At 59.9% G+C, this 52,420-nt stretch carries 44 protein-coding genes and 1 pseudogene; 36 read left to right on the top strand and 9 right to left on the bottom strand.

Features of this window, described 5'->3' with window-relative positions:
* From hutG to hutH, 3 genes are all read left to right on the top strand, one after another.
* Positions 1-921: formimidoylglutamase (gene hutG / locus AB5Y92_RS04525; RefSeq protein WP_368225737.1), on the top strand; the 921-nt coding region annotated here is incomplete at its 5' end.
* Between the two features lie 53 nt (positions 922-974).
* Entirely contained in the window at positions 975-2,684 is a 1,710-nt protein-coding gene (hutU, locus tag AB5Y92_RS04520) for a urocanate hydratase (RefSeq protein ID WP_368225735.1), read from the top strand.
* A gap of 4 nt (positions 2,685-2,688) precedes the next feature.
* On the top strand, positions 2,689-4,221 hold the full coding sequence (hutH, locus tag AB5Y92_RS04515) for a histidine ammonia-lyase (protein WP_368225733.1): 1,533 nt from the start codon (positions 2,689-2,691) through the stop codon (positions 4,219-4,221).
* Positions 4,222-4,366: 145 nt separating this feature from the next.
* Here the strand turns inward: hutH and AB5Y92_RS04510 are convergent, their stop codons facing one another.
* Together AB5Y92_RS04510 and AB5Y92_RS04505 are read right to left on the bottom strand one after the other, a co-directional pair.
* Entirely contained in the window at positions 4,367-5,464 is a 1,098-nt protein-coding gene (locus AB5Y92_RS04510; RefSeq protein WP_368225731.1) for a calcium:proton antiporter, read from the bottom strand.
* A 300-nt stretch (positions 5,465-5,764) separates the two neighbouring features.
* Positions 5,765-7,291 (bottom strand): EAL domain-containing protein, encoded by a 1,527-nt coding sequence (locus AB5Y92_RS04505; protein WP_368225729.1) that lies wholly within the window; start codon positions 7,289-7,291, stop codon positions 5,765-5,767.
* A gap of 504 nt (positions 7,292-7,795) precedes the next feature.
* Between AB5Y92_RS04505 and AB5Y92_RS04500 the strand changes: the two genes are divergently transcribed.
* On the top strand, positions 7,796-9,724 hold the full coding sequence (locus tag AB5Y92_RS04500; protein WP_199765753.1) for an EAL domain-containing protein: 1,929 nt from the start codon (positions 7,796-7,798) through the stop codon (positions 9,722-9,724).
* Positions 9,725-9,800: 76 nt separating this feature from the next.
* Here the strand turns inward: AB5Y92_RS04500 and AB5Y92_RS04495 are convergent, their stop codons facing one another.
* On the bottom strand, positions 9,801-10,724 hold the full coding sequence (locus tag AB5Y92_RS04495) for a 1-aminocyclopropane-1-carboxylate deaminase/D-cysteine desulfhydrase (RefSeq protein WP_368225727.1): 924 nt from the start codon (positions 10,722-10,724) through the stop codon (positions 9,801-9,803).
* Positions 10,725-10,811: 87 nt separating this feature from the next.
* Here AB5Y92_RS04495 and AB5Y92_RS04490 point away from each other — a divergent pair, with 87 nt between their 5' ends.
* The 26 genes from AB5Y92_RS04490 (at position 10,812) to tldD (ending at position 39,705) form a co-directional block, all read left to right on the top strand.
* Positions 10,812-11,675: a hypothetical protein gene (locus AB5Y92_RS04490; protein WP_047434655.1), complete on the top strand. Its 864-nt coding sequence runs from the start codon at positions 10,812-10,814 to the stop codon at positions 11,673-11,675.
* Positions 11,675-12,268, top strand: a complete 594-nt coding sequence (locus AB5Y92_RS04485) for a PilN domain-containing protein (RefSeq protein WP_005348605.1) — start codon at positions 11,675-11,677, stop codon at positions 12,266-12,268. Before AB5Y92_RS04490 ends, AB5Y92_RS04485 begins: the two co-directional genes overlap by 1 nt.
* Positions 12,268-12,915, top strand: a complete 648-nt coding sequence (locus AB5Y92_RS04480) for a hypothetical protein (protein ID WP_005340017.1) — start codon at positions 12,268-12,270, stop codon at positions 12,913-12,915. The genes AB5Y92_RS04485 and AB5Y92_RS04480 overlap by 1 nt, the downstream gene beginning before the upstream one ends.
* The gene (locus AB5Y92_RS04475; protein WP_201990951.1) at positions 12,908-13,237 is read left to right on the top strand and encodes an MSHA biogenesis protein MshK; all 330 of its coding nucleotides are present in this window, start codon (positions 12,908-12,910) and stop codon (positions 13,235-13,237) included. The genes AB5Y92_RS04480 and AB5Y92_RS04475 overlap by 8 nt, the downstream gene beginning before the upstream one ends.
* Before the next feature lie 70 nt (positions 13,238-13,307).
* Complete coding sequence (gene mshL, locus AB5Y92_RS04470) at positions 13,308-15,056, top strand: pilus (MSHA type) biogenesis protein MshL (protein ID WP_368225725.1); 1,749 nt, start codon at positions 13,308-13,310, stop codon at positions 15,054-15,056.
* Positions 15,057-15,148: 92 nt separating this feature from the next.
* Complete coding sequence (mshM, locus tag AB5Y92_RS04465; RefSeq protein ID WP_019446483.1) at positions 15,149-16,039, top strand: MSHA fimbrial biogenesis protein MshM; 891 nt, start codon at positions 15,149-15,151, stop codon at positions 16,037-16,039.
* Positions 16,036-17,130 (top strand): tetratricopeptide repeat protein, encoded by a 1,095-nt coding sequence (locus AB5Y92_RS04460; RefSeq protein ID WP_368225723.1) that lies wholly within the window; start codon positions 16,036-16,038, stop codon positions 17,128-17,130. The genes mshM and AB5Y92_RS04460 overlap by 4 nt, the downstream gene beginning before the upstream one ends.
* A 74-nt stretch (positions 17,131-17,204) precedes the next feature.
* The gene (mshE, locus tag AB5Y92_RS04455; RefSeq protein WP_368225721.1) at positions 17,205-18,914 is read left to right on the top strand and encodes an MSHA fimbrial ATPase MshE; all 1,710 of its coding nucleotides are present in this window, start codon (positions 17,205-17,207) and stop codon (positions 18,912-18,914) included.
* Between the two features lie 3 nt (positions 18,915-18,917).
* Entirely contained in the window at positions 18,918-20,138 is a 1,221-nt protein-coding gene (locus AB5Y92_RS04450; protein WP_368225719.1) for a type II secretion system F family protein, read from the top strand.
* Positions 20,139-20,225: 87 nt separating this feature from the next.
* Positions 20,226-20,687, top strand: a complete 462-nt coding sequence (locus AB5Y92_RS04445; protein ID WP_110304184.1) for a hypothetical protein — start codon at positions 20,226-20,228, stop codon at positions 20,685-20,687.
* A 77-nt stretch (positions 20,688-20,764) separates the two neighbouring features.
* Entirely contained in the window at positions 20,765-21,436 is a 672-nt protein-coding gene (locus AB5Y92_RS04440) for a prepilin-type N-terminal cleavage/methylation domain-containing protein (protein WP_139405095.1), read from the top strand.
* A gap of 14 nt (positions 21,437-21,450) precedes the next feature.
* The gene (locus tag AB5Y92_RS04435; protein ID WP_100654690.1) at positions 21,451-21,924 is read left to right on the top strand and encodes a prepilin-type N-terminal cleavage/methylation domain-containing protein; all 474 of its coding nucleotides are present in this window, start codon (positions 21,451-21,453) and stop codon (positions 21,922-21,924) included.
* 60 nt (positions 21,925-21,984) lie between these two features.
* On the top strand, positions 21,985-22,473 hold the full coding sequence (locus AB5Y92_RS04430) for a prepilin-type N-terminal cleavage/methylation domain-containing protein (protein ID WP_164537837.1): 489 nt from the start codon (positions 21,985-21,987) through the stop codon (positions 22,471-22,473).
* Positions 22,460-23,119: a prepilin-type N-terminal cleavage/methylation domain-containing protein gene (locus tag AB5Y92_RS04425; protein WP_069555201.1), complete on the top strand. Its 660-nt coding sequence runs from the start codon at positions 22,460-22,462 to the stop codon at positions 23,117-23,119. The genes AB5Y92_RS04430 and AB5Y92_RS04425 overlap by 14 nt, the downstream gene beginning before the upstream one ends.
* Positions 23,119-24,015 carry a PilW family protein gene (locus AB5Y92_RS04420; RefSeq protein WP_201987157.1) on the top strand — a complete coding sequence of 299 codons (897 nt, stop codon included), beginning with the start codon at positions 23,119-23,121 and terminating at the stop codon, positions 24,013-24,015. The genes AB5Y92_RS04425 and AB5Y92_RS04420 overlap by 1 nt, the downstream gene beginning before the upstream one ends.
* 37 nt (positions 24,016-24,052) lie before the next feature.
* On the top strand, positions 24,053-24,475 hold the full coding sequence (locus AB5Y92_RS04415; RefSeq protein WP_201987230.1) for an MSHA biogenesis protein MshP: 423 nt from the start codon (positions 24,053-24,055) through the stop codon (positions 24,473-24,475).
* Positions 24,475-28,224 carry a DUF6701 domain-containing protein gene (locus AB5Y92_RS04410; RefSeq protein WP_368225716.1) on the top strand — a complete coding sequence of 1,250 codons (3,750 nt, stop codon included), beginning with the start codon at positions 24,475-24,477 and terminating at the stop codon, positions 28,222-28,224. Before AB5Y92_RS04415 ends, AB5Y92_RS04410 begins: the two co-directional genes overlap by 1 nt.
* Before the next feature lie 204 nt (positions 28,225-28,428).
* On the top strand, positions 28,429-29,469 hold the full coding sequence (locus AB5Y92_RS04405; protein ID WP_005340051.1) for a rod shape-determining protein: 1,041 nt from the start codon (positions 28,429-28,431) through the stop codon (positions 29,467-29,469).
* A 42-nt stretch (positions 29,470-29,511) separates the two neighbouring features.
* Positions 29,512-30,402: a rod shape-determining protein MreC gene (gene mreC, locus AB5Y92_RS04400; protein WP_201987162.1), complete on the top strand. Its 891-nt coding sequence runs from the start codon at positions 29,512-29,514 to the stop codon at positions 30,400-30,402.
* On the top strand, positions 30,402-30,887 hold the full coding sequence (gene mreD / locus AB5Y92_RS04395) for a rod shape-determining protein MreD (protein WP_005340054.1): 486 nt from the start codon (positions 30,402-30,404) through the stop codon (positions 30,885-30,887). Before mreC ends, mreD begins: the two co-directional genes overlap by 1 nt.
* Positions 30,888-30,889: 2 nt before the next feature.
* Entirely contained in the window at positions 30,890-31,477 is a 588-nt protein-coding gene (locus AB5Y92_RS04390) for a nucleoside triphosphate pyrophosphatase (protein WP_005340055.1), read from the top strand.
* Between the two features lie 95 nt (positions 31,478-31,572).
* On the top strand, positions 31,573-33,042 hold the full coding sequence (gene rng / locus AB5Y92_RS04385; RefSeq protein WP_005340056.1) for a ribonuclease G: 1,470 nt from the start codon (positions 31,573-31,575) through the stop codon (positions 33,040-33,042).
* The gene (locus AB5Y92_RS04380) at positions 33,043-36,936 is read left to right on the top strand and encodes a YhdP family protein (protein WP_368225713.1); all 3,894 of its coding nucleotides are present in this window, start codon (positions 33,043-33,045) and stop codon (positions 36,934-36,936) included.
* Positions 36,937-36,970: 34 nt separating this feature from the next.
* Complete coding sequence (locus AB5Y92_RS04375; RefSeq protein WP_149153723.1) at positions 36,971-37,291, top strand: Dabb family protein; 321 nt, start codon at positions 36,971-36,973, stop codon at positions 37,289-37,291.
* A 25-nt stretch (positions 37,292-37,316) separates the two neighbouring features.
* Complete coding sequence (locus AB5Y92_RS04370; protein ID WP_368225711.1) at positions 37,317-38,123, top strand: carbon-nitrogen hydrolase family protein; 807 nt, start codon at positions 37,317-37,319, stop codon at positions 38,121-38,123.
* A 133-nt stretch (positions 38,124-38,256) separates the two neighbouring features.
* On the top strand, positions 38,257-39,705 hold the full coding sequence (tldD, locus tag AB5Y92_RS04365) for a metalloprotease TldD (protein ID WP_368225709.1): 1,449 nt from the start codon (positions 38,257-38,259) through the stop codon (positions 39,703-39,705).
* Positions 39,706-39,837: 132 nt separating this feature from the next.
* On the opposite strand, the gene AB5Y92_RS04360 is transcribed toward tldD, so the two are convergent.
* The 3 genes from AB5Y92_RS04360 to AB5Y92_RS04350 all read right to left on the bottom strand — a co-directional run bounded on the left by AB5Y92_RS04360 (position 39,838) and on the right by AB5Y92_RS04350 (position 42,381).
* A complete protein-coding gene (locus tag AB5Y92_RS04360) occupies positions 39,838-40,041 on the bottom strand; it encodes a hypothetical protein (protein ID WP_005340062.1) in 204 nt (67 codons plus the stop codon).
* A 159-nt stretch (positions 40,042-40,200) separates the two neighbouring features.
* Positions 40,201-40,923: a MarC family NAAT transporter gene (locus tag AB5Y92_RS04355; RefSeq protein WP_110304195.1), complete on the bottom strand. Its 723-nt coding sequence runs from the start codon at positions 40,921-40,923 to the stop codon at positions 40,201-40,203.
* A 138-nt stretch (positions 40,924-41,061) separates the two neighbouring features.
* Positions 41,062-42,381: an MFS transporter gene (locus tag AB5Y92_RS04350; RefSeq protein ID WP_258721591.1), complete on the bottom strand. Its 1,320-nt coding sequence runs from the start codon at positions 42,379-42,381 to the stop codon at positions 41,062-41,064.
* 166 nt (positions 42,382-42,547) lie between these two features.
* Between AB5Y92_RS04350 and AB5Y92_RS04345 the strand changes: the two genes are divergently transcribed.
* The gene (locus tag AB5Y92_RS04345) at positions 42,548-43,222 is read left to right on the top strand and encodes an ATP-binding protein (protein ID WP_368225740.1); all 675 of its coding nucleotides are present in this window, start codon (positions 42,548-42,550) and stop codon (positions 43,220-43,222) included.
* Between the two features lie 106 nt (positions 43,223-43,328).
* Positions 43,329-44,048 carry an acid phosphatase AphA gene (aphA, locus tag AB5Y92_RS04340; protein WP_005342927.1) on the top strand — a complete coding sequence of 240 codons (720 nt, stop codon included), beginning with the start codon at positions 43,329-43,331 and terminating at the stop codon, positions 44,046-44,048.
* 72 nt (positions 44,049-44,120) lie between these two features.
* Here aphA and AB5Y92_RS04335 read toward each other — a convergent pair whose 3' ends face one another.
* On the bottom strand, positions 44,121-44,387 hold the full coding sequence (locus tag AB5Y92_RS04335; protein ID WP_005348674.1) for a hypothetical protein: 267 nt from the start codon (positions 44,385-44,387) through the stop codon (positions 44,121-44,123).
* A 169-nt stretch (positions 44,388-44,556) separates the two neighbouring features.
* Here AB5Y92_RS04335 and AB5Y92_RS04330 point away from each other — a divergent pair, with 169 nt between their 5' ends.
* Together AB5Y92_RS04330 and AB5Y92_RS04325 are read left to right on the top strand one after the other, a co-directional pair.
* Positions 44,557-45,378 (top strand): HDOD domain-containing protein, encoded by an 822-nt coding sequence (locus AB5Y92_RS04330; protein WP_019446506.1) that lies wholly within the window; start codon positions 44,557-44,559, stop codon positions 45,376-45,378.
* 128 nt (positions 45,379-45,506) lie between these two features.
* Positions 45,507-46,004, top strand: a complete 498-nt coding sequence (locus AB5Y92_RS04325; RefSeq protein WP_107682222.1) for a GNAT family N-acetyltransferase — start codon at positions 45,507-45,509, stop codon at positions 46,002-46,004.
* Positions 46,005-46,160: 156 nt separating this feature from the next.
* On the opposite strand, the gene AB5Y92_RS04320 is transcribed toward AB5Y92_RS04325, so the two are convergent.
* Positions 46,161-46,337: a hypothetical protein gene (locus tag AB5Y92_RS04320; RefSeq protein WP_005340085.1), complete on the bottom strand. Its 177-nt coding sequence runs from the start codon at positions 46,335-46,337 to the stop codon at positions 46,161-46,163.
* A 506-nt stretch (positions 46,338-46,843) separates the two neighbouring features.
* On the bottom strand, positions 46,844-48,121 hold the full coding sequence (locus AB5Y92_RS04315) for a sodium:proton antiporter (RefSeq protein WP_019446508.1): 1,278 nt from the start codon (positions 48,119-48,121) through the stop codon (positions 46,844-46,846).
* A gap of 216 nt (positions 48,122-48,337) precedes the next feature.
* On the opposite strand from AB5Y92_RS04315, the gene metH reads away from it, so the two are divergent.
* Both metH and AB5Y92_RS04305 read left to right on the top strand, forming a co-directional pair.
* Positions 48,338-52,033 (top strand): methionine synthase, encoded by a 3,696-nt coding sequence (metH, locus tag AB5Y92_RS04310; protein WP_368225738.1) that lies wholly within the window; start codon positions 48,338-48,340, stop codon positions 52,031-52,033.
* A gap of 231 nt (positions 52,034-52,264) precedes the next feature.
* Positions 52,265-52,420 (top strand): annotated as a pseudogene (locus AB5Y92_RS04305) (30S ribosomal protein S6--L-glutamate ligase); the annotation flags it as partial.

Here is a 52,420-nt window from a genome sequence, read left to right as displayed (position 1 = left end):
ATGTCGCTCTGGCAGGGACGACAGGATCCGGAAGATGGTGAACTGGCCCTGCGCTGGCATGACAAGTTGCAGCCCTGGGCTGCCGGGGCACAAGAGGCAGCTGGTGTAGTGCTGCTCGGTTTTGCCTGCGATGAAGGGGTGCGCCGCAACAAGGGGCGTGTCGGCGCCGCCGGGGCGCCGCTGGCGGTGCGCAAGCTGCTGGCCAACACTGCCTGGCACCTGAATCGACCCGTCTACGATGGCGGGGATGTGAGCTGTACCGATGGGGATCTCGATGCCGCCCACGGCCGTCTGGCCGAGCGGGTCGCCGCTGCGCTTGATCTGGGCCACTTCCCGCTGGTGCTGGGGGGCGGCCACGAGGTGGCCTTCGGCAGCTGGAGCGGCCTCAACCGTCATCTTGGTGGCGAGGTTCGGGTCGGGATCATCAATTTCGACGCCCACTTCGACCTGCGCATGAAGCAGGAATTGGCAAGCTCAGGCACCCCCTTCTTCCAGATCGCCGAGCAGTGCGCCGCTCAGGGCACACCGTTTCACTACGCCTGCCTCGGGGTGGCCGAGACAGCCAATACCCAAGCCCTGTTTGCCCGTGCCAAGGCGCTGGGCGTGTGGCATGTGCTGGATGAGGCGATGACGCCGACCGAGCTGCCAGCCTTGCTAAGCGGGCTGGACGCCTTTATCGCCCACTGTGATCACCTCTATCTGACCATCGATCTCGACGTGCTGCCCGGCAACCTGATGCCGGGAGTGAGCGCCCCCGCCGCCCGTGGTGTGGAGCTGGCGGTGATCGAACCGCTCATTGCCCATATCCGGGCCAGCGGCAAGCTGAGGCTTGCCGATCTGGCCGAGTATAACCCGACGCTGGATCAGGACAATCGCAGTGCCCGCGTGGCCGCGCGACTGGTTCATCTGTTGACCCGTTAACCCTTTGGCCGCATATCGCCGAAGGCACCCTATTGATACAACAAGGAGTGTGTATGTCTGTGCAACAGCAGGATCCCCGCCATGATCCGAACCGCGTGATCCGTGCCCCGCGCGGCACTGAACTGACCGCCAAGAGCTGGCTCACCGAGGCGCCGCTGCGGATGTTGATGAACAACCTGGATCCCGAGGTGGCCGAGCATCCCCAGTCACTGGTGGTCTATGGCGGCATCGGTCGCGCTGCCCGCAACTGGGCCTGCTTTGACAAGATCGTCGAGGTGCTGACCCGGCTCGAGGAGGATCAGACCCTGCTGGTGCAATCCGGCAAGCCGGTCGGGGTGTTCCAGACCCACAAGGATGCACCGCGGGTGCTGATCGCCAACTCCAATCTGGTGCCGCACTGGGCCAACTGGGAGCACTTCAATGAGCTCGATAAGAAGGGCCTGATGATGTACGGCCAGATGACCGCGGGTTCATGGATCTACATCGGCACTCAGGGGATAGTGCAGGGCACCTACGAGACCTTCTTCGCGGTGGCCAACCAGCACTTCAACGGTGAACCCAAAGGGCGCTGGATCCTCACTGGTGGGCTCGGCGGTATGGGTGGTGCCCAGCCGCTGGCCGCCACCATGGCCGGTTTCTCGATGATCGCCGTGGAGTGCGACGAGACTCGCATCGATTTTCGTCTGCGCACCCGTTATGTGGACAAGAAGGCCCACAGCCTGGATGAGGCGCTGGCCATGGTCGAAGAGGCCAAGCAGAGCGGCGCCGCCGTCTCCGTCGGTCTGCTCGGCAACGCCGCCGACGTATTCGCCGAGCTGGTGGCCCGTGGCATCACCCCTGACGTGGTGACCGACCAGACCTCCGCCCACGACCCGGTGCACGGCTACCTGCCGCAGGGTTGGAGCGTGGCCAAGTGGCGCGAGCTGCAGCAGAGCGCGCCCCAGGAGGTGAACGTCGCCGCCCGCCGCTCCATGGCCCGTCAGGTGGAGGCGATGCTGACCCTGCAAGAGCGCGGCGCGGCGACGCTCGATTACGGCAACAACATCCGTCAGATGGCGCTGGAGGAGGGGGTGAAAAACGCCTTCGACTTCCCCGGCTTCGTTCCCGCCTACATTCGCCCGCTGTTTTGCGAGGGGATTGGGCCGTTCCGCTGGGTGGCCCTCTCCGGCGATCCGGAAGATATCTACAAGACAGATCAGAAGGTGAAAGAGCTGATCCCCGACGATCCTCACCTGCACAACTGGCTCGACATGGCCCGCGAGCGCATCGCGTTTCAGGGGCTGCCGGCGCGGATCTGCTGGGTCGGGGTCAAGGATCGGGTACGGCTCGGGTTGGCCTTCAACGAGATGGTGAAAAACGGCGAGCTGAAAGCCCCCATCGTCATTGGCCGCGACCATCTGGATTCCGGCTCGGTGGCGAGCCCGAACCGCGAGACCGAGTCGATGATGGATGGCTCCGATGCCGTCTCCGACTGGCCGCTGCTCAACGCCCTGCTCAACACCGCCGGTGGCGCGACCTGGGTGTCGCTGCACCACGGCGGCGGGGTCGGTATGGGCTTCTCCCAGCACTCCGGCGTGGTGATCGTCTGCGACGGCTCCGATGACGCTGCCAAGCGGGTCGGTCGGGTGCTGCGCAACGACCCGGCCACCGGGGTGATGCGCCACGCGGATGCCGGCTACGAGATTGCCATCAACTGTGCCCATGAGGCGAAACTGGATCTGCCGATGATTGACGGCGCCAACGGTGTCAAAGGAAAGGTGTAACACCATGTTTGAATTGACTATTACTCCGGGCGAGCTGGATCTTGCCACCCTGCGCCGCGTCAGCCGCGAGCCGGTACATGTTTCACTGGATCCGGCCGCGCTGCCGGGGATCCACGCCTCCGCTGCGGTGGTTACCAAGGTGATCGAGCAGAACCGGGTGGTGTATGGCATCAACACCGGCTTTGGCCTGTTGGCCAACACCCGCATTCCGGTGGAGCAGCTGGACGAGCTGCAGCGCTCCATCGTGCTTTCCCACGCAGCAGGGATTGGCGAGTACATGGATGACGCCACCGTGCGGCTGATGATGGTGCTCAAGCTCAACTCGTTGGCGCGGGGCTTCTCCGGCATCCGGCTGACGGTGCTTGAGGCCCTGATGACCCTCATCAACGCCGAAGTCTATCCGGTGGTGCCGAAGAAAGGATCCGTCGGCGCCTCCGGCGATCTGGCGCCGCTGGCTCATATGAGCTGCCTGCTGATCGGGGAGGGCAAGGCTCGCCACAAGGGCGAGCTGATCGACGCCGCTACTGCGCTGAAAATTGCCGGGCTCGAGCCCATCGCGCTGGCGCCGAAAGAAGGGCTGGCGCTGCTCAACGGCACTCAGGCCAGTACCGCCTTTGCGCTGGAAGGGCTGTTCCATGCCGAGGATCTCTACGCCGGTGCCATCACCATAGGTGCCATGAGCGTGGAGGCCGCCCTTGGCAGCCGTCGGCCGTTCGATGCCCGCATCCACGCGGTGCGCGGTCAGCGTGGCCAGATCGACGCGGCCGCCTGCTATCGCCACCTGCTGGTGGATGGCAGCGAGATCGGCATGTCCCATCACAATTGCGAGAAGGTGCAGGATCCCTACTCATTGCGCTGCCAGCCGCAGGTGATGGGTGCCTGCCTGACCCAGATCCGTCAGGCCGCCGAGGTGCTGGTGTGCGAGGCCAACGCGGTCTCCGACAACCCGCTGGTGTTTGCCGAGGATGAGGAGATCATCTCCGGTGGCAACTTCCATGCCGAGCCGGTCGCCTTCGCCGCCGATAATCTGGCGCTGGCCATCGCCGAAATCGGCTCGCTCTCCGAGCGGCGGATGGCACTGCTGATTGACTCGCGGATGTCCGGTCTGCCGGCGTTTCTGGTCAACAACGGCGGGGTCAACTCCGGCTTTATGATCGCTCAGGTCACCTCGGCGGCGCTCGCCTCCGAGAACAAGACCCTGGCCCATCCCGCCTCGGTGGATAGTCTGCCCACTTCCGCCAATCAGGAGGATCACGTCTCCATGGCGACCTTCGCTGGCCGCCGGCTGGCAGACATGGCGGAGAACACCCGCGGCATTCTGGCTGTTGAACTGCTGGCGGCGGCGCAAGGGCTCGATTTCCGCGCGCCGCTGCGCAGTACCGAGCTGATCGAGCTGGCCAAGGGGCGACTGCGGGCAGAGGTGAGCTTCTACGACAAGGACAGGTACTTCGCGCCGGATATCGAAGCGGCCGCCGCCCTGCTGGGCCGTGCCAGCTACAACGACCTGATCCCGGCCGGGGTGCTGCCCAGTCTGTAAGCCTTGATCCCCCTTCTCCCCTGGCGGGAGAAGGGTGGGGGATGAGGGGAAAGCTGCTTCACAGGCGCCGGTGACAGCCGGGAGCAGATGACAAAAGACCGCCCAATCGGGCGGTCTTTGCGTTTCTGACGTTGGTTGAACGCGGTTATTCGTGTTCGAACATCAGGAACAGATAAACCACGAACAACACCAGATGGGTCGCACCATGGAGCACATTGGTGCGGCCGCTGCTGAAGGTCACTTTACAGACCATCAAGGTCGTGACCAGCAGCACCATATCGGCGGGGGAGAGGCCGAGGCGTACCTCCTGACCCAGCATGGAGCCGATAAAGAGCACGGCAGGCACGGTGAGGGCGATGGTGGCCAGCACAGAGCCGAAGTAGAGGTTCATTGCCCGCTGCAGCTGGTTGTTGAAGGCGGCCTTGATGGCGCCGACTGCTTCGGGAGCTAGCACGATACATGCGACGATAAAGCCGCCCAGTGCCGCGGGCGCGTCCATCACATGCACCCCGTAGTTGATGGGGATGGCCAGGGTCTTGGCCAGCAGGATCACTACCAGCAGGTAGGCGAGCAGCAGGATGGTGTGATAGACGTTGCTCTGCAGCGGGCCGTGGTGCTCCTCATAATCCTCGTGATCGCTGTCGACGAAGAAGTGGCTGTGGCTGCGGGTCTGGATCAGCAGAAAGACCCCGTAGAGCAGGATCGAGATGATGATCAGCATCCACGACATGGCGCGCGACATACTGCCGATTGCACCACCTTCGGTGAAGTTGGGCAGCACCAGACAGAGCAGGGCGAGCGGGATGATGGCCACCAGATAGGATTTGACCCCGTCCAGATTAAAGCTCTGGGTGTGGTAGCGCCAGCCGCCAAACAGCAGGGTGAAGCCCACCAGACCGGTACTCACCAGCATCACTACCGCAAACATGGTATCGCGGGCCATGGTGGGGTTGGGCTCACCGGTCAGCATCACCGAGGAGATCATCACCACCTCCAGCGAGATGACCGAGAGGGTGAGGATCAGAGTGCCGAAGGGCTCGCCAAGCTTGATGGCGAGGGCATCGGAGTGGCGCACCACCGAGAAGATGGCCCAGGTGACGATGGCCAGTAGTGCCGCCGAAACCGGAAGATAGATCCCGAGCGGAGTTGTCTCTGTCAGCAGGTCACTGCCGAGCGTCTTGAAAAAGAGCAGGGTCAGCAGGCCAACGGGCAGGGCAATCTCTTGCCGGATAAATCTCTTCATAGGCAATGGTTCTCTATTGGGGGTCTTGACGACCAGATGACATAAACAGGCTGCCCGGTTATCAGTTGCGCAATAACCGGCTCCTTATGATAAGGGTTGTTATCCCTGTCAGGGCAGATCATTTTGTTGCTGAATGTAAATAAGGGGTGGCAGGAGGTGGTTCGACTTCACCACTGAGCCGGGCCCGGGCCTGCAGGGGGATTTACCCGCCTGATGGCCGAAGCTCTACCGCCAGCATCAACCTGATGATGTCGAGCCGCTGACCAAACCGTTTCACGGCCAGATCCTGCCATATCTGCGTTAGCTGGCCTTCTGGTGTTGTAACTGCCACTCCCGTTGCCAATGGGTCAGTATCTTCAGCGGCATGGGTTTGCCGAAGAAGTAGCCCTGGATCAGATAGACGCCGTGCTGGCTCAGATAGTCGACCTGCAACTGGCTCTCGACCCCTTCGGCGATCATCTCCATGCCCGATTCCCGACCGAAGACGATGATGGCATCCAGTACGCTGCGCTTGAGGTCGTTGGTGCCTATGGTATCGACGAACATCTTGTCGATCTTGATCTGGCGGATCCCCAGGCTCTGCAGGTAGGCAAAGCCGCCGTAGCCGGTACCAAAATCATCCAGCTTGAAGTGATACCCCATCTGTTGCAGCAGGGTGATCTCCTCGGTGGCCGCCTTGATGTCGAGGATCGGCTTGCGCTCCGTCAGCTCGAAGGTGAGCCGGGTGGGTGAGGGGTTTTGGCTGTGAGCGAGCAAGGTGCGCAGCAGGGGCTGCTCGATATGGGCCGCCACCAGATTGACGCTGACCCACTGCTCTGGCGCCAGCTGCGGCAGGTCGGTGATCACCTGCTCCAGCAGCTGTTCGGTCATCGGCAGGATCAGTCCCTGCTCCTCTGCATATTCGATAAAGGTGCCCGGAGGGATCAGCTCGTTTCCCCGCTGCCAGCGCAGCAGCGCCTCGAATCCCACCACTTGGTGGGTACGGGCATCCACTATCGGTTGGTAGAGGGGAATAAATTCCCTGCGTATCAACCCTGTTTGCAGCAGTCCCTTGAGGGAGCGCCGATAGCTGCGCAGCAGCCAGTATGTGACGCTTAACAGGGCACCGAGCGCGATACCGAACCAGAGACCGTAGTGATTGAGTTGGTCATAGGCATATTGCTCCAGCGCTTTTCCCGCCCAGACCGTCTGTTTGGTGAGTTCATTGGGATCGAAGAAACTGAGGCTGATATTGCTCTCTTCCTGTTTGATCTCCTTGTCGCCACGGGGAAAGTGGACTGTGCTTGCATCGGTATCCTGTCGGCTGAACTCCAGATAGAAGCAGTGGCTGCAGGGGTGTTGCAGCAGGTCGTGGCTCCAGCTGTTATCCAGCACCCAGTAGGCGAGGTTGTCGCCGGATCGGTAAAAGGCCACCAGCTCCTGTTCGGTATTGTATTTGGCCACTGTGGCGGTGATCCCCAACTTGCCAAACTTCTGCCCGCTGTTCTGGAGCTCTTTGATCAGCGGGATCTCCACCCCCAGGCTGGAGCAGCTGTTGCCGGAGGCGAGCTCCAGCCCTTGCAGGCGGATATGAGCGCTGTAGAAGCGCGGATCGCGCAGCAGCTCCATGTCTTTGGCGCCGCACTTGAACTCAAATTGTGCCAGCTGTTTGTTGATGGCGGCATCCAGCTCTCGGTGGCGTACGGCCATGGCTCCCTTGAGCTCGGCAACCTTCTCTTCCAGCAGATGAAAGGCCATCGGCTTGGCAAACCACAGGCCGAGAAACTGGCTGCCCACGATAGGCAGGACAAACAGCAACAGAGCGATCCAGACGGGTGATTTACGCAAAGGAAGTACCTGCCAGTTTCATGAGACACAAATGGACTTAGCCATCATAGAGCATTAGTGCAATCAATTTGAGTCCGAGTTGTCACACTTGTTGATTGATTTTTTAACCACATGATTTTAAATGTTTTTATTATTAACTTTGGCTAGATTCAATCGCTGACCTGTCATAAATGACAATTGCTCAGCTTATCCGAACTGCATTAGAGTAGCCCTGCGGTTTGACTCACCGTGTGTTCAATACTCCTGTATCTGTTTTTTGTCAGTAGCACAGAGTGTTAGTTTTGATATGAGTGTTCCTTTTGGTCCCCTTTGAGGGACCATTTTTCTGTCTGTCATCCCGCCCTTTCCCGCGTCTGTAGCCCGTCATCCTTGGTATTCTCCCTCTGCTTTGGGTTATGCTTGCCTGCTTAAATTGCAGAAGCGGGATCTTCATCCATAGCTGTGGCTCGATCGCCGCTGCTACCATGAGGCGACATGGATGATGCTGGGCATACGGAAAGGCGCATGAAACTCACTACACAGCTTGTCTCATTTATCACCCTTTGCGTGATCGCAGCCATGGCGACCGTGCTGATTGGCGGGGTGTTCAGCTTTCGCGAGCTGGGCATGGAGTTGCAGCAAAAGAAGGTCGATGCGCTGGTCGAAGTGATCGACAAGCAGCTCGATGTTGCTCACGACATGGAAGATATGAGCCACTGGCTGCCTACCCTGCTGCGGGCTGCCCATGTGGTAGAGCTGGAGGTGCGCCAGAATAACCAGCGGGTCTACTGGTTCCGCGATGTGCGCAATCCGGTCGACGAGCAGCTGCTGGTGCCATACAGCCACCCGCTGCCCCATCAGGCCGGCATGCAGGCGAACTTCAAACTGGAGCGCCCCTTCAAGGAGGCGGAATACTCCATCAAGGCGATGTCCGGCATCTCGCTGGGCATCTTTATCGTGGTGTTCGGTCTCTGGTACTCCATCCGCTGGCTGCGCCAGCAGTTGCGCGGGGCCGAGCTGCTGGGCATTCGCGCCCAGCTGATCCTCGATGACAAACTCTCCAAACTGAGTCATGACCCCGCCGAAGAGTGGCCGGTGGCCGCCAGTCAGGCCCTCGATCATCTGCTCGCCGAGCTGGCGGATGCCCGCAAGGAGCGCAGCCGCTTCGACAACTTCATTCGCAGCAACGCCTTCGTCGACAAGATGACCGGCATCGGCAACCGGCTGTTTTTCGACAACCGGCTGGAGAGCGCCATCATGGAGGCGAGCGTGATGAGCGGCGGCGTGCTGCTGATCGATCTCGCCTGTCTGGAGGAGCTGGAGGCCGATCAGTTCGAGCTGCTGGGGCACGATTTGATGATGGAGGCGAGCGCCACCATAGGTGCCTTCGTGCGCAAACACAACGGTGCCCTGCAAGCCCGCTATGCCGGTCAGGTTTTTGCGGTGTTGCTGCCCAATATGTCCGAGAGCGAGATGGTGGATAGCGCCAGCCAGCTGCTCAAGAGCCTGCAACGGCTGCACTGGCCGCAGGAGGTCAATCCGGAGACTGCGGTCTATCTCGGCGCCGTCTGTTATCAGGCAGAAGACAGCCTGCTCAAGGTGCAGGAGGAGGCTGAGCTGGCCCTCAAGAGTGCCCGGCTGCAAGGCCACAACGGCTGGTTCCTCTACGAGAAGCAGCTGGATGAGGAGCAGAGCAGCAAGGGGACGGTACGCTGGCGCACCCTGATCAGCCGCCGTCTCGAAGAGCACGGCATCGAATTTTATACCCAGCCGATCCAGCAGGATCGGGGGCAGGTGGTGTTGCAGCAGGAGTTGCTCACCTATCTGCACGACGAGCAGGGGCGTGCCCTGCAGGCGGGGATCTTCATGCCGATGGCGGAGAAGGTGGGCTTGTTGCTGCAACTGGATCGGCTGGTGGCGGAGCGCACTCTCACCCTGCTGCGCCAGCGCTCCGAGCAGAGCTGCCCCATCAGCCTGACCCTCAGTGCTCAGAGCCTGCTCAACCGCGAGTTCCAGCGCTGGCTCTTCTTCGCCCTGTTCCAGCTGCCACGCAGCACCAACGAGCGGCTGATCCTGCAACTCTCCGAATCCCAGGTAACCCGCCACTTCGAGGCGCTCAAGCGGCCGCTTCGCTCCTTGCGGATGCTGGGCTGCCAGCTGGCCATCGATCATGCCGGTCAGGATGTGGTGAGCACCCAATACATCAAGGAGTTCGAGATCAACTTTCTCAAGCTGCACCCCAGTCTGGTGCGGGAGATCCATGCCCGTCAGGTCAACCAGATGGCGGTGCGCAGTCTGGTCGGCGGCTGCGCCAATACCCGCACCCGGGTGCTGGCAGTGGGGGTGGAGAGTGGCGACGAGTGGAAGATGCTGCGCCACCTCGGGGTGCATGCCGGGCAGGGACCCTGGTTTGCCGAGCCCCAGCGGCTGGTGCTGGAACCGGCTGGTGATTGAGATAAACAACAGAGGGTCGCCTTGGGGCGACCCTCTGTTGTTTGCGATGCTGTTTGCGGTTGCCGTCAGGCGGGGATCACAGTCGCCCCTGCTCCCGCAGCCCGGCGAGCCCTTGCATACCGCCGGTGTGGATGAAGACGATTTTGCTGCCGGTGGCGATGCGGCCTGCTGCCAGCTCGCGAAACAGCCCCCACATCGCTTTGCCGCTATAGATGGGCTCAAGGGGCAGATCGGTCGTGTCACTGAAATCCTGCACCCACTGCCAGAGGGCCGGGCTGAATTTGGCGTAGCCACCATCGTGGTGACCGAGCGCGATGCGCCAGCCGGGGATATTGGCAGCCACGGGATGGAGGCGACACACCTCGTCAGCGATAAAGCCGCCTCCTTTCAGTACCGCAATGGCGAGGATCTGCTCCCGATCCCTTTTGCCGGCGATCAGGCCCGCCAGGGTGCCGCCGCTGGCGCAGGGCAGTACCCAGAGATCCGGCGAGAAGGGCACCTCGCCGACCAGTTCCGCCACGCCGGGGATGGCCAGCGGGCTGCTACCCCCTTCCGGCACGATCAGGGTATCGGGGGCATCGAATTGGGCCAGCCAGTCGGGATCCTGCCGTCGCCGGTAACTCTGGCGGTCGACAAAAACGAGATCCATGCCCCAGCGCCGGGCATCCTGCAGGGTAGAGTTACTGACGGCGTCATATTCGCCCCGTATGATACCGGTAGTACGAAGACCAGATTGGCACCCCGCTGCCGCCAGCGCGTGGATGTGATTGGAGTAGGCGCCGCCAAACGAGAGCAGATGCCGTTTGCCGTGCTCTTTGGCATGCAGCAGGTGGTATTTGAGCTTGCGCCACTTGTTGCCGGAGATGGCCGGATGGATCAGATCATCCCGCTTGCACCACAGCTCGACGCCATAGCAGGTCAGCAACGGATGGTGGAGGCGTTGCAGGGGGGAAGGGAGGATGGCTTGACCCTCTGGCTCGGCGGAAAGGATGGCTTGCAATGGTGAGTCCGTCTTTTAATCTGGAGGCTAATCTGCTGTTTATGTTAATATTTCATACATTTAATCACTATTGATGGGCGGGCTTACATGAAACAACTGTTCAGACGGTCGACGCCAAGCCGCCAGGTCGGGCTCTTGCTGGCCAATGACAGGATCATGCTGGCTGCGGTGGGCAATCCCCCCGTCTTCGCGACGCGCACCATCAACGGCCCACAGGAGTGGGCAGTGGCCATGAACGAGCTGTTCAGCCGTCATGGGCTGGCCAAGTCTACGGTGCGGGTGGCCCTCGCCGCCAGCCTTTATCAACAGATCCAGATAGACAAGCCTGCCGTGCCTGACGCCGAGATGGCGGGGGCGCTCCCCTGGGCTATCAAGGATTATGTCAGCGAACCCGTGCTGCAACTGGCGATGGATTATGTGGACTTGCCCACCCCGCCTGCCGGTCGTCCGCGCATCAATGTGATCTGCCTGCCCAAGAGCCGGGTGCAACAGCTGGCCGATGCCATCAACGGCATCGCCACCCTGCAATCCATCATCAGCGACGAATTGGCGCTCACCTCTCTCTATGACGCTGACGAGACGGTGCGCATGCTGCTGTGGCAGCCCAAGGGGCAGGATCTGCAACTGCTGGTCTTCCATCAGGGCGGGCTCTGCTTCTCCCGCCAGCTGCGCGGTTTCACCAGCCTGACTGGCGAACATGAGCCGGACAGTATGCTGCTCGATTCACTGGCGCTGGAGATCCAGCGCTCCCTCGACTATCTGGCGGGCCAGCTGAAATTGCCCGAGCTGGGGCAGATGCAGTTTGCCGTCGCCTCGCCCTTTATCGGTACCCTGGTGCGCCACATGGAGCAGACCTTCGGCTTTGCCGTCTCCGCCATGGCCAACAAGGCGATCCTGGCCGGCGTCGAATACCTCTCGGCTTACGCAGCCGCCATCGGGGAGGATGCGTGATGAAACGTCAGATAAACCTCTATGGCGCCGAGTTTCGCCCCAAGCGGCAGTGGGCCAGCCTCAATCAGATGGCGCTGGTATGGGGCTTTGCGCTGCTGCTGATCCTGTTGACGGGTGTCGGTTACAGCTGGCAGCAGCAGCAGGTCAGCCGGGCGCTGGCGCAGCGCTCTGCCGAGCTGGAACTCAAGCGCAGCGAGGCGCAGCGGCTCGATGCCGAGCTGGCGCGCCATCAGGCAGATCCCCGGCTGCAACAGCAACTGGTCAACAAGCAGGATGAGCTGACGGCCAAGCAGGGGCTGATGCGCCAATTGGGCAGCCTGACCCTGCAAAAATCCCAGGGCTATGCCAGCGTGATGGCGGATCTTTCCCGCATTCGCAACAGCAACCTCTCGTTGCAGCGCATCGAGATCAACGAAGGGCGGATCAACCTCTCCGGCTTTGCCGGACGCAGTCAGGATGTACCGGCCTGGGTCAACCGCTTCAAGCAGACCCCGAGTCTGGTGGGCAAGGAGTTTGGTGAACTGACCCTCGGCCGTGACAAGGAGGGTCGCCTGACCTTCCAGTTGAGCGGCATTGCGCGGGAGAAACCCTGATGAACCTGAAAGCACAATGGCAGGCATGGGGCCAGCGTATCGCCGTGTTGAGCCAGCGGGAGCGGGTGTTGATCCTGCTGACCGGTCTGGTGCTGCTGGGCGCGGCCGGACTCTACGGCTGGCTCGATGGCGCTGATACCCGCCTGCAGCAGGATCGCATGGCCCTGAGCGCCGCCGAGCGCGACCTCGAGATCATGGAGCTGGAAAACCTCGGCAAACAGGCCCGGCTCAAGCGGGATCCCAATCAGGGAGTTCGCGACCAGCTGGCGCAAGTCGAGGCGGATCTGGCCCGGATCGACGATGAGCTCAAGGCCCAGACCGTCGATCTGATCCCGGCGCACGAGATGCCGCTGGTGCTGGAGGCGCTGCTCTCCCGCTCCGCCAACCTTCACATGTTGGCCCTCAGTTCGCTGGAGCCGACCCCGCTGATGGCGGGAGAGCAGAAGGTCAATCTCTACAAGCATGGTATCCGGCTTCAGCTTGAAGGCGGCTATTTCGATGTGTATCAATATCTTAAAGCGCTGGAAGCCTTGCCGCGCCACTTCTACTGGAAGCAGTTCGACTATCAGGTCAAAGCCTATCCCGGCGCGGTGGTGGAGATGGAGATCTACACCCTGAGTACCAGCAAGGAGTTTATCCGTGGCTAGAGTATTTGCGTTGTGCTGCTGCCTGTTCAGCTTGCTGGTACAGGCGGAGCAGGTCGAGGTATTGCAGGATCCCACCGCGCCGCTGGCTGATGTGGCGGTTGGCGCCCGTGCGACCGGCGAGAGCCGCGCCGGTTTGCCGAAGCTGCAGAGTGTCGTGCTGGGTAATGGCCCGGCACTGGCGGTACTCAATGGCAAGAGTTATCGGGTCGGACAACAGGTGGACGGCTATACGCTGGTGGCCATCAATGCCGATGCCGTGGTGCTGGAAAAGGCGGGAAAACGCCATGCGGTAACACTGTTTGCCAGCAAGATCCGGGTTTGAGTCGTGCTTGCCTCTCGAGAGGTGAATCGGCTTTATCGAGTTTAATTGCAAGTCAGGGTGCCCTAATTACATGAAAAAACACCGTCTCTGTCTGATCACCGTGGCCATGATGGCTGCAGGCTGTACCACGTATCAGCACCCCGAGCCGACCCAGGCGAAGGATGCTCTCAAACAGGCCATGAACGAACAGCAGAAACTGGCTGCCCCTCTGACCGCGTTGCCCAAATCGGTGCAAAGTGAATTGCTGCAGCTGAACCGGCCGCAGATGCCGGTCGGCATGCCGGAGAAGCGGCTGCGTATCGCGGCTCACGACGTGGAGGCGGTGGAGTTTTTCGGTTCCCTGTTCAAGGGCTCCCGCTACAGCGTGGCGGTTCACCCCGGGGTGGCCGGGCTGGTCTCCGTCGAGCTCAAGGATGTGACTCTGCCGGAGGTGCTGGCGGTGGTGGGCGATATGTACGGCTTCGACGTGCAGCGCAAGGGCAATGTCTTCCATATCTATCCGGCGGGTCTGCGCACCGAAACCATCCCGGTCAACTATCTGATGATGTCCCGTCGTGGCCTCTCCCGCACCTCGGTCAGCACCGGCGGGGTGACTTCTAGTGAGAACAACTCAAACAACAGCGGGTTGAATTCCAACAGCAATACCGAAATATCATCTAGCCAGAATGGCACAGGTATTTCGAGTAATACCAATACTCAAACCACATCGAATGGTACCCAGATTGAGACTGATACCAACAGTGATTATTGGACCGACTTACGTGACACTTTGCAAACACTGATTGGAAATGGTGATGGTCGGGCTGTCATCACCAGCCCACAGGCAGGATTGGTCACTATTCGCGCCTATCCGAAAGAGCTAAAAGCAGTCCGTGAATTCCTGACTCAATCCGAAAGTCATTTAAAACGTCAGGTCGTACTCGAAGCGCGAATTATGGAAGTAGCTCTTAGTGAAGGTTATGAGCAGGGGGTAGATTGGAGCGGTTTGACAGCTAGTTGGGATGGAAATAAAGGTATTCCCAAGGTGGCTCAGCCAGACCTGATGGCGCCTAATATCCCAGAGAGTCAGCAGACCTATAACCTGCTTAAGGGGGGAGGATCCCTTGGCGAGAGTCTGGTTGGTGCAGTAAATCCGATCTTTAACGCAATTGGTGGGGGGGCTGGTTTCACTATTACTGACGGCAACTTCAATGTGGCGGTCAACCTGCTCAAGACTCAGGGGGATGTGAATACCCTCTCCAGCCCCCGTGTCACTGCGACAAACAATCAGAAGGCTGTGATAAAGGTCGGGACGGACGAGTACTTCGTCACCAATGCGACGACGACGATTACCTCAACCACAACAGGGACTGAGCGGACGCCAAATGTTGAGTTGACACCCTTCTTCTCCGGTATTGCGCTGGACGTAACGCCACAGATCGATGAAGAGGGCAAGGTGCTGCTTCATATCCATCCGTCAGTGATTGATACCGAAGAACAAAACAAAACCATCGATCTGGGCACCACGGGAGGCAAGATGACCTTGCCGCTCGCCAAGAGCTCGATCCGCGAGTCGGATACCGTGGTGCAGGCCAATAACGGTGACATCATCGTTATCGGCGGCCTGATGAAGACCGACAAGCAGGAGATCGTCAGCAAGGTGCCGCTGCTGGGGGATATTCCCTGGGTGGGTGAAGCCTTTACCAACCGCCGCGAGAGCACCAAGAAGGTGGAGCTGGTGATCATGCTCAAACCGACCGTGGTGGAGAAAGATACCTGGCAAAACGAGCTGCAACGCTCCTCCGAGCTGCTCGACAAGTGGTATCCGGCCAAGGGCTGACCCATGACACCAGATGCGGTCACCCTCATCCCGAACGGCCTGTGCTGCCTTGCCAGCACAGGCTGCTTGCTTGCCGTGGCAGGTGAGGTCTCATGTACCTGACCCACTTCGGCCTGCAGGAGGCACCGTTCAGCCTCACTCCCAATACCGGCTTCTACTACGGCCTGCCGCCTCACGAAGAGGCGCTGCAGGTGCTTAACTGGGCGTTGGCGCAGGGGGAGGGCTTTATCAAGGTGACCGGCGAGGTGGGTACCGGCAAGACCCTGCTCTGCCGCAAGCTGCTCAGCGAGCTGGGCTCGGAAGCGCGTCCGGTGCGGCTTGCCTGGTTGCCCAATCCCCACCTCACTCCGGCCGAGCTGCGCATCGCGCTGGCGCTGGAGCTGGGGTTGGCGGTACGGGATCAGAGTGAGCTGGATCTGACCGATCGTATCCATCGTCACCTGATCAGCCTGCACCAGCAGGGCAGTCGGGTGGTAGTGCTGATCGACGAGGCGCAAGCGCTGCCGGACGAGACGCTGGAGGCGATCCGCCTGTTTGGCAATCTCGAGACCGAATCGAGCAAGCTGCTGCAGATCGTGCTGTTCGGCCAGCCGGAGCTGGATGCCAGACTGGCCAAGCCGCATCTGCGCCAACTGCGCCAGCGGATTGGCTTCTCCTACTGCCTGCGGCCGCTGCGTTTTGACGAGACCCGCGCCTATCTGGAGCACAGATTGCAGGTCTCCGGTTACCGCGGGGCACCGCTGTTTGCAGGTCGAGCCATGCGTCTGTTGTGGCGTGCATCGCGAGGGATCCCGAGACTGATCAATATCCTGGCGCAGAAGTGCCTGATGCTGGCCTATGGTCAGGGTGTGCGTCAGGTCGATAGCCGTCTGGTACGGCTCGCCATTCGCGATACCGACGATGCCAGCCGCTTTGCGCCACGGCGCTGGTGGCCCCTGTTACTGTTGCTGGGGTGCGCCCTGGCTTATGGAGTCTGGCCATGAGCGTTATCAACCAGATGCTGAAAGATCTGGATCGGCGCCAGCAAGGATCCGAAGGTGCTGCCGTCTATATTGCCCCTGCGCGCCAGCAGGGATGGTGGATGTTGCTGTTGACTCTGATCTGCGGTCTGGCACTGGGGATCCTTGGTTGGCGAACCTGGATCTACTGGCAGCAGACCCAACCCGTTACGGCTGCCAGCGAAGTGATCGCCCCCGATGCGGTGACTCCCGATGTTGTGGCAAGGGCCGCCGCGCCCGTCAGCCAGCCCGAGCCGGTCGAGGTGGCGGCCGCGCTGCCACTGCCAAGCCAGGATGAGGTGAATGATAAGGCAGGCGAGAGTGACTCGGAGGACGGGACCGATGGTGCGCCCTTTGACGCCTCCAGCGATGTTGACGAGTCCGAGCCGACCGATGAAGAGCTGCAGCCCGAGCTTTACGCCGAATTGGCGGCAGAGCAGCAGGCAGTCGCCAGCGCGCCGCGCAAGCCGAGCGTATTGAAGATCGAGACGGTGGAGCTATCGGCCAAGGAGCTGGCGGCACTGGCGGAGCGCAAGGCGACCACCGCCATGGCCAAGGGAAGCCTGCGGGATGCGCAGGACAACTACTATCAGGTGCTGGCCCACGACCCCTACAACCAGGGAGCGCGCGAGCAGCTGGCGGGGCTGCTCTACGGCGAGGGCCGTCTGACCGAGGCGCGTCAGCTGCTGGAGGAGGGGATCCGGCTCGATCCCCAACAGGCCGATTTTCGTCTGCTACTGGCCCGCCTTGCCATCAGTGAGGGGCAGCAGCAGCAGGCGCTTGGCTGGCTGTCCGGCTATCAGCCGGATCTCGCCAGCAACATGGACTATTACGCGACCTGGGCCGGGCTGACTCAGGAGCTGGGCCAGAATGCCGATGCGGCGGCGCTCTATGTGAAGCTGCTGCGTCAGCAGCCGGATCAGGGCCGCTGGTGGCTTGGCCTCGGCGTGGCCGAGGATGGTCAGGGCCACAGCCAGCGGGCGCTCGATGCCTATCGCAACGCCTTGCTGCACGGCAACCTCGGCGAGGCGTCGACCAACTGGCTGGAACAACGAATTGGTCAGCTAACCCCTTGATAAACAGCAGGTTCGATTAGCAAAGCGGAATCGGATGCGGCAACGGGTGTGAAGTAACAGAGATCGGAGCAAACATGGCACAACCCAGACTGAAAATGCGCCTCGGCGACCTGCTGGTACAAGAGCAGATCATCTCTGATGATCAGCTGCAGCTTGCCCTGCAGCAGCAGCGTCAGACCGGCCGCAAGCTGGGCACCACTCTCATCGACCTCGGCTTTATCAGCGAGGTGCAGCTGTTGCAGTTCCTCGCCCGCCAGCTGGATGTGCCCTTCTTCGATCTTAACAACCTCACCATCGACGCCGCTGCGGTGCCACTGCTGCCCGAAGTGCAGGCGCGCCGTTATCGGGCACTGGCGGTCAACCTTACCGACGACAAGGTGACGGTGGCGATGTCGGATCCGGCCGATCTGAGCGCACTGGATGCCGTCGCTGCCCTGCTCAGCCCGCGCATTATGGTGCTGGCGGTAGCGCGGGAAGGGCAGTTGCTGGACTATTTCGACCGCCTCTATCGCCGTACCCGCGAGATTGAGAGTTTCGCCGAACAGTTGCAGGAGGAGTATCAGGACTCCGGCTTTGAGCTGGGCTCCAGCAATCTGGGGGCCAATGACGAGGGGGAGGCGACGGTGGCCAAGCTGCTGCGCTCCCTGTTCGAGGATGCGGTGCAGGTGGGGGCGTCGGATATCCACATCGAGCCGGACGAGAAGGTGCTGCGCATTCGCCAGCGGATCGACGGCATCCTCCACGAGAATATCCTCAACGAGGTGCGGATCGCCCAGGCGCTGGTGCTGCGCCTCAAGCTGGTGGCCGGGCTCGATATCTCCGAGAAGCGCTTGCCGCAGGATGGCCGTTTCAATATGAAGGTGCGAGGTCGCGATGTGGATGTGCGGATGTCCACCATGCCGGTGCAGTATGGCGAGTCTGTTGTGATGCGTCTGCTGGATCAATCCTCCGGCATCTTGTCGTTGACCGAAACCGGGATGCCGCCGGAGATCCTGACCCGTTTCCGTCGCCAGCTCAAACGGCCACACGGGATGATCCTGGTGACCGGCCCGACCGGTAGCGGCAAGACCACCACCCTTTATGGCGCCCTCTCCGAGCTCAACCAGTCCAGCAACAAGATCATCACGGTAGAAGACCCGGTGGAGTATCGTCTCTCCCGCGTCAATCAGGTGCAGGTCAACCCCAAGATCGGCCTCACCTTCTCCAACGTGCTGCGCTCCACCCTGCGTCAGGATCCGGACATCCTGCTGGTGGGTGAGATGCGTGACAACGAGACGGTGGAGATCGGCCTGCGTGGCGCCATCACCGGTCACCTGGTGCTGACCACCTTGCACACCAACGATGCGGTGACCAGTGCCTTGCGCCTTATCGACATGGGGGCGCCCGGCTATCTGGTGGCGAGCGCCCTGCGGGCGGTGGTCGCCCAGCGGCTGGTGCGGCGGGTATGTGAGCACTGCGTCGAGGAGAAGGCGCCCGACGAAGGGCAGGCCACCTGGCTCACGGTGCTCTCTGGCGAGGCGCCTGGCCAGCACACCTATCACAAGGGCCGGGGTTGCCAGAGCTGCAACTTTACCGGTTATTCCGGCCGGATCGGGGTCTACGAGTTGCTGGAGCTGGATCAGCCGATGATGGATGCCCTGCGCCGCAACGATGCGGAAGGGTTCGCCAAGGCGGCCCGTCAACACGAACACTACCGGCCGCTGGCCCTCACAGCCCTCGATTATGCCCGTCAGGGGATCACCTCGGTGGATGAGGTGCTGCGACTGGCCGAGGATTTGGGGTAAGCGATGGCTAACTTTGCCTACAAGGGACGTGACAGCCAGGGCAACGCCACCAGTGGCGTGGTCGAAGCGGCCAATGAGATGGCGGCCGCCGAGCAGCTGATGCGCCGTGGCGTGATGCCCACCGAGCTCAAACCGGGCAAGGCCAAATCCGCTGCCATCGAGTGGTCACTGTTGCTGGAAGGGGGCGTCAAGCTGGACGAGCTGGTGATCTTCAGCCGCCAGATGTATGCCCTGACCCGGGCGGGGATCCCGATCCTGCGCGCCATTGCCGGGCTGGAGGAAAGCACTCACAGCAAGCCGCTCAAGCGGGCGCTTCACTCGCTGGGGGAAGATCTCGGCAACGGTCGCCCGCTCTCCAGCTCGATGCAGGCGCACCCCAAGGTATTCAGCAGCCTGTTTGTCGCCATCATTCATGTGGGTGAGAACACAGGTCAGCTGGAAGAGGCCTTCTTGCAGCTCGCCAACTATTTCGAGCTGGAGCTGGAGACCCGCAAGCGGATCAAGACCGCCATGCGCTACCCCAGCTTCGTGATGATCGCCATCGGTATCGCCATGGTGATCCTCAATATCATGGTGATCCCGGTGTTTGCCGGCATGTTCGCCAAATTCGGGGTGGAGTTGCCGCTGGCGACCCGCATTCTGCTCGCCACCTCGCACTTTTTTGTCAACTACTGGTGGCTGCTGCTCGCCATTCTGGCTGGGATGGTGTTCGGTTGGCGCCGCTGGGTTGCCACCACCAAGGGCAAGCTGACCTGGCACCGTTGGCAGCTCAAGTTGCCGATCGTCGGCACCATCATAGAGCGCTCCCTGCTGGCCCGTTTTGCCCGCAGTTTTTCCATGATGCTCAAGGCAGGGGTGCCGCTGAACACCGCGCTGACCCTGGTGGCCGATGCGGTGGATAACGCTTGGATGGCGGGGCGAGTGCGGGATATGCGCGCCGGTATCGAGCGGGGCGAGAGCCTGCTGCGCACCGCCAGCAGCAGCGGCCTGTTCACCCCGCTGGTGATGCAGATGATCGCCGTGGGGGAGGAGACCGGTCAGGTCGATGACCTGCTGCACGAAGTGGCCGAGTATTACGAGCGGGAGGTGGATTATGACCTCAAGAGTCTCACCGCTCGGATCGAGCCGATCCTGATCGGGATCGTGGCGGTAATGGTGCTGATCCTGGCGCTGGGTATCTTCACCCCCATGTGGGACATGATGCGCGCGGTTCGCGGCAAGTAATCTTGCTGGAACTGGATATCTTCACGCCTGAGTGGTGGGACATGTGCGAGCCGTAAGAGGCAAGTGATCGGTGGAGTCGAGGGCTGGATGAACAGACAGACGCAGCAAGATGATCGCTGGCTGACCGGATATCGGCGGATCGCCGTGATCATCCTGTTGATGGTGATTATTGCTACGTTGGTGCGTAGCTATCAGGGCCACCGGGAAGAGGCGCAGCAGCTCACCCTCACCTTGTTGGGGGAGCAATTTGCCGAGCGGGCACAGCGTTTGCACGGCATTTGGCTCGATGAGCGGCGTCCGCAGATCCTGCATGTTGTCGGCAAGGGGTGGCAGTTTGACGCCCGGGGTTGGCCCCTGGGGCTGGTGCCGCTGCAATCCCCTTCGGAAAATTGCCGTCAGTTGTGGCTGGCACTGATGGGTGAGACGAAGGGGGGCATGCCTCCCCTGCAGGTTCTGGCCCGCCCCGATGGCAGTGGTTGCGAGATCGGGTGGGATGGTTATTGGCTGGTTTATCAGTTTTCTGACGGGCGGGTGATGAAAAAGCCTTGAATGAAGCTAATCATATGACCCAACTACATGATTTTTTTGGGCCTGCATGAAATAATGTGGGGCATTACGGAGGGAGCATGACAATGAAACCAATGGCACTAACAATGCCGGAAAACGGGATGAGGAGACGGTCTGCCGGCTTCTCCCTCATTGAGCTGGTGATCGTTATCGTGATCCTGGGGATCCTGGCGGTGACTGCACTGCCACGCTTTCTCGATGTGACCGATGAAGCGAAGAAGGCCAGCGTGGAAGGGGTCTCTGGCGGTTTTGCTACCGGCGTTTCACTGGTGCGGGCGCAATGGGAGGCGGAAGGTCGCGCCAAACAGGACAGCCTCAATACCGTGCTCTATGACGGCAGCCGCTTCTATCTGACCACTCCGACCGATACCCAGATCAGCAACGGCGAGCTGTCGCCCGGCTATCCCATGGATACCGTTGCAAGCGGTAATCCCGATGTGGATCCGGCTAATCTGACCGCCGAACGTTGTCTCAATATTTGGGAGGGGTTACTGCAAAACCCGCCCAAGGCTACGGCCAGCTTCAATGAAGTGCGCGGTAGCGGCAATGACCTGAAATACTATGCCACAGTGAGCAGTAATGGACTGGATTCGGTCTGCCGTTACTATTTGGTCAATAGTTTGAGTAAGGGCAGTGATGGCAAGTATCAGGATCCGCAAGGCAAGACTGATGCATTTATGAGTTTCAGTTACCGTCCGGCGTCCGGTCAGGTGACCACAAATATTAATTAACAGAGGAAAGTGAAATGAAAAAACAGGCGGGTTTTACCCTGATCGAACTGGTTATCGTGATCATCATTCTGGGTATTCTGGCGGTCACCGCTGCACCCAAGTTCCTGAATCTGCAGGATGATGCAAAAACTGCAGCGGCAAGCGGAGTACTGGCTGCAGTACAGAGCTCTTCTCAACTGGTATACAGCAAAGCTGCGTTGGAAGGGTTGGAAACTGCGTCTTCTGGTGCTGTATCGAGCTCTGATGGCACAACTATTCAAGTTGTGTATGGTTATCCCAAGGCATCTGCAGACGGTATTGAACAAGCTGTGACTATTGATGGTTCCTGGAAAGGCGTGTCAGCTTCTTCTTCCACATTCCGTTTTGCACCAAACGATGCGAAAGAAAAGTCTGATTGTGTTCTTTACACTCAAGCCACCTCTACTACACCCGCTAAAGCGGAATTGGGTAAATTCGACGCAACCAATGCATGTGTTGTAACCCCATAATCCATAATGTTAAAGCGAGGCTTGGGCCTCGCTTTCTTCTTTCCACCGATGAGAAAAACCATGCCTGCAACCAAGGGCTTTACCCTGATTGAACTGGTACTGGTGATCCTGCTACTCGGGATTCTGGCCGCCTTTGCTGTGCCCAAATGGTTGGGCAAAGGCGGCTTTGAAACTCAAACCGTGCGTGACGAGCTGCTTATCCGCTTGCGGCTGGTACAGACCGTCAATATGCACGAACCGGCCAATCGTTGTACCTCACTGCGGGTTGACGCGGGCCAGTTTGGCCACAGCACGCTCTCCCCTTGTGGCGATCCTGCGGCTATATCGAGCTGGAACGCTAATCAGCTCACCCGTGGCCGTCCGGTGACCCTGTCAGCCGGGATCTCCCTATCCTCGAACAAGGGCACGCCTCCTTTTGTTATCCGCTTTGATCCGATGGGCCGCCCGCTCGGTAGCTGCGCCGGTGGCTGCGAGCTGCAAGTCACAGATGGCCGCGAAACCAGCCGCATCAAGATTGAGTCAGAGGGGTTTATTCATGAGATCCCTTAAGCGCGGTTTTACCCTGATTGAGCTGATCGTTGGCATAGTGCTGCTGGCGGTGGCCTTGACCGGCATATTGGGGTTACTCATCAATCAGGCGCCGCAGGCGGTGGATCCGGTGCAGCAGGTACGTGCCGCCCAGCTGGCCCAGCGCCTCTCCGGCGAGATCTTGCAAAAGTCGTTTGATGAACATTCGGATCATAACGGTGGCCGTTATCGTTGTGGCGAGACCTTCAATGGCCAATTTTATGGGGATTGCAGTTGCCCTGTCGGTGTGACCTGTACCCAGAATCCTCCTGCTCCGGCGATTGCGGGTTGGCAGCCCAGCCAGTATGGCCCGGATGGTGGTGAACGGGAGCCCTATACCTTTAATGATGTGGATGATTATCAGACCAGCGTCATTTGTGCCAAGGGATGGGCTGAGGTTAACTGCTTGAACAGTGACTGGATTGAGGCGGCATTCTTTACTCAAGCCGATTCCAAGGTCGCAAGCGATGAGTATCGCAACTACCAGGTCAGGATCGCCGTGACGCCGGATGACCTGTTTGGCAGCCCGGGTCTTAAGGCAGAGTCTATCGGCAAGCGAGTTCTGTTGCAGGTGAAGCTGCCGGATGGGAGTGTGCTCGACTTCTCCTTCTATCGGGGGAACTACTGATGGAACGCTCCTGCTTGTCTATCCGAATGTCTGCTCCTGCTGCTACTTCCGACGTCCGATTACGCTTGGCTGCTAATCGAACCTACCGCAAGCCTCGGGGTAACAGTGGCTTTACTCTGGTCGAGCTGGTGATGGTCATCCTGTTGCTCGGGATTATGGCGACCTTTACCAGCCAGTTTATCGGAATCGGCACCCAGATTTATGGCGATGCCAGTAGCCGTGAACAGTTGATGAGTGATGCCCGTTTCGCCATGGAGCGACTTAACCGCGAACTGCGCGATGCGGTGCCGGGATCGGAGCGCATTGAAGATCAGAATGGTAATTGGCTGGACCAAGGCCCCTGTCTGCGGTTCTGGCCCATCAGCAACTCGGGGCGCTATCTTGCCCTCAATCGCCCGTCTGGCGCCTTGTCCACACTTGAGCTGGTAATGGTTGCGCCTCCTGTTGCAGTTGAGCCGGTAAACGACTGGTTAGTGGTGTTTCCCCAACCCGTTTCCAGCGGTACGCAGTCGATACGGGACCGCTGTGATTATGGTCGTTGCGTGGCGCAAGTTGAGGCTGTGGGCCCGGTGATCTCTGGAGCCCAATCAATCGGGTATAGCGGTGCGCTGCTGGATGGTACATCTCCCGGCATGAGAGCGTATTTTGCTCGCGAGCAGGTGCGTTACTGCGTATCTGGAGGGGCGCTATACCGAACCAGTGCAGGGATCAGTGCCACTGGCAGCACTTTACCGCTAGGAGTCCTGATGGCCGAGTCACTTCGGCCTGGCAATGTCTTCTATCGTGAAACCTCGGCGTTTAACGCTGAAGGGGAGTTTGGTATGCGTTTTGTGTTCGAGCGCAAGGGGGAGTCGGTCACCTTTAACCACAAGATAGAGGTGTTCAATGTGCCCTGATCCACAGGCTTTCGGACGGATGCGAGGCAGTGCCTTGATGATCGCCCTGTTTGTGATTGTGGTGATGGCGCTGCTGGCGGCTGCCATGGGGCGTTTTCTGGTCGATAGCGGCGAGAAAAATACGGTGGCGGTGCGCAGCGTGCGTGCCCTGCTGGCCGCCCAGAGCGGGCTGGAGATTGCTCTATATCAGCTATTCCCTAACAGACCGGCTGTATCATCACCTAATCGTTGTGGTCTGGTACTTGCCACACAGCAGTTTAATGACAACATCGGTTTGGCTGGTTGTCAGGTTGTGGTTAGCTGCCGGGAGGTACCGGTGACCTATAACAACCAGAGCAGCACGGGCTATCGTTTCGAGAGTGTCGGAACCTGTGGCAGCTCGGACCTCAACAGCGCCAACCCTGATTTTGCCGTGAGCCGAACCCTGATGGTCGAAGCTTATGATGGAGGAACTCCCTGATGCGCAATTTATGGATCGTCGCAGCCGTGTGGCTATTTAGTGGCGCAGCAGAGGCATTTCAGGTGATTGATACTGCAACCTATTTCCCAGCGGTGACTCAGGGTCATCGTGGGGACACCAATGTTAATTGCAATTCCCTTGGTAATCCTGCGTTGACAATGTATGGCTCCGCCAAGGTGAACGGTACTGCGGGGGCTGCACTCAATTACTGTGCCTCAACTCAAGGCTCCGGGATGCCGTTGGACGCGTGTGACAACGCAGATGGCTCTCGCCGCTTGTGTACTATTACCCGCAATACAATTCGTGGGTTATCTATTACCGGCGGCAATATTTTTTTATCAAGTAGTGGTTCAAGTGGGAATTTTACACAGTGCCAAGCTGGGCAGCAGTTGAGTGTCGGGAGTGCAACCTCAAACCAATTTAATTCCATCGCATTGAATACCAGCTGTTCGTTAAGTTTCTCCAGTGCTGCTACAGAATATCGGATCAAGTCGCTGGCATTGAACAATGGTGCCAAAGTGATTTTTTCATCTGGTGATTACTGGATTGAATCATTAACGATGAATCAGGGGACAGAAATTCAGATCCAGGGTGAAGTTCGTATTTTTGTCAAAAATACTCTTGAGCTGAATGATGCTATATTGAACGCCTCTGGTGAGGGTTCTCTACTGTTATTTGGTTATGGTGGGATTACTCTGAATGGCGGTAGTCAAATAAATGGTTACGTGTATTCCGATCAAAAATTGATGCTTAACAATTCAGCCATCATTCGTGGTCGTACGACAAGCCGTAGCCTGAATATGACGGATAATTCGGTAATCAATGATCAGACATTCACTCCCATACTTGGGTGTTTTTCAGATAATTTTCCTGGAACTGTGTTGAGTGACAAGTGGGTTGTCAAACGGACTTCTGGTACTTTTGACCCGAAGATTGTCAGCGGCCGATTACGGATGACTGAAGCGAGTGGTAACCAAGCTACCTCAGCGACTTATCAACGTTTATTCCCGGCTGCAAACAATTTGGTTGAAGTAACCTTTCGTTATTACGCATGGTCACCCAATTGGTGGAATACCGGGGGGGATGGATTAGCGGTGATTCTTTCTGATGCGACAGTAACCCCGCAGCCTGGTAGTTTTGGTGGCGCGCTCGGTTATGCTCAACGTGATAATGGAACGCCCGGTTTTGCCGGTGGTTGGCTTGGCGTCGGGCTTGACGAATATGGAAACTTTTCCAACGGTAATGAAGGAAAAGTTGGTGGCCCGGGATTCCGTGCTCAAGCGATTGCGATTCGGGGGGGCGTCGGTTCAAGTTATCGCTATTTGGCAGGCACGGCGGCCAATCTTAATCCTAAGATTGATGTGAGTGGCACCAGTTCCGCCCAGCCCGGCCATCTCTATCGGTTAAGGATTGATTCACGTGTGGCTGGCCGCTCCATGGTCTCGCTGGATAGAAACACTGGCTCCGGATTTAGTACCCTGGTTGCGCCATTCGATGCGATGGCGACCGCTGGGCAGGAGCAGGTACCTGCAGATTTTTTGTTGTCGCTTACAGGGTCAACCGGAGGTGCCAACAATAACCATGAGCTGGATGATATCCAGATCTGCGCCCTGCGCTCCAACCCGATCGGGGTGCAGATTGATCATTTCCAACTTGATCACTCCGGTCAGCCACTGACATGCAACCCCGAGACGGTGACGGTCAAGGCGTGCGCCGATGCCGCTTGTACCACGCTTATCACAGACCCGGTTACTGCGACCCTGAGTCTTACCCCTACTTCTGCCAGCAATGGTTGGATTGGTGGCAATACGGTGACCTTTAGCGGCGGTTCGACCACGGTGCAGTTGCGCAACAATACGCCGACCGCGGTGACCATAGGCGTTTCCGGCTCGACTCCAACGACCAAGCCATTCAGTTCCACCTTGTGCAAGGCCGGGGCGGGGACTCCCAGTACCGCAGCCTGTACCCTGAACTTTGCCGATAGCGGCTTCTTCTTTGATGTGCCTGATACCTATTCCAATCAGCCGCAGACGGTGACTATCAAGGCGATCAAAAAGAGCGATGTGACCAAGCTGTGTGTGCCGGGGTTTGCCAGTCAGACCAAGAGCGTCAAGTTCTGGAGCAGCTATATCTCCCCCACCGGTAACCCCTATAACAGCCAGATGAGCGTCAATAGCAGTGCGATTGGTGCCAGTCAGGGGGCTGCAACACCGCTCTCCCTCGCATTTAATGATCAGGGGCAGTCGACCATCACGGTTAATTATCCGGATGCGGGCAAGGTGCAACTGGATGCCAGTTATGATGGCACCGGCAGTGAAGCCGGTCTGGTGATGCTAGGCGCGGATCAGTTTGTGGCGCGCCCGGTCGGTTTGTGCATTACGCCCCCGCAAGGGGTCTGCGCGGCAGGTGACAGCAGTTGTCCGGTATTCAAAAAAGCGGGGGAAACGTTCCAGGTAGATATCAAGGCGATGGCTTGGGAGTCGGCCAATGATGGGGATATCTGCGCCGGGAACCTGACCACGCCCAACTTTGCTTTGACTAACATCGCTCTTGCTACTCAACTGGTTGCCCCGATTCCCGGGCAAAATGCGCAGGTCGGTACAGCGAGCTATAACCACTCTAATGGGATGGGTATCAACAATCTCAATAAGGTCACCCAGTCAGTCAGCGAGGTGGGGGTGTTCCGGATGACGGCGACGCCGCCAGCCAATGGCTACTTCAATTACACCATCCCATCAGCCCAGAGCCAGCCGGTGGGGCGTTTTATTCCTGCCGACTTTAATCTGGTGAGTGGCGACATAGTGCCGGCCTGCAATGCGTTCTCCTATATGGGGCAGCCCTTTGGCGTCACGCTGGATGTGATGGCTCGTAATACGACGGGTGTACAGACCCGAAACTATACTGGGTCCTTTGCCAAGGGGACTCCCTATATCACCGTTGCGAATAACAAAGATGGTCACTCTCTGGCGACGCGACTCACCAGCATCACTTCGTTGCCATGGGTTAACGGGAAAGCTGATTTTAAAGGCACTACCTCTTTTGCTCGTCCTTCGGGTAACCAGCTAGACGGCCCCTACGAGTCGCTGCTATTTGGCCTCTATATGCGGGATGAGGATGGTGAGCGCAGCCTGATTGCCAATCCCGACTTCAGTGATGCTGTGGTCGGCAATTGCAGCGGTGCCAGTTGCAATGCCCGCCTGATCGACAGCGTACCTATGAAAGTCTATTTTGGACGCTTGCTGGCGGGCAAAGAGCGTGGTGTTGATCGTGCCAGCTTGCCTTTGAAGTTATTAATGCAGCGGTTCGAATCGGCCAGTTGGGTGATTAATGAGGAAGACAATTGCTCTCAGCTATCGTTGGCAAATAATGGTTTTGACCCGCTTCCTGCTGTGGAGCCCAAAGATCCTGAACGCAAGATCGGTTTTAACGGGGTGACAGCATCATATGAGGTAACAGGTAAGATCCCTCCGTTATTAACCGCGCCATATAGCAGTAGTTTGATGCTAAGTGGTCAAAGTGTGCCGAGCATCTCCGCCAAGGCAAAACAAGGTGAGATAGTCCTTCACTTTGGGGCTCCAAATGTCGCGGTGCGCATTCCCTACAAGGTCGAATTGGCAAAACAGCCGTCGCAGCCCCTCTGGTTGTCTGACCCAACGAGTGCCAATGACGGCAACCTGCAAGGTGAGGCCATTTTCGGCTCCAGCCGGGGTAATGACAGAATTATTTATCGGCGCGAAGTATTGCAGTAAATGATGTGTGAGGGGGGATGGCTCAACAGCATCCCCCTAAATCCTTGTTTATTAGTGTTTGCAAGCGTGTGCGAGTGAGTGATGACTCGCATTTTTGTCGCGCCTGATTGATTGGCGACAGTTTGAGCGCTTGCCCATTGGGGTGGGCATTGGTAAAGTTAGCCGGTTTTCTGCACCTCCAAATTCTTAGGATTTCCCGTAGCCATGTTCAAAAAGCTCAGAGGCGTCTTTTCCAACGATCTGTCGATCGATTTGGGAACTGCCAACACCCTGATCTATGTAAAAGATCAAGGGATCGTCCTTAACGAACCCTCAGTTGTCGCCATTCGCCAAGAGCGCGGGAACGCCAAATCGGTCGCTGCTGTCGGTCATGCCGCCAAGCAGATGCTGGGCCGTACCCCGGGCAACATTTCCGCAATCCGCCCGATGAAAGACGGCGTGATCGCCGATTTCTACGTGACCGAGAAGATGCTGCAGCACTTCATCAAACAGGTTCACGACAACAACTATTTCCGCCCCAGCCCGCGTGTGCTGGTGTGTGTACCGTGCGGTTCAACCCAGGTTGAGCGTCGCGCCATCAAGGAGTCCGCACTGGGCGCCGGTGCCCGTGAGGTCTACCTGATCGACGAGCCTATGGCTGCTGCCATCGGTGCTGGCCTGCCGGTATCCGAAGCGACCGGTTCCATGGTGGTTGATATCGGTGGTGGTACCACTGAAGTGGCCATCATCTCTCTGAACGGTGTGGTCTACTCCCAGTCAGTCCGTATCGGTGGCGACAAGTTTGACGAAGCCATCATCAGCTACGTCCGTCGCAACTACGGCAGCCTGATCGGTGAAGCGACTGCCGAGCGCATCAAGCACGAGATCGGCTCCGCCTATCCGGGCGAAGAGGTGCGCGAGATTGAAGTCCGTGGCCGCAACCTGGCTGAAGGTGTACCGCGCAGCTTCACTCTCAACTCCAACGAAATCCTGGAAGCGCTGCAAGAGCCGCTGTCCGGTATCGTGGCTGCCGTCATGGTGGCGCTGGAGCAGTCTCCGCCGGAACTGGCTTCCGACATCTCCGAGCGCGGCATGGTGCTGACCGGTGGTGGCGCACTGCTGAAAGATATCGACCGTCTGCTGATGGAAGAGACCGGCATTCCTGTCGTCGTTGCCGAAGATCCCCTCACCTGTGTGGCCCGTGGCGGCGGCAAGGCGCTGGAGCTGATCGATATGCACGGTGGCGATCTGTTCCACTACGAATAAGACCCAAAGCCGGCCAGCGTGCCGGCTCTTTTTTGACGACCCATGAAACCCATTTTTGGTAGAGGCCCTTCGCTTCAGTTACGGTTGTTTCTCGCCGTCATCATCTCCATCGCTGCCATCGTCGCGGATTCCCGCTTCGGTGTGTTTACGCATGTCCGCGTCTACCTCAGTTCGTTAGTCAGTCCCCTGCAATACATGGCCAATGCGCCGGGTACCCTGCTCGACACCATGTCGACCCAGGTGCAGACCCGCGCCGATCTCATCGAGCAGACCAAGCAGCAGGAGCAACAGCTGTTTACCCTGCGTGCCCGTCTGCTCAAAATGGATCAGCTGGAGCACGAGAACCAGCGGCTGCGTGAGCTGCTGGGTTCGCCGGTGCACAAAGAGTCCCGCAAGATGGTGGCCGAGCTGCTGTCGGTGGATTCCGACCCCTTCAGCCATCAGGTGCTGATCAACAAGGGGGCGCTGGATGGCGTCTACAACGGTCAGGCGGTGATCAACGATCAGGGTGTGATTGGTCAGGTGCTCCACGTGGGCTCCACCACCAGTCGCGTGCTGCTGATCACCGACTCTAGCCACGGTATTCCGGTGCGGGTGCTGCGCAACGACTTGCGCGCTATTGCCTCCGGCAGTGGTGAGCTCGACAAGCTTGAGCTGCGCAACCTGCCGCGCAACACCGATATTCAGGTGGGTGATCTGCTGGTCACCTCGGGTCTGGGTGGCCGCTTCCCGGAAGGTTATCCGGTGGCGACTGTGACCCGCTCCGAGTATGTGGAGGGCAAGCCCTTCGCCCAGGTCGAGGCCAAGCCGCTGGTGGAGCTGGACAGACTGCGTTATCTGCTGCTGCTGTGGACCGACAAGAAGCCTGAAGTACATGATGAGGATGGCGAACGGGCGACTCCCGCTGCGTCCGCCGCAGGAGCCACCCGCTAATGCTAGAACCCGCCAGCGGCAGGATCTGGATCTGGATCTCGATCCTGCTGGCCTTGAGCCTGTCGATCCTGCCGCTTCCTTTCGAATTTGACCCCTTCCGCCCGGACTGGCTGGCCATGGTGCTCATCTACTGGGCGCTGGCCCTGCCGCACCGGACCAACGTCGGCACCGCCTGGGTGGCGGGCCTGCTGCTGGATGTGCTGCTTGGCAGCACCCTCGGTGTGCGGGCGATGGCGATGGCCATCACCACCTATCTGGCGGCCTTCCAGTTCCAGAAGATCCGCAACTTCTCCCTCTGGCAGCAGGCACTGATCATCGGTGGCCTCTCGCTGGTGGGTAAAATGACGGTATTCTGGGCCGAGCATCTGTTCAGCCAGGCCAGTCTCAACTTCTCCTACTTTTGGTCGACGTTGACGACGATGCTAATATGGCCCTGGGTGTTTCTGGTGCTGCGCAAGGTGCGGCGCCGCTTCAATATCAGGTAAATATGAACAAAAACAACGAACCACAACTCTATCTCGCCTCGGCTTCTCCCCGTCGCCGTGAACTGCTGACCCAGATTGGCTACCGCTTCGAGGTGCTGAAACTGGATGTGCCCGAGCAGCGGGAAGAGGGTGAAAAGGCGCAGGATTATGTCTGCCGTCTCGCCCGTGACAAAGCGATGGCGGGCGTGGCGTGTGCGCCTACGGCGTTGCCGGTGCTGGGTGCCGACACCATAGTGGTGCTGGGCGACCGGGTACTGGAGAAACCGTCCGATCTGCTTGATGCCAAAGATATGCTGGAGTCCCTCTCCGGCAAGGTGCATCAAGTAATGACGGCGGTAGCGCTGGCCAGCAAGGATCGTTGTGACGTGCGTCTGGTCACCACCAACGTGGCGTTTCGCAAGCTGGACGAGGCCGAGATCGAGGCCTACTGGCAGACCGGTGAGCCCTGTGACAAGGCCGGGGCTTATGGCATTCAGGGTATTGCCGGCAAGTTTGTCAGCCGCATCGAAGGGAGCTATAGCGCCGTGGTCGGCCTGCCCCTGCTGGAGACAGACCTGCTGATCAAGCATCATCTGGAACAGCTCAAATAATTTCCCGTCAGCTGTGCTCTGCTGCGTTTCTCCCTTGCGCGCGTTGTACCGGATTGGCTCTATAGAATTCAAAACTGGAACAGGCAAGGTTACTTATGTCGGTAGAACTGCTGGTTAACGTTACCCCCTCCGAAACCCGGGTCGCTCTGGTCGAAAACGGTCTGCTGCAGGAAGTGCATGTAGAACGTCAGGCCAAACGCGGCATCGTGGGCAATATCTACAAAGGCAAGATCAGCCGGGTACTCCCGGGTATGCAGGCGGCCTTCGTCGATATCGGCATGGACAAGGCAGCTTTTTTGCACGCCTCTGATATCGTCCCTCACACCGAGTGTGTGGCGGTGAAGGAGAAGGAGCAGTTTCAGGTCGGCAACATCGCCGAGCTGGTGCGTCAGGGGCAGGACATCATGGTGCAGGTGGTGAAAGATCCGCTGGGTACCAAGGGTGCCCGTCTCACTACCGATATCACCCTGCCATCCCGCTATCTGGTCTTTATGCCGGGCAGTGCCCACGTCGGTGTCTCCCAACGTATCGAGTCCGAAGCGGAGCGGGAGCGCCTCAAGCGCACCGTAGCTGGTTATGTGGACGAGCTGGGTGGCTATATCATCCGCACCGCCGCCGAAGGGGTGGGGGAGCAGGAGCTGGAGCAGGATGCCGCCTTCCTGAAGCGTCTGTGGCGCAAGATCCTCGAGCGCAAGCAGAAGTATCCCCCCTGCAAGATCCTCTACGAGGATCCCAGTCTGGCATTTCGAGTAGTGCGCGACTTCGTCGGTGCCGAGCTCGACAAGATCCGCGTTGACTCCCGCCAGAGCTTCGATCAGCTCAAGCGCTTCACCGAAGAGTACGTGCCTGAGCTGGCCAGCAAGCTGGAGTATTACCCCGGCGAGTCGCCCATCTTCGATCTCTACGACGTGGAGAACGAGATCCAGCGGGCGCTGGAGCGCAAGGTGGAGCTGAAATCCGGCGGCTACCTCATCATCGACCAGACCGAAGCCATGACCACGGTGGATATCAACACCGGCGCCTTTGTCGGCCATCGCAATCTGGAAGAGACCATCTTCAACACCAACGTCGAGGCGACGGCGGCCATCGCCCGTCATCTGCGCCTGCGCAACCTTGGCGGCATCATCATCATCGACTTCATCGACATGCAGTCGGAAGATCACCGCCGCCGGGTGCTGCACAGTCTGGAGCAGGCGCTGTCAAAGGATCGTGCCAAGACCAACGTCAACGGCTTCTCCCAGCTTGGTCTGGTGGAGATGACCCGCAAACGCACCCGCGAGAGTCTGGAGCATGTGCTCTGCTCCGAGTGCCCCGAGTGCAAGGGGCGCGGCCGGGTCAAGACGGTGGAGTCGGTCTGCTTCGAGATCCTGCGGGAGATCATCCGGGTCAATCGTGCCTATGATGCGGATCAGTTCACCGTCTACGCAGCCCCGGCCGTTGCCGACTACCTCCATGGCGAGGAGTCCCACAGTCTGGCTGAGCTGGAAGTGTTCATCGGCAAGCAGGTGCGGGTAGTGAGCGAACCCCTCTGCGGTCAGGAGCAGTTCGACGTGGTGATGATGTAATTGGTCTATCGCTGGCTGAGTCGGGGCTGGTTGGCCCTGGGGGTCCTGTTCGTACTGATGGCCATGCTGGTCACCTTGGTACGGGTTGGGGGCCCTTTGCTGAATCAATACCGGGAGAGTCTGATCCACACTCTGCTGGGTGATTCACAACTCAAGGTCAGCGTGGAGCAAGTGGGGCTGGACTGGACACAGTCCGGGCCCGCGCTCGAACTGCAGCAACTCGCCATCGCCCCGGATTCGGGGCGTTTTACCGTACAGCTCGGCAAAGCCTGGGTGCATCTCGACTTCTGGCGCACCATTAACGAGCTAAAGCCGGTGTTTGGCGAGCTGATCCTGAGCGATGGCGATATCACCATCGACTTGCGCCAACCGGCTGACGAGAGCCCCTCTGGCGATCCCCAGCAGGGCGCCCTGCTGCGCTTTCTGCTGACCCAGCTCTCTACCTTCGATGTGCACAACACCCGCCTCAGCGTCACCACCTCCCTCGGTGATCTGCGCGCCCTCGACATCGCCCAACTGCGCTGGCAGAACCGTGGCAAGCGCCATCAGGGGGTCGGCAAGGCTTACCTCATCAACGGGGTGGGCGAGAGCACCCTCGATCTGATTCTGGATGTAGACGCCCCGACTGCCCGGCTCGATCGCCTCAAGGGTCAGCTCTATCTGGGGGCCCGCCAGCTCGATATCACCCCGACCCTGGCCAAAATCCATGCGGGCGAACCCAAGGTTGCCGGTCAGCTCGACTTCCAGCTCTGGAGCGAGTTTGACAGCGGCAAGCTGGGCAATACCCTGCTGGCGTTTGGCAACAACTACCTGATCTGGAAGGATCCCAAGAAAGGGGATATGCACCGTTTCGGCCTCGATGGTGGCAAGATCCAGCTGCGCCGTGAGGGCACCGACTGGCAACTGGCGAGCCATAACGTCAACTTCAAGCTGGACGGCAAACCCTGGTTGCAGAGCCGCTTGCAACTGGAACGGATCGGGGATCGGGTGCAGGGCTATCTGCCCAGCATAGAGTTCGACAAGATCACCCAGATCAGTCAGCTGGTCTCGGCGCTCTACCCTACACTCTGCGAGACCCTGCGCCAGACCAATCCGCAGGGTTCGGTGCAGGATCTGACGCTGCTGGCCAATGCCGACTGGCAGGATCTCTCCCTCAGCGGCCGCTTCAGCAAGGTGCGTCTCAAGGCCTGGCAGGATATACCCGGGATGCAGGATCTCAACGGCGAGTTCTGGCTTACCCCGACCGGCGGTAGCGCCAGATTGGCGCTGGCGAACGACAAGGTGGATCCCGCCCGTCACTTCAAGATGCCGATCCCGGTCGACCACTTCTCGGCCCGCCTCGACTGGTGGCGCGAGGAACAGGGCTGGGTGCTCTACGGGCAGGATATCGCGCTGGATAACCCGGATCTGACCCTGGCCAGCCGTTTCCGCCTCGATCTGTTCGAGCACCCTTTCCTGGCCCTGACCGGCCGCATCGATGTGAAGAATGCGGGCCATGCGGATCGCTACTTCCCGCTGCAGGCGATGGACAAGGGGCTGGTGGATTACCTGAGTGGCGCCATCAAGGGGGGCAAGGCCAAGGGGGCCGACCTGCTCTGGTATGGGGAGTTTCGGGATTTCCCCTACGACAACGGCAAGGGTATCTTCCAGGTGGCGGTGCCGCTGGAGCAGGCCACCTACGAGTTCTTCCCCGGTTGGCAACCGCTTACCGACCTGCAGATCGATCTCTTGTTCCAGAATGCCGGCCTCGATATGCGCAGCCGATCCACCAAACTCGGCAAGGCGAGCTCCGACGCGGTGCATGCCTGGATCCCGGATCTCTCCCCTGGCGCCCACCTCTATGTGGATGCCAAGGTGCAGGGGGAAGGCAAGGCCATCAGCGACTACCTGCAGGACTCCCCGCTGGGCAGTTCGGTAGGTCAGGCGCTGCGGGAGATCGAGATCCGCGGCCCGATGGCCGGTTCGGTCAAGCTCGATATTCCTCTCGATGGCGAGAGTGAGGTGAAGGCGAGCGGCGATGCCACCTTCAGCAACAACAAGGTGCGGGTCGCCAGTCTGGATCTGCCGCTGGAGAAGGTGCAGGGACGCCTTGAATATGACAACGAACAGACCCGCTTCAGCAACCTCAAGGCGAGCCTGTGGAACCAGCCGCTGACCCTCGATTATCAGGGGCGCCAGCATCCGGATCACTATCAGGTCGACCTCGATTTCAAGGGGCAATGGGATAGCCGCCGCCAGCCTGCCGCCATCTCTTCATTCGGCATTCTCAACGGCCGCAGTAACTGGGGCGGCAAGCTCGGGTTGACCTTGCCCGACAGCAAGCCATTCAGCTTCCAGCTGGCGCTCGACTCCAACTTGCAGGGGATGGGGCTGGATCTGCCGCTGCCGCTGGCCAAGAGCAGCGCCAGCCGGCTGCCGCTCAAGGTGATCGCCCGTGGCCGGGATGGCAGCGCCGATATTCGCGCCGTACTGGGGGCGGATGTGGATATGCAGACCCGACTGGTCTACGGCGAAGGGGTGCCTTATCTCAGCCGGGTGCGGGTCGATGTGGGTCAGCCGGGCGCCCGGGTAATGCGCGATGTTCCCATGCTGCTCGCCATCAACCAGCAGGAGGCCGATGTCGGTGGCTGGCTGGCGCGACTCAAGCAGTGGTTGCCAGCGCAGAACCAGACAGGCAATGCGGTGGTTGGCCCCGCCTTCCTGCCGCAGGAGTGGTGGGTGGATGGACAGCTGGCTCGCGCCTATATCGGCAGTGCCACCCTCAAGGCGGCGCGTTTCACCGTGGGGCCGACCAATCAGGCGACCGAGGTGATGATCGACAGCCCCGACGTGATGGGGGTGATCCGCCTGCCCGCAGTGGCCAATCGCCCGGTGGATGCCAAGTTTGCCCGCATCTACTGGTCTGGCAAGAGTTCGGATCTCAGCCCGGATCCCGATGCCAAGCAGGACAACGCCATCATGGCCTCCATCCCCTGGTTGAAGGTGAGCTGTGTCGATTGCCGTTTTGGCGAGCTGCCGCTTGGTGAAGTGAAAGGAGAGCTGGTGCCCGGCGCCAACAAGGTGACCCTCAAGGGGCTGGATGTGCGGCTGGCGGGGAGTCAGCTCACCGGCAGCGTCGACTGGCTGGCCGATGGCAACCGGATGGAGACCCGCGCTCGTGGCAAGCTGACCAGCAACAACAGCGAACTGCTGCTCAAGCGGCTGGGTTACACCTCGCCCATCGGCGATGCCCCCGGCTCCCTCGCTTTTGATCTGAACTGGCAGGATGTGCCCTACCGCCCGAGTCTGCCGACCCTGGGGGGAAGTGCCAACTATCAGCTGGAGGGCGGCACCCTGCGCGAGGTCAACGACAAGGGGGCTCGGCTGCTCTCCCTGCTCAGCCTCGATTCCCTGCTGCGCAAGCTGCGGCTCGATTTTCGCGATGTGTTCGACAAGGGCTTCTACTTCGAATCCATGTCCGCCTCTGCCACCATCAAGCAGGGGCTGGTCAGCAACGATGATTTCTATATGAAGGGGGCGGCAGGCAACCTGCGCGGCGAGGGGATCGCCGATCTGGTGCGCTGGCGGCTCGACTACGAGCTGAGCTTCTCCCCCAATCTGGGGGGCACCCTGCCGGTGGTGGCGGCCTTCTCCATCACGCCGGTCACGGGTCTCTATGTGCTGGCCCTCTCCAAACTGCTGGAGCCGGTGGTGGATGTGGTGACCCGTATCGATTTTCGCATCTCGGGGCCGCTCGACGCACCCAAGCTGATTGAGGCGGGACGAGATCGCGCACGCATCAAGCTCAACCAGCAGCAGAAAGAGGCGGTTGACGCCGTTGCCCCCGGCCTGCCGACCCAAGAGGTGACCCCTTTCCTGCTGAGTCCCAAACACGCGGGGCCCGCTCAGCGCTGAACGAGCGGCCCGGCACCATCACAAGGAGTGAGCCATGATCCGACATATCCTGCTGATCGCCTTCAAGCCGGACACCCAGCCTGCCCAGATAGATGCGGTGCGTACCGCCTTTCTCGCCATTCCCCACCAGGTCAGTGGCGTGACCGCCGTGGAGTGGGGGGAGAATGACAGCCCGGAGGGGAGGGATGGTGGCTTTACCCACAGCGTACTGATGACCTTTGCCGACGAAGCGGCTCGCCAGCGCTATCTGCCCCATCCTGATCACGATGCCCTCAAGGCCATCTTCCGCCCGGTGCTGGAGCGCATCATAGTGCTGGATTACACCCTGCAGGCGGGGGATGCTGTCACCGTCTAATGGCCCAAGCGACAAGGAGAACGTCATGTGGTTAGCCGCAATACAGCTGGTATCTGGCCGTCACTGGCAGGATAACCGGGAGCAGATCGCCGCAGAACTGGCGGCCTTGCCCAAAGAGCAGCCGCTGCTGGTGCTGTTGCCTGAGAACTTTGCCCTGTTTGGCGAACGGCAGGGCTATCTGGATGGCGCCGAGGCCATAGGTGAGGGCCCGATCCAGCAGCAGCTGGCCAAATGGGCCCGCGATTACGGCATCTGGCTGGTGGCCGGGGCTATGCCGACCACCATCGCCGGTTCCGACCATATCCACACCAGCTCGCTGGTGTTTGACCCAAGCGGTGAGCTCAGGGGCCACTACCACAAGATCCACCTGTTCGACGTGGATGTGGCGGACAATCACGGTCGCTACCGTGAGTCGGAGACCTTCAGCCCGGGGGAGGCGCCTGTGTTGGTGGACTCTCCCTTTGGTCCCCTTGGCCTCTCGATCTGTTATGATTTGCGCTTTCCCGAGCTCTACCGTCAGTTGGCCCGTGCCGATGCCCGCGTGCTGCTGGTGCCTGCAGCCTTTACCGCCGTGACCGGCGAGGCGCACTGGGAGCCGCTGCTGCGGGCCCGCGCCATCGAAAACCAGTGCTACGTAGTCGCTGCCAATCAGGGCGGCACTCACGAGACGGGGCGCCACACCTGGGGCCACAGCATGGTGATCGACCCCTGGGGTCGGGTGCTGGCGAGCAAAGAGTGCGGGCGCGGCACAGTGCTGGCGAAGATGGAGCCCGGGCTTATCGACGAATTGAAGCGCACCATGCCAGTGTTGCAACACGCCCGTTTGCTCTGATTGTGTGGTGAAAAATTGAAACGCAGCCGTTTGTCCGTGCTGGAGCATGCCCGTTTGTTGTGATGGTGTGGCTTGTTGCCAACCCGTCGGCAAGACGATTTAAAACAGCTCGTTACGAGAGTGGAGAAGAAGATTGAGTCTATTGAGCCAGGTTAGTGCCTCCCTGTTGGCCCCGAACGATCTCGACGAAGGGCACCTGCAGCAGCTGCTCGGCAGCCTGATGAGCCATCAGGTGGAGTTCGGCGATCTCTATTTCCAGCGCAGCTGGCACGAGTCCTGGATGCTGGAAGATGGCATTGTCAAGGATGGCAGCTACAACATCGATCAGGGTGTGGGGGTGCGCGCCGTCAGCGGCGAGAAGACCGGCTTTGCCTACTCGGACGAGCTGAGCCTGCTGGCGCTGCAACAGTCGGTGACTGCCGCTCGTGGCATCGCCGCCGCAGGTGCTCACGGCAAGGTGAAGGCGTGGGCCCGCACCGAAGCGAACCTGCTCTATCCGGCCATGGATCCGCTGCAGACCCTCGACAAGCACCAGAAGATCGCCCTGCTGGAGCAGATGGACAAGTTCGCCAGAAGTCTGGATCCCGCCATCAATCAGGTGATGGCCTCCATCAGCGGCGTCTACGAAGAGGTGCTGGTGGCCGCCACCGACGGCACCCTGGCCGCCGATGTGCGCCCGTTGGTGCGGCTGTCGGTGACCGTGATCGCCGAGAAGGGGGATCGCCGCGAGCGTGGCAGTGCCGGTGGCGGTGGCCGCTTTGGTTACGACTGGTTCCTCGAACTGGACGGGCTGGAGAGCCGCGCTTTTGGCTATGTGCGTGAAGCGGTGCGTCAGGCGCTGGTCAACCTCGACGCCATCGACGCGCCAGCCGGCACCATGCCGGTGGTGCTGGGCTCCGGTTGGCCCGGCGTGCTGCTGCACGAGGCGGTAGGTCACGGTCTGGAGGGGGATTTCAACCGCAAGGGATCTTCCGCGTTTGCTGGCCGCATCGGCGAGCAGGTGGCCTCCAAGTACTGTACCATCGTCGACGACGGCACCCTGCCGGGTCGGCGCGGCTCCGTCTCCATCGATGACGAGGGGACGCCGGGTGGCTACAACGTGCTGATCGAGAACGGCATCCTCAAGGGCTATCTGCAAGACAAGCAGAACGCCCGTCTGATGGGGGTACCGCTCACCGGCAACGGGCGCCGCGAATCCTACGCCGCCATGCCGATGCCGCGCATGACCAACACCTACATGCTGGCGGGCCAGTATGATCCGGCTGAGATCATCGCCTCGGTGAAGAAGGGCATTTATGCCCCCAACTTCGGTGGCGGCCAGGTGGACATCACCTCCGGCAAGTTTGTCTTCTCCGCCTCCGAGGCTTATCTCATCGAGGATGGCAAGATCACTGCCCCCATCAAGGGCGCGACCCTGATCGGCAACGGCCCCGAGGCGATGAGCCAGGTCTCCATGGTGGGCAGCGATCTTGCGCTGGATCGCGGGGTTGGCATCTGCGGCAAGGAGGGGCAGAGCGTACCGGTCGGTGTCGGCCAACCCACCCTCAAACTGGATCAGCTCACCGTGGGTGGCACTTCGTAGGTTTGGGTTAGCCGCGCAGCGGCGTAACCCGATGCATTCAAACCCCGGCCCTCGCCGGGGTTTTGCTATTCAGGGAACCACATACAACAAAAAGCCCCGGTCGGTGGACCGGGGCTGGCGGGTTATTCGGTATCAGTTGACGGATATGGCGCGGGCGTCGATGAAATAGCGAGCGTTACCCTGTTTGTCGATCTGAATTTTGGCAACCAGCTGTTCTTGATCTTTATATTCCCAGCGTTGCTCGATCTTGGCGAGGGATGGGCTCGCAATCCCAACCACGTTCAGGTACTCGTGAAACAGGCTATGGCTCCCTATTTCGGTCAGCATCTTGTCCATCTGCATACTCTCCTGAAGTTGAGTGGGTATTCATCAACAAACCTATCAGCGTCCATCTGAATAAAGTCTGTATGAAAAACAAACTAACTCATTTGTGTGTCAATAACATGATCAGGAACAAGATCAGTGCAGATCGTCAGGGACTTTTTGATACCGTTTTCAATCAGAGCCGGTGGGCTTCTGCGGCAACTGATCAAACGTGCCGGAAGCCTGCGGTAGCGCCGGTGCGGTTTGCACAGCCTGGCCGCCGTGGAAGACCGGATCCTGTGCCACTTCCTTGATGCCGTTGATGCAAAACTGCATACCCATGCAGACCAGCAGGAAGCCCATGATGCGGGTCATGGCATCGATGCCGGTGGCGCCCAGGATCTTGCAGACCGGATCCGCCAGCTTCAATACTCCCCAGCTGATCAGGCTCATCAGGGCAAACGCCGTTACCACACCGGCGTAGATGGTGAGGCGGTTGTACTCGTCAGGCAGCTCGGCAATCTGGGCTGCCCCGCTTATTACCAGCGCCATGGTACCTGGCCCACACATGCTGGGCATGGTGAGCGGTACGAAGGCAATGCTCTGGTTTATATCGACCCCGCTCTGCTGGCTGGGGGCGGGGAACAGCATGCGAAAGCCGATAAAGCCGATGATGAGGCCACCGGCCAGGCGCAAGCCCGGAATGGAGATCCCGAACAGATCCAGGATCGAGGATCCGATAAAGAAGGTGATGCAGAGGGTGCAGAACAGATAGATGGCGGCCAGATTGACCTGACGGCGCACGTGTTCGCGCGACATCCCCTTGCTCAGTCCCAGCAGCAGGGTGGCCGTGGTGGGCGGGTTGACCATGGGCAGCAGCGCCAGCAAGGTGAGTAATACGACCTGAAAGAACATCTTGAGCCTCGGATAAAGAGTTGGACGTCATGGGGCGGCGCGGGTGGCAGGCCCCAGAGGGAGGCTATCTTATGCTGGTGAAACTGAACATAAGCAGTACAAAAAAGCCCCGGCAGATACCGGGGCTTGTTGTTCGGGTCAGGCCGCTTGCGGCGCTTGCTGTTGCCGGATGGCCCGTTGCTGGAACCAGAGCCAGAGACCGATGGCGAACCCCAGTACAGACAAGCTCACCACATAGTGGGAGGGGGCCAGCATGTCGCTCTTCATCCAGAGGGTCACCGCCATCGGGGTGAGGCCACCGAAGATGGCGTAGGCCACGTTGTAGGAGAACGACAGACCGGAGAAGCGCACCACCGGCGGGAAGGCGTTGACCATCACGTAAGGCACGGCGCCGACAATCCCGACCGCAAAGCCCGCCAGCATGTAGAGCGGCACCAGCTGGCTCGTGCCTGCCGCCAGACCGTGATAGAAGGCGTAGCTGGAGCCCGCCAGCAGCAGGGAGCCGAACATGAAGGTGAGACCGCTGCCCAGCAGGTCGATCAGTCGACCATAGACGATGCAGCCGAGGGTCAGGGCAACGATCGCCAGCGAGTTGGCGGTCAGGGCGTCCGCCGGGGTGATGCCGTAGACCTTCTGCAGATAGGTGGGGGTCATCAGGATCACCACCACGATACCGGCGGAGAGCAGCCAGGTGAGCAGCATGGAGACCACCACGCTGCTCTTGTGGTTGCGCAGTACCGACTTGAGGGGGAGTTCGTCAGCCAGGGTCTTGTTGGCTTTCATCTCGGCGAAGACCGGGGTCTCGTGCAACCAGCGACGCAGGTACATGGCGACGATGCCGAAGATACCGCCCAGCAGGAAGGGCACTCGCCAGCCCCACTCGCTCACTTCGGCCGGGGTCAGGCTCTTGTTGACCGCAGTGGCGATGAGGGAGCCAAGCAGGATGCCTGCCGTCAATCCCGCCGTGAGTGTGCCGCAGGCGACCCCGACTCGACGGGCAGGGACGTGCTCGGCGACAAATACCCAGGCGCCGGGCACTTCACCGCCGATGGCGGCGCCTTGCAGGATCCGCAGTCCCAGCAGGGCGATGGGGGCGCCGATGCCGAGCACCGCATAGGTGGGCAGCAGACCGATCAACAGGGTTGGCAGCGCCATCATGATGATGCTGAGGGTGAACATCCGCTTGCGACCGATGAGATCGCCAAAGTGGGCCATGATGATGCCGCCAAGCGGGCGGGCCAGATAACCGGCGGCGAAGATGCCGAAGGTCTGGAACTGGCGCAGCCACTCGGGAATGTCGGCCGGGAAGAACAGCTCGCCGATGACCACGGCGAAGAAGACGAAGATGATGAAGTCGTAAAACTCCAGCGCGCCGCCGAGGGCAGCCAGACTCAGGGTTTTGTAATCCTGTCGATTGAGGGGGCGGGCGTGATCGTGCTGTTGTATGGTCGTGGTCATATCCGTATGTTTCCCATCGGTTTTTTTAGTTATTGTCACCCCGTGCAAGGGGCATATACAGGTGATCGAGAGTATGCTGCCTGCCTCTTGTGTGTAAATCGCGCAATTCGCAACACTGTCTTGCATCTTTTTGGGGCAATCCGAATGCCCCGCTGGCGGAGGAATGATGGAAAAGAAACGGGTACTGCTCTCCTGGAGCAGCGGCAAGGATTGCGCATGGGCACTGCATCAGTTGCGGCAAGATCCCGCCATCGAGGTGGTGGGGCTGTTTACCACCCTCAATCAGGCATTCGAGCGGGTGGCGATGCACGGGGTGCGCAAGCAGCTGTTGACCGAGCAGGCCGCCTGCGTCGGGCTGCCCCTCATCACCATCGATCTGCCCTGGCCCTGCAGCAACGAGGATTACGCCCGCATCATGACCGGCTTTATCGCCGATGTGGTGGCACAGGGGCTCCGCCATATGGCCTTTGGCGACTTGTTCCTCGCGGATGTGCGCGCCTACCGTGAAAAGCAGCTGGCAGGCACCGGCATCGAACCACTGTTCCCGCTGTGGGGCAGCAATACCCGTGAACTGGCACCGCAGATGGTGGCCGCTGGGTTGAAGGCGCGGATCAGTGCTCTCGACCCGAACAAGCTGGATGCCAGCCTGGGGGGGCACGATTTTGACGAGGCACTGCTGGCGGCACTGCCGGAGGGCGTTGACCCATGCGGTGAGAACGGCGAGTTTCACACCCTGGCCTATGATGGCCCCATGTTCTCCCGTCCGCTCGGCATTCGGGTCGGCGAGACAGTGCTGCGCGACGGCTTTGTCTTTACCGATTTGCTGCCAATCGAAGATTAATTATCGGGCGTCAAATGCTCCCTTTTGCTGGCGCATTCACAGATTTGAGAGGCGGGATGGGGGCACTATTGGCCCCCTCTTTTGATTGAAGATGACAACCTGCCTTATGAAACACATCTCTCGTCCGGCGCTGCTTGCCTCCTTGCTGGCTGCCGCCCTCTCTCTGCCTGCTGTGGCGGGTCAAGCCGCTACCGTTCAGCCAATCCCTGCCGGTGTCACCACCGTCACCTTGGCCCAGCAGGCGCCGATCCACTGGGTGTCGGTGGAGCAGATTGCCAAGAGTCTGGATGGCCTGCCGCCGATGGCGGTCGGGTTTGATATCGACGATACCCTGCTCTTCTCCAGCCCGGGCTTCTATCGCGGCAAACAGGAGTTCTCGCCCAACGACGAGAGCTATCTGAAGAACCCCGCCTTCTGGGAGAAGATGAACAATGGCTGGGATGCGTTCAGCATGCCGAAAGAGGTGGGCAAGGCGCTCATCGCCATGCATCTCAAGCGCGGTGACCACATCTATTTCGTCACCGGCCGCTCGGCCACCAAGACCGAAACCGTGAGCCAGACCCTGCAGCAGACCATGAATATTCCGGCCGACCAGCTCAATCCGGTGATCTTCGCCGGTGATCAGCCGGGCCAGAACACCAAGGTGCAGTGGCTCAAGGATAAGCAGATGAAGCTCTTCTACGGCGACGCCGATGGGGATATCAAGGCGGCGCAGGAGGTCGGCATTCGCGGCATTCGTCTGCTGCGGGCCGCCAACTCCAGCTATCGGCCACTGCCGTTGGCAGGGGCGCTGGGGGAAGAGGTGATCATCAACTCCCAGTTCTGATCCGGAGCGGATCCATGCAAAAGGGCGGGGCCATTGGCACCCGCCCTTTTTGCATCCGTCATCCAGCTCGGGTCAGTCGTCTGCCCACGGCATCTCGGGCAGGCTGTCGAGGAACTCGCCGTAACGGGTCAGATTGAAGGGGCCCTGATCGGCCTCCATCGCCATCAGCTCGGCACCGAGGGCGCAGGCGATATATTGCAGCGCCTCTTCCCGCGGGGTGCCCTTCATCACCAGTCTCATCAAGGTAGCTTTCACGTGGGGCGGGTGACCGTCGTTGAGCTGGTTCTCCACCATCTCCAGCAGCGCGTCTTCGTCAAAAAATTCCTGAGTGTCGTTCATGGGATATCCGCAACAGTGAATGTGGCGGCCAGTATAGCCTGAATGGGGCTAACACCTTGAACGGCCTGCGAATAAACAATCCGATGGGGAGGCCATTTGTTACCCATAATTAGGAGGAGTTTGCCAAGGCAAACAGGTTGGAACACAGATAACATGGATGGACACGCCTATGCCCACGATAGATTCCCTGCTGGCCGAGCCCAAGCTACTGCCCCAGATCCCGGAAGTGATGCGCGATTTGATCCAGACCTTCAATGAAAAGGATCCGGATCTGCTCAAGATCAGCAAGTTGATCAACAAGGACCCTGTCATCTCCGCCAAGTTGCTGCGGCTGGCCAACTCGGCCAAATTCGGCAGTAGTCGTCAGATCGGCACCGTCAATGAAGCCGCGGTGCGGCTGGGGTTGGCGATGGTGCGCAACATGGTGCTGGCCTGCGGGCTCACCGAGTCGGTCACTGCGGTGCCCGGCATTGACCTCAAACATTTCTGGGGCTGTGTCTTCAACGTGGCGGAGCTGGCGCGTCGTCTGGCGGTGAAGAAGGGGATGAAAGGGGATGAGGTCTTTACCTGCGCCCTGCTCTACGATCTCGGCCGCTTGGTGATGCACGTAGGCTTGCCGGAAAACACAGTCCACCACATTCACGATCTGGAGTTGCACAAGGGACGGGCCAAGGCGGAAGAGCTGGTGGTCGGCTTCAACTATGCCCAGGTCGGGGCGGCCATGGCACGTTACTGGAAGTTCCCCGAGACCATCAGCAATGCGGTGGAGTATCACTACAACCCCATGCTGGCCAAGGAGTTCTCTCCCGAGGCCGGGTTGATCCATCTGGCGATCGTGCTGGCTGCGCAATCCGATGTGGGGGAAGAGGCGCCACCCGAGTGGCCCCACAAGGTGGCAGATGCACTGGGGCTGAGCTGGGCCGATTGTGCCGCCCAGTTCACTGCACTGCGCGAGCAGGGTAATGGCTACGCCGGGTTGCTGGCTGCCTGAGCCCGTTTATCCCATCTCATCAGGGGCCAACGCGGCCCCTTTTTCATGGCCGATGGCGCCACAGGCTTGCCAGCCCGGGAGTGACGGGGCACTCTTTGCCCTTCACTTTCCGTTTGAGAGCCCTTGCCATGATTGCCTCCTCCCGCCTGATCCTGCGCGAAATGATCGCCACCGACGCCCCCTTCATCCTTGAGCTGCTCAATGACGGCGACTTTTATCGTTACATCGGTGATCGGGGCATTCGCACCCTGGAGCAGGCGCAGGAGTATATCCAGCAGGGGCCGGCGGTCAGCTATGCCCGTTATGGTCACGGACTCTATCTGGTGGAGCGCAAGGAAGACGGTGCCAGCCTCGGTATCTGCGGTCTGATCAAGCGCGACACCCTGGAGCGGGTCGATATCGGTTACGCCTTCCTGCCGCAATATCGCGGTCAGGGCTACGCTATTGAAGCGGCGCAGGCCGCCCTTGCCGATGGCAAAAGCCGGTTGGGGATTGGGCAGGTAGTTGCCATCGTCACTCCGGGCAACGAGCGATCCATCGGCCTGCTGGCCAAGCTGGGGCTGGTGCGCAGTCGGCTGGTCAAGCTGAGCGAAGATGCCGATGAGTGCCTGCTGCTGGAGCAGTGATCAAGGTCAGAGAGCTGAAAAGCGAATGGCGAGGTAGCGGTCAGGCTGAGTGACAAGCAAGAGACTGGAGCTGGCTAAAGGCGGAGGGGGATAAGCAAAGAGGCCGCCGTGAGTTGCGGCCTATCTGCATCGGGCGCTGCCGGAGGGCAGGCAGGATCAGTTGAGGTCTTCGATGGAGAACTCGCCAGCGATACCATCACAGGAGATGGCGAAACCGCCGCTGAAGCGGGTGCTGAACTGGATCAGGAACGCATCATTGTCGTGCTCTTGCACAGGCAGGTTGATGGGCTTGCTGCGACGCAGGGGCTTGTGTGTTTGTACTGCTTTCATCATGGTATTTCTCTATATGAATTAGGTGTTTGCTCCTTGTATTGGCAAATGTCAGGTCAATGGGCGCGGTCGATTGGGTGAACGACAAGCGCGCAGGAATACCCAGCCCGGTTAAGGGGCGTCTGCACTTTCAAGGAATATGCTGATGCATAAATCAAATTGGGTGGGCAGATCGGGTCTGCACCGTGAGAGCCGGGCAACGCAGGCAGACAGCCTGACGGTTCTCAAGGCGAGTAAATCAGAAGAAGGTTATGCGGGTACTGGCAGGATTCATCGTGAGGTGAAGCATTGCAGGGTAAACATAAACAGGGCTGATTAACTAGCCGACGCGCATTCTCTCCTCGAAATGAATAAAAAGCAAACAATAATTTGCCGATGTTGAAGCCAGTACGCTTTTCCTCTGTGTAATCAAGGTGCTATCAGCAGCAAATATTCGCAACTATCCGCCATAAAAAGAGGGCTCCCGACGGGAGCCCTCTCTCATTCTGCAATCAGCACAGTGGGCCGACTCAGTAGTCGCCACAGGCCTTCTTGGCAGCCGTGATCATCGGGGTGATGGTCATGCCTTGCACCACGATGGAGAACATCACCACCGAGTAGGTCATCACCAGGATGACCTCCCGCAGATCGACACCATGTTCCGGGATCATCATGACGCCGGAGGGGAGTGCCAGCGCCATCGCCATGGCCAGACCACCGCGCAGGCCACCCCAGGTGAGGATCCGTACCGAGAAGGTGTTGTAATTGCGGAATCGGCGGAAAGCCACATAGGGCAGCGACACGCTGATAAAGCGGGCACCCAGGCAGAGCGGCACCGCAATGACCAGTAGGATCCAGTCACGCCAGGCGAGATCCAGCAGTACCAGCGCCAGACCGATCAGCAGGAACAGCAGGGCGTTGAGGAACTGGTCCATCAACTCCCAGAAGTGATCCAGGTGATGGCTGCTCTGCTCGGAGAAGCCGGAGTGACGGGTCCAGTTGCCGATCATGATGCCGGTGACCACCATGGCCAGTGCGCCGGAGACGCCGATCATGTTGGCAAAGGCGAAGCCGGCGGTCGGGATGCAGAGGGTCAGCAGCAGCTCCAATGAACCGTCATCGGTGGCGCTGATCATCACGTGGGCGATGAGGCCCAGCACGGCGCCGAACAGGATGCCGCCGAGGGCTTCGTGCAGGAACAGACCGGCCACGCTACCGAAGGTGGGTTCGACACCGCCAAAGGCGACGGCAAACACGGTAGCGAAGATGACGAGGCCAACACCGTCGTTGAACAGGGATTCCCCTTCAATCTGGATGGCGATCTGGGGTGGCGCCTTCATCTTCTTGACGATGGCCAGGACGGCAATCGGGTCAGTGGGGGAGATCAGCGCGCCGAACAGCATGCAGTAGACCAGCGGCAACTCCCAGCCCAGCAGCTTGGCGATAAACCAGAAGCCGTAGCCGATGAGGAAGGTGGAGAGCAGGGTGGCAATGATGGCCAGAATGGTGATCTCCCACTTCTGGCTACGCAGCGCCTTGAGGTTGATGCCAAGACCACCGGCGAACAGCAGGAAGCCCAGAATCCCCTTCAGCAGGAAGTTCTGGAAGTCGATGCTCTCCATGGTCTTGACGGCGAGAGGTTCCAGATTGAACCAACCCAGTTTGCCAAACAGCACCAGCAGTGCGGAGATCAGCATGGAGCCCGCAGTAATGGCGATGGTGGTCTGGATCTTCACAACATACTGGTTGGCAAAGGCGATAAAAATCGCCAACGCTGCCAGAAAACAGAGTGTGTAGTAGACGCTCATAGTTATTTTTTTCTCGTTGGTAGACAGCAAGCACGTATCCCTATGCAGGACGGGCATAGGTTACTCTCGGGCCCTATGTTACTCATTACCCATAAATGAGTATATGGTGGCGCATTTGGACTGATAGACGGCTAGATTTCCATTTTATTTGTTTGCTGTTAGGATGCTGTTTACGCAGTTGCATGGATGTAAGAGGAACACGCGGTGTCGAACGTAATGTCGAGCAGAGAGCCGAGCAAGCAGTCGGACGTAACAAAGAAGCTGGAAGCCTGCCTCAGGGAGCGGATCCTGATCATCGACGGGGCCATGGGCACCATGATCCAGGGCTACAAGCTGGGGGAGGCAGATTATCGGGGTGAGCGGTTTGCCGACTGGCATACCGACATCAAGGGCAACAACGATCTGCTGGTGCTGACCCGTCCGGCGGTGATCCGCGAGATCCACGAGCAGTATTGCGCTGCCGGGGCCGACATTCTCGAGACCAACACCTTCAACGCCACTCGCATCGCCATGGCCGATTACGAGATGGAAGAGTTTTCCGCCGAGATCAACCGTGAAGCCGCCCGTCTGGCCCGCGCCGTGGCAGACGAGTGGACGGCAAAAGATCCCGCTAAGCCGCGCTTCGTCGCAGGGGTGTTGGGCCCCACCAACCGCACCGCCTCCATCTCGCCGGATGTGAACGATCCCGGCAAGCGCAACGTCACCTATGACCAGCTGGTGGCCGCCTACACCGAATCGACCCACGCCCTGATCGAGGGCGGCGCCGACATCATCCTGATCGAGACCATCTTCGATACCCTCAACGCCAAGGCTGCCGCCTTCGCGGTGGAAGGGGTGTTCGAGGCGCTGGGCTACAGCCTGCCGGTGATGATCTCCGGTACCATTACCGATGCCTCCGGTCGTACCCTCTCCGGCCAGACCACCGAAGCCTTCTACCATTCGCTGCGCCACGTCAAACCGGTCTCGTTCGGTCTCAACTGTGCGCTCGGGCCAGACGAGCTGCGCCAGTATGTGGAGGAGTTGTCGCGCATCAGCGAATCCTGCGTCAGCGCCCACCCCAACGCCGGTCTGCCCAATGCGTTCGGCGAGTACGATCTCGATGCCGTCGAGATGGCGGAGCATATCCGCGAGTGGGCCCAGAGCGGCTTCCTCAACCTGGTCGGCGGTTGCTGCGGCACCACCCCGACTCATATCCGCGCCATGGCCGATGCCGTGGCGGGCATCAAGCCGCGTGTGCTGCCCGAGCTGCCGGTGGCCTGTCGTCTGTCGGGCCTCGAGCCGCTGATCATCACCCCCGAGTCCATGTTCGTGAACGTGGGGGAGCGCACCAACGTCACCGGTTCGGCCAAGTTCAAGCGGCTGATCAAGGAGGGGCTCTACGACGAGGCGCTCGATGTTGCCAAGCAGCAGGTAGAGAACGGCGCCCAGATCATCGACATCAACATGGACGAGGGGATGCTGGACGCCGAAGCGGCCATGGTGCGCTTCCTCAATCTCATCGCCGGTGAGCCGGACATCGCCCGGGTGCCTGTGATGATCGACTCCTCCAAGTGGGAGGTGCTGGAAGCGGGCCTCAAGTGCGTGCAGGGCAAGCCGGTGGTCAACTCCATCTCCATGAAAGAGGGGGAGGAGAAGTTTATCCAGCAGGCCAGATTGCTGCGCCGTTACGGCGCCGCCGTTATCGTGATGGCGTTCGATGAAGCGGGGCAGGCCGACACCCGCGCCCGCAAGTTCGAGATCTGCCAGCGTGCCTACCGGATCCTGGTGGATCAGGTCGGTTTCCCGCCGGAAGACATCATCTTCGACCCCAATATCTTCGCGGTAGCGACCGGCATTGATGAGCACAACAACTACGCGGTGGACTTCATCGAGGCGGTGAAGGACATCAAAACGCACCTGCCCCACGCCATGATCTCCGGCGGCGTCTCCAACGTCTCGTTTTCGTTTCGCGGCAACGAGCCGGTGCGCGAAGCCATTCACGCCGTATTCCTCTACCACGCCATCAAGAACGGTATGGACATGGGGATCGTCAATGCCGGCCAGCTCGCCATCTATGAAGACATTCCGGCCGAGCTGAAAGAGAAGGTCGAGGCGGTGGTGCTCAACCTCAATGACAACGCCACCGAAGAGCTGCTGGCCATCGCCGAGAAGTATCGCGGTGCCGGTGCCCAGGCGGAGGATCCGCGGGATCAGGAGTGGCGCAGCTGGCCGGTGGGCAAACGGCTGGAGCACGCACTGGTCAAGGGGATCACCGACTTTATCGAAGAGGATACCGAAGAGGCACGCGCTGGCGCGGAGAAGCCGCTGCACGTCATCGAAGGGCCGCTGATGGATGGTATGAACGTGGTCGGCGACCTGTTCGGCGCGGGCAAGATGTTTCTGCCGCAGGTGGTGAAATCGGCCCGGGTGATGAAGCGGGCGGTGGCCTATCTGCAGCCCTATATCGAGGCGGAAAAATCGGGCGGCTCCAGCAATGGCAAAATCGTGCTGGCCACCGTCAAGGGTGATGTGCACGACATCGGCAAGAACATCGTCGGGGTGGTGCTGCAGTGCAACAACTTCGAGATCGTCGACCTCGGTGTCATGGTCTCCTGCGAGACGATTCTCAAGACTGCGCGGGAGGTCGGCGCCGATATCATCGGGCTGTCGGGTCTCATCACCCCGTCGCTGGACGAGATGGTGCACGTGGCCAAAGAGATGGAGCGTCAGGGCTTCAAGCTGCCGTTGCTGATCGGCGGCGCTACCACCTCCAAGGCGCACACTGCGGTGAAGATAGAGCAGAACTACTCGGAGCCTGTGGTCTATGTCTCCAACGCCTCCCGCGCGGTGGGGGTGGCCCAGAGCCTGCTCAGCCCGGATCTGAAGGAGGCGTTTGTCGCCCGCATTAACAAGGAGTACGAGATTGCCCGGGATCAGCATGCCCGCAAGCAGCCGCGCTCCCGCCCGGTCAGTCTGGCCCATGCCCGCGCCAACCGGCATCAGCTGGATTGGGTTGGCTACCAGCCACCCAAGCCCCGCGAGCTCGGGGTGCAGAAGTTCGAAGATGTGCCCATTTCGGTGTTGCGCCCCTACATCGACTGGACGCCGTTCTTCCTCAGCTGGGAGCTGGCGGGCAAGTATCCGCGCATCCTCGAGGACGAGATCATCGGCGAGGAAGCAACCAAGCTGTTTGCCGACGCCAACGCCATGCTGGATCAGCTGGAAAAGGATCAGAGCGTGCGCTGCGCCGGGGTGATCGGCCTGTTCCCGGCCAACGCGGTAGGGGATAGCATCGAGGTCTACAGCGACGAGTCCCGCACCGAGGTCATCAAGGTGTTGCACCACCTGCGCCAGCAGAGCGAGAAGCAGGGCTTCCCCAACTACTGTCTGGCGGACTATGTGGCACCGAAAGAGAGCGGCAAACCCGACTGGATCGGCGCCTTCGCGGTGACCGGCGGCATCGGTGAGGAGGCCATCGCCAAGGCCTACAAGGCGCAGCACGATGACTACAACGCCATCCTTATTCAGGCGGTGTGCGACCGTCTGGCCGAAGCCTTTGCCGAGTATCTGCACGAGCAGGTGCGCAAGGTACATTGGGGTTATGCTCCCGACGAGGCCCTCAGCAACGAGGAGCTCATTCGCGAGAACTATCAGGGCATCCGCCCGGCCCCCGGTTATCCGGCCTGTCCGGAGCATACCGAGAAGGGAAGCATCTGGGAGCTGCTGGAGGTGGAGCAGGCTATCGGCATGCAGCTCACCGAATCCTACGCCATGTGGCCGGGGGCGGCGGTGTCGGGCTGGTACTTCTCCCACCCCGAGAGCAAATACTTCGCGGTGGCACAGATCCAGCAAGATCAGGTGGAAGATTACGCCGTTCGCAAGGGGATGACGCTGGCCGAGGCCGAGCGCTGGTTGGGGCCAAACCTGAACTGATTTCCGCGTGACACCGGTTGATCTTTAACGAGAAACGGCGGCATCCTTGCACGGGTTGAACAACCTGCGCAGAGCCGCCGTTTAACCTGTTGGTCACAGTGACAGGGTAGAGTGCGGTTTGGCGTGGTTTGTCTTGTTGTCAGGATAAACAATTGGCGTTGTCTTGGCGCTGTGGCACCTTATACTCTCCCGCCCCATCCTGCCCAGGCACAGCCTTCTAGCGGAATTGTCATGAAGATCGCCATTTTATCCCGTGAGCCGAAAAACTACTCCACCCGCCGTCTGGTCGAGGTGGCACAGGCGCGCGGTCATCAGGTAGAGGTGCTCGACACCCTGCGCTGCTATATGAATATCGCTTCCCACAACCCCTCCATTCACTACGAGGGT

It is taken from the genome of Aeromonas sp. R1-1 (assembly GCF_040908495.1).
GTDB classification, from domain to species: Bacteria; Pseudomonadota; Gammaproteobacteria; order Enterobacterales; family Aeromonadaceae; genus Aeromonas; species Aeromonas veronii.
The sequence above is the reverse complement of the archived record's forward strand: the minus strand, read 5'-3'. Positions and strand labels throughout refer to the sequence as shown.

Excerpts from the sequence above, each read along its gene's own strand:
- hutU (WP_368225735.1), top strand. The coding sequence starts at position 975 with ATGTCTGTGCAACAGCAGGATCCCCGCCATGATCCGAACCGCGTGATC.
- hutH (WP_368225733.1), top strand. The coding sequence starts at position 2,689 with ATGTTTGAATTGACTATTACTCCGGGCGAGCTGGATCTTGCCACCCTG.
- AB5Y92_RS04510 (WP_368225731.1), bottom strand. The coding sequence starts at position 5,464 with ATGAAGAGATTTATCCGGCAAGAGATTGCCCTGCCCGTTGGCCTGCTG.
- AB5Y92_RS04500 (WP_199765753.1), top strand. The coding sequence starts at position 7,796 with ATGAAACTCACTACACAGCTTGTCTCATTTATCACCCTTTGCGTGATC.
- AB5Y92_RS04490 (WP_047434655.1), top strand. The coding sequence starts at position 10,812 with ATGAAACAACTGTTCAGACGGTCGACGCCAAGCCGCCAGGTCGGGCTC.
- AB5Y92_RS04485 (WP_005348605.1), top strand. The coding sequence starts at position 11,675 with ATGAAACGTCAGATAAACCTCTATGGCGCCGAGTTTCGCCCCAAGCGG.
- AB5Y92_RS04480 (WP_005340017.1), top strand. The coding sequence starts at position 12,268 with ATGAACCTGAAAGCACAATGGCAGGCATGGGGCCAGCGTATCGCCGTG.
- mshL (WP_368225725.1), top strand. The coding sequence starts at position 13,308 with ATGAAAAAACACCGTCTCTGTCTGATCACCGTGGCCATGATGGCTGCA.
- mshM (WP_019446483.1), top strand. The coding sequence starts at position 15,149 with ATGTACCTGACCCACTTCGGCCTGCAGGAGGCACCGTTCAGCCTCACT.
- AB5Y92_RS04460 (WP_368225723.1), top strand. The coding sequence starts at position 16,036 with ATGAGCGTTATCAACCAGATGCTGAAAGATCTGGATCGGCGCCAGCAA.
- mshE (WP_368225721.1), top strand. The coding sequence starts at position 17,205 with ATGGCACAACCCAGACTGAAAATGCGCCTCGGCGACCTGCTGGTACAA.
- AB5Y92_RS04450 (WP_368225719.1), top strand. The coding sequence starts at position 18,918 with ATGGCTAACTTTGCCTACAAGGGACGTGACAGCCAGGGCAACGCCACC.
- AB5Y92_RS04445 (WP_110304184.1), top strand. The coding sequence starts at position 20,226 with ATGAACAGACAGACGCAGCAAGATGATCGCTGGCTGACCGGATATCGG.
- AB5Y92_RS04440 (WP_139405095.1), top strand. The coding sequence starts at position 20,765 with ATGACAATGAAACCAATGGCACTAACAATGCCGGAAAACGGGATGAGG.
- AB5Y92_RS04435 (WP_100654690.1), top strand. The coding sequence starts at position 21,451 with ATGAAAAAACAGGCGGGTTTTACCCTGATCGAACTGGTTATCGTGATC.
- AB5Y92_RS04430 (WP_164537837.1), top strand. The coding sequence starts at position 21,985 with ATGCCTGCAACCAAGGGCTTTACCCTGATTGAACTGGTACTGGTGATC.
- AB5Y92_RS04425 (WP_069555201.1), top strand. The coding sequence starts at position 22,460 with ATGAGATCCCTTAAGCGCGGTTTTACCCTGATTGAGCTGATCGTTGGC.
- AB5Y92_RS04420 (WP_201987157.1), top strand. The coding sequence starts at position 23,119 with ATGGAACGCTCCTGCTTGTCTATCCGAATGTCTGCTCCTGCTGCTACT.
- AB5Y92_RS04415 (WP_201987230.1), top strand. The coding sequence starts at position 24,053 with ATGATCGCCCTGTTTGTGATTGTGGTGATGGCGCTGCTGGCGGCTGCC.
- AB5Y92_RS04410 (WP_368225716.1), top strand. The coding sequence starts at position 24,475 with ATGCGCAATTTATGGATCGTCGCAGCCGTGTGGCTATTTAGTGGCGCA.
- AB5Y92_RS04405 (WP_005340051.1), top strand. The coding sequence starts at position 28,429 with ATGTTCAAAAAGCTCAGAGGCGTCTTTTCCAACGATCTGTCGATCGAT.
- mreC (WP_201987162.1), top strand. The coding sequence starts at position 29,512 with ATGAAACCCATTTTTGGTAGAGGCCCTTCGCTTCAGTTACGGTTGTTT.
- mreD (WP_005340054.1), top strand. The coding sequence starts at position 30,402 with ATGCTAGAACCCGCCAGCGGCAGGATCTGGATCTGGATCTCGATCCTG.
- AB5Y92_RS04390 (WP_005340055.1), top strand. The coding sequence starts at position 30,890 with ATGAACAAAAACAACGAACCACAACTCTATCTCGCCTCGGCTTCTCCC.
- rng (WP_005340056.1), top strand. The coding sequence starts at position 31,573 with ATGTCGGTAGAACTGCTGGTTAACGTTACCCCCTCCGAAACCCGGGTC.
- AB5Y92_RS04375 (WP_149153723.1), top strand. The coding sequence starts at position 36,971 with ATGATCCGACATATCCTGCTGATCGCCTTCAAGCCGGACACCCAGCCT.
- AB5Y92_RS04370 (WP_368225711.1), top strand. The coding sequence starts at position 37,317 with ATGTGGTTAGCCGCAATACAGCTGGTATCTGGCCGTCACTGGCAGGAT.
- AB5Y92_RS04360 (WP_005340062.1), bottom strand. The coding sequence starts at position 40,041 with ATGGACAAGATGCTGACCGAAATAGGGAGCCATAGCCTGTTTCACGAG.
- AB5Y92_RS04355 (WP_110304195.1), bottom strand. The coding sequence starts at position 40,923 with ATGTTCTTTCAGGTCGTATTACTCACCTTGCTGGCGCTGCTGCCCATG.
- AB5Y92_RS04350 (WP_258721591.1), bottom strand. The coding sequence starts at position 42,381 with ATGACCACGACCATACAACAGCACGATCACGCCCGCCCCCTCAATCGA.
- AB5Y92_RS04345 (WP_368225740.1), top strand. The coding sequence starts at position 42,548 with ATGGAAAAGAAACGGGTACTGCTCTCCTGGAGCAGCGGCAAGGATTGC.
- aphA (WP_005342927.1), top strand. The coding sequence starts at position 43,329 with ATGAAACACATCTCTCGTCCGGCGCTGCTTGCCTCCTTGCTGGCTGCC.
- AB5Y92_RS04335 (WP_005348674.1), bottom strand. The coding sequence starts at position 44,387 with ATGAACGACACTCAGGAATTTTTTGACGAAGACGCGCTGCTGGAGATG.
- AB5Y92_RS04330 (WP_019446506.1), top strand. The coding sequence starts at position 44,557 with ATGCCCACGATAGATTCCCTGCTGGCCGAGCCCAAGCTACTGCCCCAG.
- AB5Y92_RS04325 (WP_107682222.1), top strand. The coding sequence starts at position 45,507 with ATGATTGCCTCCTCCCGCCTGATCCTGCGCGAAATGATCGCCACCGAC.
- AB5Y92_RS04320 (WP_005340085.1), bottom strand. The coding sequence starts at position 46,337 with ATGATGAAAGCAGTACAAACACACAAGCCCCTGCGTCGCAGCAAGCCC.
- AB5Y92_RS04315 (WP_019446508.1), bottom strand. The coding sequence starts at position 48,121 with ATGAGCGTCTACTACACACTCTGTTTTCTGGCAGCGTTGGCGATTTTT.
- metH (WP_368225738.1), top strand. The coding sequence starts at position 48,338 with ATGTCGAGCAGAGAGCCGAGCAAGCAGTCGGACGTAACAAAGAAGCTG.